Raw genomic sequence first — 56,484 nt, 5'->3', positions numbered from 1 at the left:
TCCGGAGATCTGGATGCCGGTGTCCATGTTGTGGTGCGACTCGACCCGCTCGACGATGTTGTGGTGGCCCTGGATGAGCATCGGCTTCCGCTTGTCGGCGGAGCCGGTGATCTCCAGGTCGTACACGTGCCACCAGTCGCCGCGGAGCACGAGGCCGCCGTCGGGCGAGTCCGAGAGGTCGAGCACCGCTCGAGTACCGGGCTCCGACATGAGCGTGATCGGGGCCTCGGCGGTGCCGTCGCGTCCCCGCTCGGCGACGACCTTGCGAGGCAGCGCGTAGGTGCCGCCCTCGAGCACGATCTGCTGCCCGGCCTGCGCGAAGGCGACGGCGGTGGGCAGGTCCAGCGGGGACTCCGACGTGCCGTCGCCCTCGGGCATGCCGTCGGGTGCGACGCGGATCGACTGGCCGGGCTCGCCGAACGCGTCGACCGTGACGGTGAGGGGCACGTCGACCGGGTCGGTCGACTCGACCTGCTCGTGCTCCCCGAGGTGCGGCTGCTCGGCCGCGGGCAGGAACCGGGCCGTGAGCTCGTTCACGCCGGACTCGAGCGCGACGGGCACGAGCACGCGTTCGCCGGGCGTCAGCGGCACGTCGCCGCCGACGACCTCGCCCGAGGCGTCGAGGATCCGGCCGGTGCCGTACATGTTCGCGACGAGCGGCACGTCGAGGCTCGACTCGGGGGTCGTGCGCGTCACGTCGACCGAGAGGGTAGCCGGGACGTACTCGGTGGGCGGATCCTGCCTCGGATCGTCGTCGGCGGGCAGGACGGTCGTGAACTCCCAGTCGGTGACGGTCACCTGGATCTTGCGGGCGACCGCGAGTCCGACGAACGACGCACCCGCGTTCTGCACGTCGAGCATCTCCGGGTCGTACTGGATGACCTCGAGGTCCTGTCCGTCGCGGTGCCAGATGGCGTGGTACCCGGTGTTGGACTTGCGCAGCGTCAGCTCGTACTCGTCGCCTGCGGCGAACTTCGGGCCGACCGCGTCGGGGCGGTACTCCCAGTCGAACGCCTCGGAGTCACTCATGTCACGTGCGCCGGCCGTGTTGTCGGTGGTCGCGCCCGTGTATCCGTGCACGAAGCGTGCGCCCGGCGTGCCGTCCTGCCACTCGCCGGCGCCGGTGCCGAAGGGGTAGCGGGTGAGCAGCGCGCCGGCGGAGTTGAAGTACCTCGCCGCCGAAACGCCGGGCACGAGGTCGTCGACGGCGAGCACGCCGAACCCGGACTGGGCGTCCTTCGCGGTCGCGTCGTCGACGCGGAACGTCGCGGTCAGCGTGTAGTTCTCGGTCGCGGGGTCCACCTGCGTGTAGAAGTACTGGAAGCCGTCCTCGCTGTTGGCGAGCTTGGTCGAGCTGGCCTTCGCGTCGAAGGTGATGGATCCGTCGTCGTGCTCGAGCACCGAGCCACCCGACCCCGCGTTCGACCCGATGTCGGCGATCTGCCAGCGCTCGACCTCGCCGGCCACCTCGACGGTCGTCTCCACTCCGGTCGCGGACTCGGCACCGCGGTGGGCGACGATGCGCACCTGGTGGCTCGCGCCCGGCGTGAACCCCGGAACGTCGGCCGTGGTGCCGGTCAGGTTCGAGGCGACGGTGGTGAACGGCGCGCCGCCGGAGCTCGCCTCGACGGAGTACGAGTCGGCTTCGGCGGTCGCCGACCACGAGAGCGTCACGGTGGCCCTGCCGCCGACGATGCCGCTCGTCAGGGCGCCGGTCACGGTGGGCCCGGTGAGCGGGAGCGAGAAGCCGTCGACCGCGGCACGGGCGGAGGTGAGGGCGGATGCCTCGCCCGCACGGGTGAGGCGCACCTCGACCTCGTACGATCCCGAGGCCGGCGGCGTCAACGCGAGGGTGCCGGCGATGCCGTCGGTCGCCCCGAGCGTCTGGTCGACGACGGCACCGTCGGCGGCGGAGAGGGTGGCGTAGACCACGTCGCCGCCGTCGTCACCGAGCAGGCCCTCGTAGGAGACGAGCAGGTTCGCGGGGTTCGCGGGGTCCGGTTCGACCGAGGTCACGACCGGCGTCGCGACGTCGGCCCAGGCTGCACGCGTCTGCGGATCGAACGGTCCGAGCTGCGCGAAGTAGACGTTGACGCCGGAGCTCGGCGACGCGAGCCAGTACTCGCCGGGCGAGGTGATCGCGATGCGCTCGGTGGTCACCGCCTGCGAGTCGACGTCGGCGGGCGCCGGCGCTCGGCCGACCTCGCCGGTCGCGTTGTAGAGGGCGACGGCGCGGTCCGCGGTCGCGCTGCCGCTCCGGGCGGCGACGAAGACCTCCGTGGGCACGTCCGCCTCGGCGACGGCGAAGTGCAGCGAGCGCGACGCCTCGGCACCCGACCCGTTCAGCTTGATGCGCTTGGCGAACGTCTCGCCGCGGTCGGAGATGCGGTCGTGGGCGTCGACCGTCACGTTCTTGCCGGGTGCGGCGTAGACCGTGAAGTCGCTGCCGGTCGGGGTGATCGCGACCAGATCGGCGGTGGGGAGGTCCCCCGCGTTCAAGGCGGTGGATGGACCGAGCGCGGTCGCGCCCACGGCGCCCGTCAGGGCGAGGGTCGTGGCGGCAAAGGCCGCCAGCGAGGTTCGGAGGGCGCGCGACAGCTGGGGCATGGGTCTCCTCGTCGAGATCGTGTCGTTCCGCGTCGATTGGCCGAGAAAGCGCTTTCTTGCGGATGCTCGATTCGCACGGTAATCGCTTTCCAAGTTCACGTCAACCGTTGCGGCTGACCTGAGGAGCCTTTCCGCAGGCCCGCCGAGTCCGGGCTACAGCGCACCGGTCGCCGGCGTCTCGCGAACGCGCCCGCCACCCTCGAAGACGAGCAGCCGGTCTGCGAGCTTGTCGACGAAGAACCGGTCGTGCGAGACCACGACGACGGCGCCGGGGAAGTGCGTGAGCGCGCGCTCCATGACCTGGGTCGACGTGATGTCGAGGTGGTTCGTCGGCTCGTCGAGCACGATCACCGCGGCGCCAGAGAGCAGGCACTGCGCGATCGCGACACGGGCACGCTGCCCGCCCGAGAGCGTGCCGACCTTCTGCTTCAGGTCGGCCTCCGAGAACTGCAGCATCGCGAGGAACCGGTTCACGGACTTCTTCGTCGCGGTGAACGCGAGCGAGTCGGGGTAGGCGTTCACGGCATGCCCGACGGTGTCCTCGAGGTCGAGCTCGGCGTAGAGCCGGTTGTACGACACGAACCTGGCCCCCTTCGCCCAGCGCACGCTGCCGGCATCCGCCTCGGTCTCGCCCGTGAGCACGTCGAGCAGCGTCGACTTGCCCGAGCCGTTGGAGCCGAGCACCGCGACGCGGTCGCCGCGATGCAGGTCGAACGAGACGCCCTCGAACAACGGCGAGCCGTTGAAGCCCTTCGCGAGCCCGGTGACGGTGAGCAGGTCGTTGCTGACGCGCAGGCCCTCGTAGATGCCCGTGATGATCTGGTCGATCGGGCGCGGTGCCTGACGTTTCTTGATGTCGGCGAGGCGCCGTGCGACCGCGTTCGACGGATTGCGTGCCGCCTCACGGCGGGCGGCCGAGGCGGTCTGCTCGTAGGCCAGCAGCTCCTCTTCATGCGCGAACTGCTTCTCGAGCATCTTCAGGCGCGACTGCTTCGCGTGCACGTAGGCCGAGTAGTCGCCCTCGTACTCCTGCAGTCGGTAGTTCTCGAGCTCGATGATGCGGTCGACGACGCCGTCGAGGAACTGGCGGTCGTGCGAGACGACGAGCACGGCACCCGCGAAGGAGGCGAGCCAGTTCTCGATCCACTTCACGCCGTCGAGGTCGAGGAAGTTCGTCGGCTCGTCGAGCAGCAGCACGTCGGGCGACTGCACCAGGATCTGTGCGAGCGCGGCCCGGTTGCGCCATCCGCCCGACAGCCGCCCGACCGGCAGGTCACGGCGCTCGGCGTCGAAGCCGAGGCGCGTGAGCACGGTGTCGATGGTGGTCTCGTAGGTCCAGCCGCCGATGTGGTCCATGCGCTCGAAGAGCTCGCCCTGCTCGCTGAGCAGTCGCGTCATCTCGTCGTCGCCCATCGGCTCGGCGAGCGCGAGGCCGATCTCGTCGATGCGCGCCTGCGTCTCGTGCACCTGCGCGAAATGCGCGCTCAGCGTCTGCTCGATGCTCTGCTCGCCATCGAGCTCCGAGAACTGCGAGAAGTACCCGATCGTGGTGCCGAGCGTGACGTCGCGCGTGCCGCTGGACGGCTCACGGCGCCCGAGCACGACCTCGAGGAGGCTCGTCTTGCCGGTGCCGTTCTTGCCGATGAGGCCGACGCGGTCGCCCGCCTTGAGCTTCAGGAACGCCTCCTTCAGCACGGGTCGCCCGTCGAACTCGATGCTCACGTCGTTCAGGCGGATCAGGCTCACTGGGGTCCTCTCGGTGGGCACGTCGAGCGGATGCCGCGTGCCGGGGTCTGGCGCCCCCAAGCGTACGTCTCCCGTCTGAGCGCTCCGGCCGCGTCGGCGCGTGCGCGGGGTCGCCGCGCGGATGCACGGGCTCCGACGCCCGGCATCACATCGGGCTATACATCCGATGTTTAATGCGAAAGGATGACTCAGAATCGGCTATTCACGGCAAACGTACCGTTGATGCGACCGAGACACCAGACCAAAGACGTCCTGGAGGTTCTTCTCAGATGCTCGATCACCAACTCGACCGACGCAGCATGCTGCAACTCGGCAGCGTCGTCGCACTCGCGCCGTTCGTGCCCGGCCTCTTCGCGGGCGGCACCGCATCGGCGGCCGCGTCGCCACTGCACGCGGGCGGCGCCCGTGCCGCCGCCGCCGCGCTCGCCCTGCCCGAGATCTCGCGCAAGGCGCTCTGGTACGGCGTGCCGGCGACGAACTGGGAGACGCAGGCGCTCCCGATCGGCAACGCGCGCATGGGCGCCATGCTGTTCGGCAACCCCGACCAGGAGGTCGTGGCGTTCAGCGAGAACAGCTTCTGGGGCGGGCTCAACGACTGGGACGGCGAGTACGACACGAGCGAGACCGGCTTCGGCTCGTACCGCGACTTCGGCGCGATGAAGATCACCTTCGCGGCAGGGCCCGAGATCTCGTCGCCCGGGGGCCCCTACACGATCTCGGGCGGCGAGGGCGTGCTGAACACGATCGACGGAACCGCCAACACGAAGTGGTGCATCATCGGCCCGCCGTCGCACGTGCTCTGGCAGGCCGACCTTCCTTCGGCCGCCGTCGTCTCGAGCTACAGCATCACGAGCGCGAACGACGTGCCGGCCCGCGATCCGCAGGACTGGGTCTTCCAGGGCTCGAACGACGGCGTCGCCTGGGTCGCGCTCGACACCCGGACCGGCCCGCCCTTCGAGCAGCGCAAGCAGACCAAGACCTTCACGTTCGCGAACACGACGCCGTACACGCGGTACCGCCTCGACATCGTGCCCAAGGCCGGCGTCAGCCACTTCCAGGTCTCGGAGATCGCCCTCGGCGGCGTCGACCTGGTGCAGGGCGACCTCGTGTACGCGACCTCCCCGAGCGGCCACTCCGGCGACGGCGATGCCGACCTCGCGCGCAGCATCGACGGTGATGCGGCGACCGCGTGGCGCGTCGCGGACGCAGGGCCCGGCGCCCGCTGGCAACTCCAGCTCACGGCGAAGCGCGCCCTGACGAACTACGTGATCACGAGCGCCGCCGACACGTCCGCGGCCGACCCGCGGGACTGGGTGCTCGAGGCCTCGAACGACGGCGCGACCTGGCAACAGCTCGACTCCCGCACGGGCACCGCGTTCGCCTCCCGCGGCGAGGCGAAGGAGTTCGCCTTCGCCAACACCACCGCGTACTCGCGGTACCGCCTCACGTTCACCGCACCCGGTGCCTTCCAGGTCGCCGGCATCGCGTTCACCGGAAGCGGCTTCGACACGCGCACACGACGCATCGCCGCCGACTACCGGCGCTCGCTCGACACCGCGGTCGGCCTGCACCACACCCGGTACGCCCTGCGCACCGGCCGCGTGCTCCGCGAGGCGTTCGCGAGCCGCGGCGCCGACCTCGTCGTGCTCCGCTACACGACCGACGACCCGGCCGGGTTCTCGGGGGCCGTCTCCATCGCGTCCGGGCAGGCGAACGTGCCGGTCGCCGCGAACGCCGGCGAGCGCCGCATCGGCTTCGAGGGCGCACTGCTCAACGGTCTCCGGTACGCGGCGGTCGCCCAGCTCGTCGACACCGACGGCGAGGTCGGCGGCAACGCCACGACCTTGACCGTCAGCGGGGCGACGACCCTCACGATCCTGCTCGACGCGCGAACCGACTACAAGATGAGCGCGGCCGACGGATGGCGCGGCGAGGCGCCCCTGCCGAAGATCGATGCGGCGCTCGCCGCGGCATCCGCCCGATCCTTCGACGACCTCCGCGACGAGCACACCGCGCAGGTCGACGAACTCATGTCCGCCGCGGCCGTCAACTGGGGCGACACGGATGCGCCGGTGCTCGAGCTCTCGACGGTCGACCGGCTCGCCCGATACCAGTCCGGCGCCGCCGACCCGACGCTCGAGCAGGCGATGTTCGACTACGGGCGCTACCTGCTGCTGAGCTCGTCGAAGGCCGACGGCCTGCCGGCGAATCTGCAGGGCCTCTGGAACAACCAGAACCAGCCGGCGTGGGGCTCCGACTACCACACGAACATCAACATCCAGATGAACTACTGGGCGGCCGAGACCGGCAACCTGAGCGATTCGCACCTCGGCCTCGCCCGGTTCATCGAGCAGGTCGCCGTGCCGAGCCGGGTCGCGACCCGCAACGCGTTCGGCCAGGACACGCCGGGGTGGACCGCGCGCACCTCGCAGTCGATCTTCGGCGGCAACGGATGGGAGTGGAACACCGTCTCGAGCGCCTGGTACGCGCTGCACCTCTACGAGCACTGGGCGTTCACGCAGGACCGCGCCTACCTCGAGACCCTCGCCTACCCGATGATCAAGGAGATCTGCCAGTTCTGGGAGCACGAGCTGAAGGAGCTGCCGAACGGCACCCTCGTGGCGCCGAACGGGTGGTCGCCCGAGCACGGCCCTCGGGAGGACGGCGTCATGCACGACCAGCAGATGATCTGGGACCTCTTCGAGAACTACCGCGAATGCGCCGCGGCGCTCGACGTCGACCCCGCATACCGGGCGCGCATCACCGACCTGCAGTCGCGACTCGCACCGAACAAGATCGGCAGCTGGGGCCAGCTCCAGGAGTGGCAGGCCGACCGCGACGACCCGAACGACCTGCACCGGCACACCTCGCACCTCTTCGCGGTGTACCCCGGTCGACAGATCACCCCCGAGACGCCCGAGCTCGCGGCGGCGGCGCTCGTGTCGCTCAAGGCCCGCTGCGGCGAGAAGGAGGGGGTGCCGTTCACGGCAGGCACCGTCACGGGTGACAGCCGCCGATCGTGGACCTGGCCATGGCGCACCGCCCTGTTCGCGCGCCTCGGCGACGCGACGCGCGCGCAGGTCATGCTGCGGGGCCTGCTCACCTACAACACGCTCGAGAACCTGTTCTGCAACCACCCGCCCTTCCAGCTCGACGGCAACTTCGGCATCCCGGGCGGCGTCATCGAGATGCTGCTGCAGAGCCACGGCGGCCTCATCAACCTGCTGCCCGCCACGCCCGACGACTGGGCGACCGGGTCCTTCGCCGGTCTTCGCGCCCGCGGCGGGTACGGCGTCAGCGCGACCTGGGCCGACGGGGTGGTGACCTCGTACGACATCGTCGCCGATCGCGCGCCGAACGCGAACCCGGTCATCGTGCGGGTCAACGGCGAGGACCGGCGGGTGCGCCCCGCGAACCCCTCGACCGGTCAGCCCATGCAGGACCTGGGGCCGGCCGTGGCCCTGGCGTTCTCGGTCGACGTGACGACCCGCCTCATCGCCGGCAAGCGGCAACTGGTCGTCAAGGCGACCAACGAGATGGATGTCCCGGTGTCGTACGAGTTCGAGACGCCCTACGGCATCAAGGCCATCGCCTCGGTCAAGGCCGGGAAGAACGCGCTCCACTCGTTCTCCACCCGGCTCGCGGCGATCCCGGCGGGCTCCGTTCGGGTCACGGCCACCGGCACCGTCGGCGGCGCACCCCTCACGACGGTGCGCGACGTGGCGTACGAGGCGGCAGGCGCCTGACCGCGCCCGGGCCGGCTCCGCGGGATCCCGCGGAGCCGGCCCCCACGCGGACGCGACCGACCCGTGACGGTGTCGGTCGCCGGGAGTAACGTGTGCGGCGGATGAGAGGGGCTCCACCGATGACCGACGCCCGCGCGACTGCGCTCGAAGACCTCCGATCGAACCTCACCGGCACGCTCGTGCTGCCGGGCGAGCCCGAGTACGACACGGCGAGATCGCCGTGGAACCTCAGCGTCGACCAACGCCCTGCCGCCGTCGCGACGCCGGCCGACGTCGCCGACGTGCAGGCGATCCTCGCCGCTGCCACCGCGGCCGGGCTCGGCGTCACGACCCAGCCCAACGGGCACGGGGCGACCGACGACCTCGAAGGGGTCGTCCTGATCCGCCCGTCGGCGTTCGACGAGATCACCGTCGACGTCGAGGGCCGCACGCTCCGCGTCGGCGCGGGCGTCAACTGGGGGCCGGCACTCCAGGCGCTCGACGGCACGGGCCTCATCGGGCTCGCCGGGTCGAACCCAGAGGTCAACGTCGTCGGCCTGGCGCTGAACGGCGGGCACTCCATGTTCAGCCGCCGCCACGGGCTCACGGCCAGGTCGATCGTGGCCGTCGACCTCGTCGAGGCCTCCGGCACGGTGCGACGCGTCGACGACACCGACGACGCCGAGCTCATCTGGGCCCTGCGCGGCGGCGGCGGGCACTTCGGCGTCGTCACGGCCATCGAGCTCGAGCTCTTCCCGGCCGACGCGATCTTCGGCGGCAGCCTGGTGTTCCCGTCCGAGGCGGCCGTTCCCGTGATCTCGGCCGCATTCGCGCTGGCCCGCGAGGTGCCCGAACTCGGTCTCGACATCGGCATGATGAAGTTCCCCGACCTGCCCGTGATGCCGCCGCACCTCCGCGGTCGCGTCGTCGCCTCCATCGGGCTCGTGCACCTCGGCGACGAGGCGACGGGTCGTGCATACGCCGACCGCCTGCTGGCCGTCGCCGAGCCCATCGCGAACTCGCTCACGACGTTCACGATCGGGCAGCTCGCCGCGGTGGCCGCCGAACCGACCGACCCCATGCCAACGGCCGACTTCGGTGCGTCGATCGGCAGCGACGACGACGCGTTCGCCGCCGAGCTGGTCGAGGCCTTCCTCGCCGGCGCCGAGCGCGGGCTCATGCGCTGCGGTCTGCGCGCCATGGGGGGCGCGACGGCCGAAGAACTCGGCTCGGAGCTCTCGGCCGTCGGAGCGATCCGCGCACCACTGCTGCTCAGCGCCGGCGTGCTCCTGGTGAGCCCCGACATCGACCCGGTGGCCGCGCTGCAACCACTGCACGATCTCGCGGACCGCCACGGCGTGCTCGGCGGGGTGCCGTCGATGCTCGGCGCCGGCACGCTCGCCGACGTCTACGAGCCGGCCGTGGTCGACCGGCTCGCCGCCGTGAAGCAGCGGGTCGACCCGGGCGGGCTCATCCGCAGCAATCGGGCGATCCGGCCGGCGTGACCGCGCGATCCGGCCGGCGTGACCATGGCCGTGCGGGCGGTCCGCCGTTGATCCGGGCATGAACATGCACCAGCTCGACGCGGCGACCGCTCGTCGTGTCGCCGTGCGTGCGCAGATGCTCGACGCCGAGCGTCCGACCGGGCTGCTGCCGATGGTCGAGCGCCTCACGCTGCTGCAGGTCGACCCCACCGCCGCCATCGCGCCGAACGCCGACCTCGTCGCCTTCAGCCGGCTCGGCGCGGCCTACCGGCCGGCCGACCTCGTGCACGCGCTCGAGCAGGAGCGATCGCTGTTCGAGCTCGACGCCCTGATCCGGCCGATCGCCGACCTGCCGCTCTTCCGTGCGGAGATGGCGGCCTCGCCGACCTGGGAGCGTTCCCGCACCTGGCTCGAGCAGAACGCCGACTTCCGGCGAGACGTCCTGCGTCGGCTGGCAGCCTCATCGGTGCCCCTGCCGTCGCGCGAGATCGAGGACACCAGCGTGGTGCCCTGGCAGTCGACCGGCTGGACCCACAACCGCAACGTCGGCCGCATGCTCGAGTACCTCGTGCTCCAGGGCGAGATCGCGATCGCCGCCAGGCGCGGCCGCGAGCGACTCTTCACGATCGCCGACCGCGTCTACCCGGCCGAGACCGCATCACCCACGCTCGAGCAGGCGGCCCGTGCGCGCGACGAACGCCGCCTCGCCGCGCTCGGCATCGCGCGGGCGAAGTCGACGAAGATGCCGCTCGAGCCCGTCGACGTCGGCGAGGCCGGCGAGTCTGCCGTGGTCGAGGGCGTGCCGGGCGAATGGCGCGTGCACCCCGCCCTGCTCGACGAGGTGCGGTCGGGCTTCAGCGGGCGCACCGCGCTGCTCTCGCCGTTCGATCGGCTGGCCTACGACCGGGTGCGCGCCCTGCAGCTCTTCGGCTTCGAGTACACGCTCGAGATGTACAAGCCCGCCGCGAAGCGCAGGTGGGGCTACTTCGCGCTGCCGATCCTGCACGGCGACCGCCTCGTCGGCAAACTCGACGCCGTCGCCGATCGCAAGCGGGGCGTGCTCGTGATCAACGCGATCCATGAAGATATGGCCTTCGACCGCGCGACGACGGCGGCGGTCGAGGCCGAGATCGGCAGCCTCGCCGGCTGGCTCGGGCTCGAGGTCGAGCAGCCGGGCCGCGAGGGCTGAGGCGGGCGCCGTTCCGCCGTCGCGGCTCAGCCCTCGCCGAGGAACGCGACGGCGCCGTGGCGGAACTCCCGCGACACGGGCGCGTTGAAGTGGTGGCGCCCCGGCAGTTCGAGGAAGGTGCTGCCCGGCGTGGCCGCGGCAAGCAGGCGCGAGCGCTCGAGGATCGCGTCCTCGCTGCCGGTGGCGAAGAGCACCGGCTGCGGCGGCGGGTTCGAGACATCCGGATCCGCATCGCCGAGGCGCATGCCCTCGGCGAGCGCGATGAGGGCGCCGAGGTCGTTGCCGGGCACGCGTTCGGTGAGTGTCACGTAGTTGCGGGTCACCTGGTCTTCGACCGGGGTGCCGTGCTCGAGGTAGGCGCGGGCCTGGTCGATCTGCAGGCGCGCGAGCGGACGCCCGTCGGGGATGCCGCCGAGCACCGCACGGTCGACGCGCTCGGGGTGCGCGACGGCGACCTGCCAGCCCACGCGGGCGCCGAGCGAGTAGCCGACGTAGTGCACGCTCTGCAGCAGGTGGTCGTCGAGCACGGTGACGACGTCCTCGACGAAGAGGTCCATCACGTAAGCGCGGTCGAGGTAGGGCTTGTCGCTGGCGCCGTGGCCGCGCTGGTCGATCGCGAGCACGCGGTATCCGGCTCGCGTGAGGTCTCGCACCCAGCCCGTGTTCACCCAGTTGTCGCGCGCGCTCGACGCGAATCCGTGCACGAGCAGCACCGTCTGCGCCTCGTCGTCGCCCCACGAGTACGTCGCGATACGGCGCCCGTTGGTGCTCATGACGAACTGCGGGGCTGGCATGCCGATCATGCCGGGGATGTCTGGGGCCATACCGACATCATGCCGTGCCGGCATCCCTCGGCCGGCCGTTCTCCGGAGATCTCGCTCGCCTCGCCGCGTCACCGCCGGCGAACGCGGCGCGTCGCCCCGGAACTCCGGAGTTCTGCCGCCGCCGGCCCGCGCGACGTCGGCACGGCCGGCCCCGCGACATCCGCTCAGTCGAGGTGGAAGACCTCTGGGAGCTCCATCCACCACTCGCCCTCGGCCCGCTCGGGGAACGGGCGCTGCAACGGCTCGCACACCGACCACCAGCGCTGCGTCTCGGGGTCGGCGGCGATCGCGGCCATGTCGGCCTCGAGATCGTCGCCGACGTACTCCATGTACGCGAACAGCACCTCGCCGTGCCGGTAGATCGAGTAGTTGCGGATGTTGCTCGCGGTGAGTCGCTCGAGCACGGCCGGCCAGACCTCGGCATGCAGGCGCTCGTACTCCTCGCGGTTCTCGGCCGGCATGCCGATGACCGAGGCGAGGCGTTTCACGAGCGCGCTCCCGCGGGGCGCACGCGCAGGTGCGAGACGCCGCCGTCGACGTCGAGCGCGGTGCCCGTGGTCGAGACCGAGCGCGGGCTCGCGAGGTAGGCGATCGCGGCCGCGACCTCGTCGGGCGCCACCATCCTGCCGGTCGCCTGTCGGGCGTCGAGCGCCGCACGTTCGGCGACGGGATCGGCGAAGCCCTGCAGCATCCGATCGACGAAGGGCGTGTGCACCGTGCCTGGGCAGACGCAGTTGACGCGGATGCCCTCGGCGACGTGGTCGGTGGCCATCGCGTAGGTGAGCGCCAGCACCGCCCCCTTCGAGGCGGAGTAGAGCGCGCGCTGCGGCAGGCCGTTGAGCGCGGCGATGGAGCTGACGTTCACGACGGATGCCGCGTCGGAACGTCGCAGCCACGGCAGCGCCGCGCTGGTCACCCTGGCCATGCCGATGACGTTGACGTCGAGCACGCGCGCCCACTCGGCGTCGTCGTTCTCGGCGACGGTGCCGACGGCGCTGATGCCGGCGTTGTTCACGACGACGTCGATGCCGCCGAGCCGCTCGGCGACCTCGGCGACGGCCGCGTCGATGGAGGCCCGGTCGGTGACATCCGCCGTGAACCCGATGAGCGGGTCGGGCAGGCCGTCGAGGTTGCGGTCGAGCACGGCCACCGTGGCGCCGCGCTCGACGAGCTCCTTCGCGGTGGCCAGGCCGATGCCGGACGCCCCGCCCGTGACGATCGCGACGAGGCCGTCGAACTCGCGGGCGCTCATGCCTGCACCAGGTTCTGGCTCGCCCGGCCGAGGCCGTCGATCTCGAGCTCGACGGTGTCGCCGGCACGGAGGTACGGGTTGCCCTCGATGCCGAGCGCGACGCCGGCGGGGGTGCCCGTGTTGATGAGGTCGCCGGGGCGCAGCACCATGAACTGGCTGAGGTACCAGATGACGTGCGCGACGGAGAAGAGCATGTCGGCGCTCGTGCCGTTCTGGCGGATCTCGCCGTTGACCCAGAGCCGCAGGCCGAGGGCCTGCGGGTCGGCGACGTCGGCGGCCGGCACGAGCACCGGGCCGAGCGGGTTGAACGTCTCGCAGCTCTTGCCCTTGTCCCACTGTCCGCCGCGCTCGAGCTGGAACTCGCGCTCCGACACGTCGTGCGAGACCGCATAGCCAGCGACGTGGGCGAGGGCCTCGTCGGGCGACGCGAGGTAGCGGGCGGTGGTGCCGATGACGACGCCGAGCTCGACCTCCCAGTCGGTCTTCGTCGAGTTGCGCGGGATCAGCACGTCGTCGAACGGCCCCACGACGGTCGAGGGGTCCTTCATGAAGATCACAGGCTCGGCCGGGAGCGCGGCTCCGGTCTCCTCGGCGTGGTCGCGGTAGTTCAGGCCGATGCAGACGACCTTGCCGGGGGCGGCGATGGGTGCGCCGACGCGCAGCCCGGTCGGGTCGATGGCGGGGAGCGTGTCGAGCGCCGCGGCGATGCGGGCGATGCCGTCGGCGGCGAAGAAGGCGCCGTCGAAGTCGGTCGTGAGCGAGCTCGCGTCGAGCGTGCGGGCACCGACCCGCACGACGGGCACCTCACGGCCGACGTCGCCGAGTCGGGCGAGGGTGAAGGGTTCAGTCATCGAAGGGCTCCGATCCAGGGAGGGTGTAGAACCTGCGGGCGGTGCCCGCGAGGATGCCGGCGCGCTCGGCGTCGGTGAGGTCGGCGAGAAGCTCGGAGAGCCCCTGCCAGACGCGGGTGTAGCCGCCCGCGATGAGCGAGACGGGCCAGTCGCCGCCGTACATGAGCCGGTCGGGTCCGAAGACCTCGAGCGCGTGGTCGAAGACGGGGCGGATCGCGTCGACCGTCCAGCCGGCCGGGTCGCCCGTCGTGGCGTAGAGGCCGGAGACCTTGCCGTGCACGCGCGGGTTCTCGGCGACGCGGGCGATGAGCGAGGCCCACGGTTTCCGGGCATCGCTCGTCTCCGCCCCGATCGGCGGCTTGTTCAGGTGGTCGAGCACGAGGTCGAGTTCGGGATGCCGCTCCGAGATCGCGAGCACGGCCTCGAGGTGCTCGGGCAGCACGCCGACCACGTCGAAGGGCACTCCGGCGGCGGCCAGCAGGCCGAGGCTCTCGTCGACGTCGGGCCGGCGCAGCCAGTTCGGGTCGGGCCGGTCGTGGATCAGGTTGCGCACGCCGCTGAAGCCCGGTCGCCGCTGCAGTTCGGCGAGGCGCTCCGCAGCACGGGCGGGCTCGTGCAGCGGCACGTAGCCGACGACGCCGAGCACGACCGGATTGCGGGCGGCCACCTCGAACATGTGGTCGGTGTCGTCGTCGTTGTCGGCGGACTGCACGAGCACGCTGCCCGTGACGCCGGCCGCGGCGAATTCGGACAGCACCTCGCCCATCTCGATGGTGCGGTGCAGCACTCCGGCCTCGGGCGTGAGCCACGAGTACTCGGCCCGCTCGAGATCCCACACGTGCTGATGGGCGTCGATGACCCCGGTCATGCGGCCTCCTCCAAAGATCTGATGAATTCACGAGTGGTGCGCGGGTGGTGACCTAGGCTGTGCCCATGACGAGCGAGAACACCCCCGAGGCCGGCCCGGCGCGATCCCGCGCCCAGGTCGTGATCGACGGCATCCGTCAGATGATCACGAGCGGAGAGCTCGTCGCGGGCTCCCGTCTGCCCGTCGAGCGCGAGCTCGGGGCGAGGCTCGGCGTCTCGCGGGGGCCGCTCCGCGAGGGCGTGCGCGCGCTCGTGATCCTCGGCATCCTCGAGACCCGGCAGGGCGACGGCACCTACGTGACCTCGCTCGAGCCGGGCCGGCTCTTCGAGCCGCTCGGCATGCTCGCCGAACTGCAGAGCCCCGAGAACAACGTGCACCTGCTCGGCGTACGTCGCGTGCTCGAGCCCGAGGCCGCCGCGCATGCGGCGATGCGCATCAGCGACGACGACCTGGCCGAGGCCGCGCGCATCCTCGATCGCGGTGAGGCGCTGCTCACCGACGAGCGCATCGACCTCGAGGCGACGATCGACGTCGACACCGACTTCCACCGGCTCATCGCGAACGCGAGCGGCAATCCGGCGTTCGCCGCCATCATCGACGCGCTCGTGAGCCGCACGGCCCGCGCCCGCCTGTGGCGCGCGATCCACCAGCACGACGCCGTGCACTCGACGCAGCAGGAGCACCGCGCCATCCTCAACGCCCTCGTGGCGCGCGACCCCGACCGGGCCCGCATCCGCATGATGGTGCACGTGCTCGGCGTCGAGGAGTACACCGCCGCCCACCTCGAGGAGTCGGCTCCCGAGATCGTCGACGGCGGGGCGCCCGTCGCGGATGTGCCCGGCGACTGATCGTCGCGGCATCCGCTCGTCACGCATCGCGCAGCAGCCCGCGCTCGGCCAGCGTCGACCAGAGCTCGTCGGGCACCTCGACGGCGTACCGCTCGATGGTCTGCTCGACCTGGTCGGCCGTGCGCATGCCCACCACGACCGAGACGACGCTCGGATGCCGCAGTGCGAACGCGAGGGCGGCCTCGGGCAGCGTGACGCCGAGCGCCTCGCACACGTCGGCGATCGCGTTCGCCCTGGCGAGGATCTCGGCCGGCGCCTGGGCGTAGTCGTAGCGCGCATCGGCCGGCGGGCGCGGGCGCGAGAGCAGTCCCGAGTTGTAGACGCCGGCTGCGACGATGCCGACGCCGCGCTCGGCGGCGGCCGGCAGCAGGTCGTCGAGCGCCCCCTGCTCGAGCAGCGTGTAGCGCCCGGCCAGCATGATCAGGTCGATGTCGTGCCGCAACACGAACTCGGTCGGCATCGCCGACTGGTTCATGCCGGCTCCGACGGCGCGCACGACGCCCTCGTCCCTCAGTTCGATGAGCGCGGGGATCGCCTCGGCGTGGGCCTCCACCCCGTACGCGTCGGGGTCGTGCAGGTAGGCGATGTCGATGCGATCGAGGCCGAGCCGCTCGAGGCTCTCGTCGATCGAGCGACGGATGCCGTCGCGGCTGAGGTCGAACCGCCGCCGAAGGTCGGCGGGCACGTCGAAGCCCTCGTCGTCGCGCGCGCTGCCGTCGTAGGCCTCGTTCGGCACGATGAGTCGGCCGACCTTCGTCGAGAGCACGAACTCGTCGCGCGGGTAGGCGGCCAACGCCGCCCCGAGCCGACGCTCGGAGAGGCCGAGACCGTAGTGCGGGGCGGTGTCGAAGTACCGGATGCCGCGGTCGTACGCGGTCGCGACGGCGGCGGCGGCCTCGTCGTCGGTGGTGGCACGGGCGAGGTTGCCGAGTTGCGCGGCGCCGAAGCCGAGTTCGGTCGGCGACAGACCGGATCGCAGCGTGCGACTCTTCATCGAGTTCCTCCAGGCATGAGAACGGGGTTCCTAAAGGTTAGATGATTTCAAGGAAGGACGCTATTCGTCTGGCATAATCGGAGCGATACGGGCCGATTGGTCTCCTCAATCCGCCCGAACATCGATCTGGAGGATCAATGCTGACCGCCACCTACACCGGCGACCGCACCATCGCCATCGCCGAGGCCGATCCGCAGCAGCCGGCACCAGGGCAGGTGCGCCTTCGCGTCGCCTACGTCGGCCTCTGCGGCACCGACCTGCACATCCTGCACGGCAGCATGGACGCCCGCGTGCAGACCCCGCTCGTGTTCGGACACGAGATGAGCGGCACGATCGACGCCGTCGGCGAGGGCGTCGAGGGCTGGAGCGAAGGGCAGCAGGTCACCGTGATGCCGCTCGCATGGGACGGCACCTGCCCCGCGTGTCTCGCGGGGAACGAGCACATCTGCCAGAACCTCGACTTCATCGGCATCGATTCCCCCGGCGCGCTGCAGGCGACCTGGAACGTGCCGGCCGACGTGCTGGTCGCCCTGCCCGACGGCATCGCACTCGACGCCGCCGCGCTCGTCGAGCCCGTCGCCGTGGCCGTGCACGACGTGCGCCGTGCCGAGATCGCGGGCGGCGAACGCGCCGTCGTGATCGGCGGCGGCCCCATCGGCGTGCTCATCGCCACCGTCGCCCGCGCGTTCGGCGCCGAGGTCGCCGTCATCGAGCTCGACGCCAACCGCCGCGGGCAGATCGCCGGGCTCGGCTTCCCGACGCTCGACCCGCGCGAGGTCGACCAGGTCGCCTGGGTCGAGGAATGGACGGGCGGAGCCGGCGCCGACGTCGTCTTCGAGGTCTCGGGCGCCGCTCAGGCCGTGCTCGGGGCCACCGCCCTCGCCAAGGTGCGCGGCACGCTCGTCGTCGTCGCGATCCACCCCACCCCGCGCGAGATCGACCTGCAGCGCGTGTTCTGGCGCGAGCTGCGCATCCTCGGCGCCCGGGTCTACCAGCGCACCGACTTCGAGCGGGCCGTCGAGCTCGTCGCCGACGGCACGATCCCGGCCGACGTGCTCATCACGAAGATCGTGCCGCTCGCCGAGACCCGCGCAGCGTTCGACGACCTCGAGGCGGGACGGGCCATGAAGGTGCTCGTCGACGTGCAGGCCGGGCAGCCCGAGCAGCAGAGGCGGCCCGAGCAGCAGCACCAGGGGGCATCCGCATGAGCGTCTCGTTCGACCTCACCGGCACGACCGCCGTGGTCACCGGTGCCAAGCGCGGCATCGGCTTCGCGATGGCCGAGGCCCTCGCCGAGGCCGGCGCCGACATCATCGGCGTGAGCGCAACGATCGAGGCCGAGGGCAGCGCGATCGCCGCCGCCGTCGAGGCGCACGGTCGCCGTTTCGAGGCCAGGGCGGTGGACTTCGCCGACCGAGACGCCGTGATCGCGCTCGGCGCCGAGCTGCGCGAACGCGAGATCGACATCCTCGTGAACAACGCGGGCACCATCGAGCGGGCCCCGGCCGCGGAGCATCCGCTCGAGTGGTGGGACCGCGTCGTCGAGGTGAACCTGTCGAGCCAGTTCGTGCTCACGCAGGCGGTGGGCGCCGGCATGCTCGCGCACGGCCGCGGCAAGGTGATCTTCACGGCGAGTCTGCTGAGCTTCCAGGGCGGCATCAACGTGCCGGGCTACGCGGCCGCGAAATCGGGCATCTCCGGCCTCGTGAAGGCCCTCGCCAACGAGTGGACCGCGCGCGGCGTGACCGTCAACGGCATCGCGCCCGGCTACATCGCCACCGACAACACCCGGAACCTTCGCGACGACCCCGAGCGCTCGAAGGCGATCCTCGACCGCATCCCCGCCGGCCGCTGGGGTCGGGCCGACGACATCGCCGGGGCGACGGTGTTCCTCGCCTCGCCCGCCTCCGACTACGTCTCCGGCGTGATCCTGCCCGTCGACGGCGGGTGGCTCGGGCGCTGAGCACCCGCCGCGCTGCGCCTGCCGCCTCCGTCGGGCGCAGCGCGCTCGGGGAGGGGGGTCCGGCGTCCGGCCCACCCCGACGCGGCGCACGGTGGGGCATCCGCGACTGGTCACGTTCTGCTGCTTCCGGGCCTCAGATTCCCGCAGAACGTGACCACTCGCGCGCGCAGCGCGGCGTGGCGCAAGGCCCGGCGTGGCGTGAGCGCGCCGCGCCGGACACGTCGCACGAGCGGCGACTGCGGCGACGAGTGGCGACCGCCGCGGCGGGTCAGTCCAGCTGCAGGCGTCCGTCGACGCGGCGCGGGATGCCGCGATACCCGTCGCGCAGCTCTGCGGGCAGCACGGCCTCCGGCGCGTCCTGGTACGCGAGCGGGCGCAGGAACCGGCGGATCGCGCTCACGCCGACCGAGGTGTGCTGCGAGTTCGTCGCGGGCCACGGGCCGCCGTGGTGCTGCGCCCACGACACGCGTACGCCCGTGGGGTAGCCGTCGAATACGATGCGGCCGACGCGCGGTGCGAGCGCGGCGACGAGGCCTGTGACGGCCTCGACCTCGGCGGGCTCGCTGTGCACGGTCGCGGTCAGCGAGTCGGGCACGGCGTCGAGCGCCGCGAGGATCTCGCCGTCGTCGGCATACCGGGCGACCACGATGAGCGGACCGAACGCCTCCTCGGCGATCTCGGCCGTGAGCGCGGTCGCCTCGACGCCGAGCACGGTGGGCGCGGCCGTGAACCCCGCTCCCCCGTCCGTACCGGCCCCCTCCGTTCCGCGGGCGAGCACGTCGACCGCGCCCGCGGCGACGAGTCGCGCACGGATGTCGTCGAACGAGGTCGCGATGCGCTCGTTGAGCAGTACGGATGCCGCGGCATCCGTCGCCCGCTCGACGAGCCGTGCGACGAGCGCGTCGCCGTCGGCGCCGGCCGGCACGAACGCGACGCCGGGCTTCGTGCAGAACTGCCCGGAGCCGAGCGTGAACGATCCGTACAGGCCGTCGGCGATCTCGGTCGCACGCGCGGCGGCGGCGCCCGGCGTGATCACGAGCGGGTTGAGGCTCGAGAGCTCGCCGTAGAACGGGATCGGCTCGTCGCGGCCGGCGATGATGTCCATGAGCGCCTGCCCGCCGTGCAGCGAGCCGGTGAAGCCGACCGCGCGAACGAGCGGATGCGCGACGAGCGCGGCACCGGCGGCGGTGCCGTAGACGATGCCGAGGAGGCCATCGGGGGCGCCGTATGCGCCGGCCGCTTCCGAGAGCACCGCGAACGAGCGCGCGGAGGTCTCGAGGTGCGAGGAGTGCGCCTTCAGCACCACGGCGTTGCCGCCGGCGAGCGCGGAGGCGGTGTCGCCGCCGGCCACCGAGAACGCGAACGGGAAGTTGCTCGAGCCGAACACCGCCACCGGCCCGATCGGGATGAGCATGCGACGCAGCTCGGGCGCGGGCCCGAGCGCGGTCTGGCCCGCGTGGTCGATCGCGACCTCGAGGTACCCGCCCTCGCGCACGGCCTCGGCGAAGAGGCGGAACTGGAACGCGCTCCGAGAGACCTCTCCGTCGAGGCGGGCGGCGCCGAGGCCGGTCTCGCGGTCGGCGACGGCGACGAGCCCGGCGCGATCGGCCTCGAGGGCGTCGGCGAGTGCGTGCAGGAGTCCGGCACGCCACGCGCGGTCACGGCCGGCGACGTCGGCGAAGGCGGCCTGGGCGGCGCGCACGATCGTGTCGGCCTGCTCGGGCGCGGTCGCGTCGAGCCCGGTGGGCGTGACGGCCCCGGTGCGGGGATCGGTGGTGTTCAGCATTCGGGTCTCCGGGGTCAGCGCAGCAGGCCGCGCGCGGCGAGGGAACGGTAGAGGGCGTCGATGCCGAACGTCCACGGCTCGGCGTCCGCGGTCGAGCGCACGCGGTTCACGAGTGCGCCGAGGCGCGGCTCCGCAATGCGCACGAGGTCGCCGTCGTGGTGGGTGAAGCCGCGGCCGGGCAGGTCGCGGTCGTCGACGGGGGCGAACATCGTGCCGAGGTAGAGCACGAACCCGTCCGGGTACCGGTGGTGCTCGCCGACGACCTGCGAGACGAGATCGGCGGGGTCGCGGCTGATGCGCGCGAGCTCGCTCGTGCCGTCGAGGCGGTAGCCGTCGACGCCGTCGATCGTGAGCGACACGACCGCCTGCCGCAGGTCGTCGAGCGCGTACCCGTCATCGAACAGGCGGATGAACGGGCCGACCGAGGCCGAGGCGTTGTTGTCCTTCGCCTTGCCGAGCAGCAGTGCGCTGCGGCCCTCGACGTCGCGCAGGTTCACGTCGTTGCCGAGGCTCGCGCCGACGATGCGGCCGTCGGAGCTGACGACGAGCACGACCTCGGGCTCCGGGTTGTTCCACTGCGACGCCGGGTGCACGCCGACATCCACGCTCGTGCCGACCGTCGCGAGCACGGGCGCCTTGGTGAACACCTCGGCGTCTGGTCCGATGCCGACCTCGAGGTACTGGCTCCACCATCCGCGCTCGAGCAGCAGCGCCTTGAGCGCCGCCGCCTCGTCGGATCCGGGCTTCAGGTCGTCGAGGCTGCCGCCGATCGTGTCGAGGATCTCGCGGCGGATCACGGCCGCCGCGTCCTGGTCGCCGCGCGCCCGCTCCTCGATGACGCGTTCGAGCATGGACACGGGGAACGTCACGCCGGCGGCCTTCACCACGTGCAGGTCGATCGGCGAGAGCAGCCACGGCCGCGCGACATCCCTCGTCTCGGGCGGGGTGTTCGCGACGACCTCGGCGAGGCTGCCGATGTGCCGCCCTGCGCCGGCCGCGAGCGCCTCGGCCAGCACGGCGGCCGGGTCGGCAGCCTCGGTCAGGGCTCGCATCGTCGGGAACGCGGTCGACACGTCGAGCAGGTCATCGCCGCGCAGGGCGACCACGGCGGGGCCGGCGGCGGCCGCGTCTGCGCCGGGGGCGGCGGGCAGCCAGGCGCGGCCGACCAGGGTCGCGCGGTCGGCGTCGACGGGCAGGAGGTCTCGTGCTTCGGGCCAGGTCATCGGTGGTGCTCCTCGTGGTCGGCGGCTGTGGCGGCTCGCCCGGTCATCGGCGGTGGAAGGTCGCCTGGCGCTTCTCGGCGAACGCGGCGCGGCCCTCGTCGGCGTCGGCGGTGGCGAAGGTGATCGTCTGCAGGTCGCGTTCGTAGCGGATGGACTCATCCTGCGTCATGTTGAACGCCGCGCGCAGGTTCGCCTTGGCGGTCTCGGCGGCGATCGGCGGGCGGCTCGCGATGACGGCGGCGAGCTCCTGTGCCCGGGCGACGAGTCGGGCCGGCTCGACGAGTTCGGTGACGAGGCCCCACCGCAGGGCGGTGTCGGCGTCGATCGGGTCGCCGGTCATGAGCATGACGGCGGCGTTCGACGGACCGACCGAGTGCGCGAGGAACGTGCTCATGCCACCGCCGCCGATCCAGCCGAGCTTGATCTCGGGTGCGGCGAAGCTCGCGGTCGTCGAGGCGAGACGGATGTCGCAGCTCAGCGCCGTCTCGAGGCCGCCGCCGAACGCGTAGCCGTTGACGGCGGCGATCACGGGCTTGCGGGCGGCGCGGATCGCGTCGCAGTAGTCCGCGCGGTTGCGGAACTCCCACGGCGTCGCGTAGGCATCGAGGGTGCGGATGTCGGAGCCCGCGCAGAACGCACGGTCGCCGTCGCCCGTGAGCACGATGGCGCGGACCTCGTCTGCGGCATCCGCCCATTCGATGACGTGCACGAGCGCCTTGGACATCTGCTGCGTGACGGAGTTCAGCTTCTCGGGCCGTGCGAGCGTGATGGTGACGACGGCACCCTCCACCTCGACGCGCAGGTGCTCGTGGTCGTGCGGGTACTGGAGGTCGGTCATGCGTGACTCCGTTCGGTCAGGGACGCGAGGGCGTCGAAGCGGGCGTTGACGGCGTCGATGGCGTCGACCCCGGCAGCGGCCGGCGGGGCGTCGCCGAGCAAGGCGTCGCGCAGGATCGCGGACGCCTCGGACTGGAAGGCGGTGTACCCCGCGACGCGCGGCCGCACCCACGACCCCTCGATGGTCGTGAGCGTGCGGCGGTAGAAGTCGCCGGATGCCGCGTTCACGGCGTCGTCGGTCCAGGCGCTGCGGAGGCTCGGCTGGCCGTCGTGCTCGGGGATGAACCCCGCCTGCGCGGCGGGGTCGAAGAGCCCGGCCAGGTGGTCGAGCAGCGCGCGGTCGGGCGTGCTGCGGGTGGTGATCGCGATGCCGGTGCCGCCGATCGTCGAGCCGGGGCGCCCGCCCGCGGTCGCGGCCGGCGCGTCGTCGAACGCGAGCGCGCCCGGCCCCGAGGCGGAGTTCACGTAGCCGTAGACAAGCGGCACGTACGCGAGGTCACGTCGGCTGCGCATGCGTTCGAGCAGGTCGATCGGGTTGAGCTCGGCGGTGTCGGCGGGCGCACGACGGGCGATGCCGGCGAGCAGCTCGAACGCGGCCGCACCCGCCTCGGCGTCGAGGAGGCCGGTGCCGGGCTCGGTCGCCGGCTCATGGCCGAACGCCGCGCAGACCGACATGAGGGTGAGCAGCGCGTGCGGCCCGGCGAGGCTCAGGGCGACGCGCGCGACACCGGCTTCGGCGAGCGCCGCGACCTCGTGCCAGGTGGCGGGTGCGGCGTCGAGCAGTTCGGGCACCCGCACCGACACCTGCGTCGCGGCGTCGAGGGGCAGCGCCCAGAGCGAGCCGTCCACCGTGTACGACGCGGCGCTCGGGCCGACCGTGTCGGCGCGCAGGCGCGCGACGAGTTCGGCCGGGAACAGCTCGTCGACCGGGCGCAGCGCTCCGGCGGCGAGCGCGTCGCCGAGGTGCGGGTGGTCGAGCACGATCACGTCGTAGCGTTCGGCGAGCTCGCCGATCGGCGCGGACTCGAACCCCTCGAGCGAGTGCACGTGCCACTCGATGAGCGGCCTGCCCGCGGCATCCGTCGTCGCCGCAGCCGCGGCCTCGAGTGCGTGCCGTCCGCGCGGGTGGTCCCACGTGAGGCCGAGGTACCCGGTCATCAGGCGCCGGCGACGGCGGGCGCGGCATCCGTCGCCCGTGCCGCACCCGAGGCGAGGATCGCGTCGATACGGTCGGCGTCGTACCCCGCCTCGGCCAGCACCTCGCGCGTGTGCTCGCCGACGAGCGGTGCGCCGCGGTAGAGCTGCGGCGGCGTCGCCGAGAAGCGGTAGGGGAACCCCGGGGTCTTCACGCGCCCCTCGGTCGGGTGCTCGTACTCGATGAACGTGCCGTTGTGCCGGATCTGCGGGTCGTCGACGAGCTGCGCGTAGTCGTTCACCGGCCCGATCCACATGCCGGCGGCGCCGAGGGCCGCGATCCAGTGCGCCGCGGTGTTCTCGCGCAGCTTCGTCGCCGTGCGGGAGTGGATCTCGTCGCGACGGGTCCAGCCCTCGACCTCGCTCGACCAGCCCTCGAACGCGGGCTCGCCGATGAGGCGGCCGAGCTCGTGCAGGTCGGCGAAGGCGAGCGCGACGTACCCGTCGCTCGTCTCGAAGACGCCGTAGGGCGCGCGGATGTAGACGTGCGCGTGCGGCTGGGCCGAACGCTGCTGGGCCTTGCGGCCCACCGTGAAGACCGAGAGCTCCTGCATCTGCAGCGTCGTGAGCGCGTCGAGCATGTTGACGGTCACGAGTTGGCCCTCGCCCGTGCGCTCGCGGTGCAGGAGCGCGGCGAGCACGCCCTCGAACGCGGTCGACGCGGTGATCGCGTCGGCGAGGTACTGGCCGGCGGGCGACGGCTCGTCGCCGTCGCGGCCCGCGGAGTACATCGCGCCGGACATCGCCTGCAGTAGCAGGTCCTGGCCGGGGCGGTCGCGGTACGGGCCGTCCTCGCCGTAGCCCGAGATCGAGACGTAGACGATCGACGGGTTGATCTCCCGCAGCGACTCGTAGTCGACGCCGAGCCTCGCGGCGACGCCCGGCCGGTAGTTCTGCAGGAACGCGTCGGCGCCGGCGATGAGCTCGCGCAGGGCCGCCTTGCCGTCGTCGGCCTTGAGGTCGAGCGCGATCGACCGCTTGTTGCGGTTCAGCGAGAGGAACGAGACGTTGATCTCGTTGCCGGCGGCACCGCCGGCTGCGGCGTGGCGCTGCCACTCGCCGGTCGTCGGCTCGACCTTGATGACATCGGCCCCGAGATCGCCGAGGCGCTGGGCCGCGAACGGGCCGGCCATGGCGATCGAGCAGTCGATGACGCGGTATCCGGCGAGCACTCCCTGGGTCATGCGGCCTGCTCCTCGTCGTGCACGTTCACGTCGGTCCCTCCCGCAGCAGCGCTGCGCAGCATGGCGTCGATCAGTTCCACCGAGCGGGCCGCCACCTCGACGTCGGAGTTGTTCTCGGTGCTCGCACCCGTGACGAGGTCGATGAACCGGTTCGGCGGCACGATGCACTCGTACGCGCCGGCGCCCGGCTCGACCTCGATGTCGAAGCGCGTTCCGTCGTAGCGATGCACCCAGGCGCGCTCGCGCTCGGTGTCGAGCATGAGCACCCCCTCGGTGCCGAAGATCCGGATGTCGACCTGGTACGGGTCGCCGTCGGGCACGGTCGCGGCACCCGAGAGCGACCCGAGCGCGCCGCCGTCGAAGGTGATGACGGCCGCGTTGAAGAGGTCGACCGCGGCACCGCCGTTCGAGACCTTCGCCATGACGGATGCCGCGCGCAGGTCGCTCAGCCAGAACAGCAGGGCGCTCGAGTGGGTGACCTGACCGTGGGCGTAGCCGCCGCCGCGCGCGGGCGACTGCCACGTGCTCGGCTCTGGGCCGCTCGTCTCGGAGTCCCAGAGCGCGCGGATGTGGTTCGTGTCGCCGGCGAAGAGGCCGCGGGTCGGCGAGGCCATGTTGCACGTCACGTGCTGGATCTCGCCGAGGTGCCCGGCCTCGACGAGGCGCTTGGCCTCGACGATGAACGGCTTGTAGTTCCATCCGTAGGGCGCAAGGAAGTGCACGCCGTGCTCGCGCACCCTGGCCGCGAGGTCCCAGCCCTGCGCCGCGCGCAGCGTCACGGGCTTCTCGACGAGTACGTGCAGCCCCCGCTCGATCGCGGCGACGGCCTGCGGGTGGTGCAGGTCGTGCGGCGTCGAGACGACCATCGCGTCGAGCTCCTGGTCGAGCAGTTCGTCGTAGTCGGTCGTCGCCATGCCGAACCCGAACTGCTCGCGCACGGTCTCGAGCTCGGGGCCGATGCCGCAGACCCCGACGAGGTCGACATCGTCGCGCGCGGCGAAGATCGGGAAGTGGTTGCTCGTCGCCCACCAGCCGGCGCCGACGGCGCCGAGGCGCACCCGGGCGCTCATCGAACCCACCGCCAGGTGCGTCGTCCGTCGGCTTCGATGGCGGATGTCGCGAGTCCGCGTCGTTCGAGCCGCTCGAGGTTGCCCGTCACGGGGAACACGGCGTAGTCGAGCGCATCCGGGCCCCATGGGCCGAGCTCGGCGCCCGCGGCGCGCACGAGCTCGAGGGTGGTCGCCGGCTCCGTGCGCTCGGCGAGCAGCGCGGAGACGACCTCGTCGATGCGCTGCGTGTAGGCCTCGCTCCCGTCGAGGAAGGCGGCGACGCCGTCGCCCTCGTAGACCGGGTAGTGCGCGGTGAGCAGCAGGTCGGCGTCGAGCGCGCGGAACGCCCGCAGGCTCTCGACGTACGGATCGACGTCGCGGTAGGTCGGCGGGAACGCGGCGCGGCCGTCGGCGAAGGGCACGGTCGTGCCGAGCGTGGCGTCGCCGATGAGCAGCGCACGGTTCTCGGCGTCGTGGATGGCGACGTGGCCCGGGCTGTGGCCCGGCACGTGGAGCACGCGCACGCGGCGTCCGCCGAGGTCGAACTCCTCGCCGCCGGAGACGCGCACGTCGACCGGCACGAGGTCGGAGACGCTCCGCAGGTACGCCGTCGTCTCGGGCGGGTCGTCGAACCCGTCGGTGTCGCGGAACTCGCCGTAGCGCTCGTCGATGAGTCGCTGCACGTCTTCGACGAGCGGGGCGTCGAGCTCGTGCGCGACGATCTGCACGCCGGGGATCGCCGCCTTCAGCGCGCCGTTGCCGCCCGTGTGGTCGAAGTCGCAGTGCGTGTCGACCGCCCACCGCAGCTTCTCGCGCGGGATGCCGGCGGCATCGAGGTACGGCAGCAACGTGTCGGTGACGCTCTCACGCACCCCGGTGTCCACGAGCAGGGCGGCGTCGTCGCCCTCGAGCAGGTAGAGCGCGACGAAGCGCTCGCCGAGCGGGGCCTGGATCCGGTGCAGGCCGGGTCGGAGTTCCATCGTGTCCGTTCTCCTTCTCAGCGCTCGACGCCGTCGAGCACGACGCGCAGGCCCGCGCGCATCGGCCGCATGTGCGGCCCGGCGGGGTCGGCCCAGCCGCCGCCGTCGCGCTGCTCGGTGATGAGCGCCTCGTCGATGCGGATGCCGCTGCCGGGCGCATCGCTCAGCACGATGCCGCCGTCGGCGAACTCGTGGTCGACGAGCACGCCGTCGGCGAAGCGCACGTCCTGCACCTCGGTCGTCAGGTGGTTCGGCACGGCCGTCATCACGTGTGCGACCGCCGGGTTGGCGTTGTAGCCGACCGGGCTGATCGGCAGGTCGCGGGCGGCCGCGGCGAGCGCGAGCCGGTGGATGTGCGAGACGCCCCAGATCGCGCCCGCCTGCACCACGTCGGGCGCCCCGGCGTCGAACAGGGGCCGGAACTGGTCGACGCCGGTGAGGTTCTCTCCGGTCGCGACCGCGGCCCTGATGCCGTTGCTGAGCCGGGCGTGCCCGGTGGCATCCCATCGCCGGAGCGGCTCCTCGACCCAGAGCAGGTCGACGTGCTCCTCGAGCGCGGTCACGTAGCGCACGGCCTGCTTGACCTGCCACGACTCGTTGGCGTCGAGCATGAGTCCGGGACGGCTGGTGTTCCCGCGCAGGGCGTCGGCGAGGATGCCGAGGCGACGCAGGTCGGCGTCGAAGTCGATGCCGCCCTTGAGCTTGCCCGCGACGAACCCGCGCTCGGCGAACTCCGCGTAGAAGGCGACGAGCTCCTCGTCGTCGAGCGCGATGTCCAGCCCTGAGGCGTAGCCGGGCACGAAGCGGTCGCGTCCGCCGAGCAGGCGCCAGAGCGGCTCTTCGGCGGCCTTCGCCTTGAGGTCCCAGACGGCGGCATCGAAGGTGGCGACGCCGCCGTAGGTCGCTCCGGCGTGCCCGCTCTTGAACACCTGGGCGAGCATGCGGTCGAAGAGGGCGGCTGCTCCCCGCGGATCTTCCCCCTCGAGCGCGGGGAACAGCCGCTCGAGATCGGCGTGCGAGCCGATCCCGACGCCCTCGAGGCCGATGTCGGTCTCGAGGATGACGATGGGCACCTCGGTGACGGCCTCGGGGATGTGCCCGTTGGCGTCGCCGATCGAGCGCTTCCAGTGGTGCTGGGCGGTCAGCGTGCGGTATCCGGTGATCTTCATGACAGCCTCGCGCTCATTCCTTGGTTCCGCCGGCGGTCATGCCCTCGACGAGGAACCGCTGCGCGAACAGGAAGATCAACAGGATGGGGGCGACCGAGATGAGCGTCGCCAGTGCCAGCGTCGGCAGCTGGATCACGATGCTCGATGCGGTCGTCGGGTTGAAGGCCGGCACGTTGGCCAGCAGGTTCGCGAGGCCGACCTGCACGGGGATCTTCGTTCCGCCGACGACGAGGAACGGCAGGAAGTAGTTGTTCCAGTTCGCCACGAAGCTGAAGAAGCCGACGAGCGCGATGACCGGTGTCGCGAGCGGCATGGCCACCTGCGCGAACACCCGCAGCTCGCCCGCGCCGTCGATGCGTGCGGCATTCAGCAGGTCGCGCGACACGGCCGTCGAGAAGTAGATGTAGGTCAGGTACACGCCGAACGGGAAGAACGAGAACGGCAGGATCACCGCGAGCGGGCTGCCGATGAGCTTCGCCGCGCTCAGCTCGAGGAAGATCGGGAGCACCAGCGCCGTGTTCGGGATGAGCATCACGATGAGCGTGGTCACGAGCAGCAACCGGCGACCGCGGAACTCGATGAGCGCGAGCGCGTACCCCGCCGGGATGCTCACGAGGAGCGTGATCGCGAGCGCGGCGAACGAGTAGAACGCCGAGTTGCCCATCCAGGTGGTGAAGACGCCGCTGCCGAAGGCGAACAGCTCGTTCCAGTTCGCGGCCAGCTGCTCGAAGGAGCCGAACGCGAACGGTCCGTCGAGCAGGAGCTGGTCGTTCGTCTTGGTCGGGGCGAGCAGGAGCCAGATGATCGGCAGCACGAAGAATGCCGCGACCACGAGCAGCACCAGCACGACGACCGCACGGCCGATCCACTGGCCCGGTGAGAGTGCGTGGCGCTCCCGGCGCCGCGGGGCGCCGTTGGTCACGATGGTGCGGGTGGTCATGTCAGTCACGTTCGAACAACTTTCCGCGGAAGATGAAGATCGCCGAGAGCCCCAGTGCGACCACGAGCAGCAGCACCGAGATGGCCGCCGAGCCCGAGAAGTCGCCCTGTCGGAAGGCGTAGAGGTAGGCGAGCTGGTTGAGCGAGTAGTCCTCGGGCACGACGTTCTTGGTCGCCTGCGCGAGGATCTTCGGCTCGACGAAGAGCTGGGTGCCTGCGGCGAGCGACATGACGCCCATGTAGCTGATCCACTTGGTGAGCATCGGCAGCTGGATGTACCACGCCGTCTGCACCGGGCCGGCGCCGTCGATGCGGGCGGCCTCCATGACCTCGACGGGGATGTTGTTGAGCGCCCCGTACATGATGACGATCCAGGAGCCGGCTCCGGCCCAGAAGGCGATGACCGTGAAGACGACCGGCAGGTTGCCGACCGCGACCACGTTGACGAGCGACTCGTAGCCCATGGCGTGCAGCAGTGCCGACACCGGGCTGACCGACGGGTCGAGCACGAACAGCCAGAGCAGCACGCTCGAGGCACCTGCGATGGCGCCCGGGATGTAGAAGAGGAAGCGGGCCGTGTTTCCGAGCCAGCGCACCCGGATGCCGTGCACGACGATCGCGAGCACGACGACCAGCACGATGAGGCTGACCAGCCAGTACAGCACGTAGAGGGCGACGTGCCCGACGGCCGGCAGGAACCGGTAGTCCCCCATCACGCGGGCGAAGTTGTCGAAGCCGACGAAGGCGCCGTTGCGCGTGAACGAGAGGTAGAGCGCGTAGAGCGTGGGAAGCAGGCCGAAGGCCAGCAGCAGCAGGGTGTACCCGCTGACGAAGACGAAGCCGAAGCGCGACTGCCCCGCGTTCACGCGAGACGCGCGCCGGCCCTCCGGCCGACGCCGCCCCGAGGGGACGGCGTCGACCGGAACCGGAGGTGCGGTGACGGTCACGTTACTCGACCGAGTAGCCGTTGACGGTGGCCTCGTTCTCGAGTTCCTCCTGCCAGGCGGGCAGCAGCGACTCGATGGTCTTGCCGTCGGCGATGCCGGGGATCACGATCTTGGCCCAGGCGGACTCGGGGCTCCACGAGGTGACGTTCCAGCCCGACCAGACCTGGCCCGCGGCATCCGACATCACGGTCTTGAAGTCGTCGTTGACGAAGTACCCGGCCTCGGCCTGCTTGTCGAGCCACTTGCCGGCGGCCTCGGTGTACGCCGGGTACCCCGACGACGCGTCGACCTGGAACTCGTCGGCGCTCGTGACGAACTCGAGGAACGTCTTGACCGCGTCGAGGTTCTTCGAGTGGCTCGAGGCGTACCAGACGCCGCCGCCGACGTTGCCGGCCGCGACGTCGCCGCCCTCCCACGTGAGCGGGGCGCTGACGCTGATCTCACCGGCCGGAACCGCGAGGCCGCCCTGGAAGATCGCGCCCGTGTACCAGACCGGACCGGGCACGCCGACGAGCTTGTCGGCGTACTTCGACGCGAAGTCGGCGCTGAAGAAGCTGTCCTGCACGAGCGTGCCGTTGGCGAGCATGCCGTCGATGATCTTCGAGATCTTCTCGGAGTTCGCGTCGCTCGTGTCGGAGTGGAACACGTTCGCCTCGGGCGACTGGAACACCGGCGACTCCGACCCGCCGTAGTAGACGTAGGTCATGAAGCTGTCGCCCATGCTGCCGAGGATGTAGCCGGGGTGCTCTGCGGCGAGCTTGTCGCCGAGCTCGGCGTACTCCTCCCAGGTCGTCGGCGTCTCGTAGCCGAACTCGTCGAGGAGCTTCTGGTTGGAGTAGAAGACGGTCTGCGCGAGGTCGTTGCGCAGGCCGTAGACGGTGCCGTCGATCGTCGTGTAGTCGAGCGATCCCTGGGCGAAGCCGTCGAGGAAGTCCTGCTCGATGAAGCCCTTGTTGAGCGGCGCCGCGAAGCCCTGCTCACCGGTGGTGGTCTGCTTGGACGCCCAGATCGCGTCGTTCTGCTGCGTGGAGAAGACGACGTCGGGCCATCCCTCGCCGGCCTGGTCCATGAGCGAGATCTTGCTCTGGAACGAGCCGCTGCCGCCGGCATTGCCGTCGTAGGTCTCGAGGTTCACCTCGATGTCGGGGTACTTCGCCTGGAAGGCGGTGACCGCCGGCTCGCGCGATGCGTCGACCCAGACGGTGATCGGGCTGTCGGCGACCTGCTCGGCCTGGGTGAAGCCCAACGAGGAGTCACCACCGCCCGATGCATCTGCGGAGCAACCGCTGAGCGCGAGGAGCCCTGCGGTGGCCGCGGCGGCCACCGTGAGGAACCGGGCCGCGCGGCGGCGGGAGGACGAGTGCTGTGACATTTCGCATCCTGTTCTGGTCGGCGTCTCTGACGACAATGCACCCAGGGGCGGGGGCAGAAGTGATTACATCATACGTCTTATCAAGTTCGCAAGGGACATCATAGGTATTACGAATCCTGATCGGTATGCTGTGACCCATGTCCGAACCGATGGCCGCACCGACCGCGGCAGCCGAGTACCCCACGATCGCCGCGCGCGTCCGTGCACCACGCCTCGGCGTGACGGTCGTCGGCGCCCTCGTCGACGCGATCGTCCGCGGCGACCTGCCGTCGGGGTCGTCACTTCCGCCCGAGGCCGTGCTCTGCGAGCAGTTCGGCGTCAGCCGCACCGTCATCCGCGAGTCGGTCAAGCGCCTCGAGGAGAAGGGCCTCGTCACCGTCGCCCAGGGGCGGGGCACCCAGGTGCTGCCGCCCACCTCGTGGAGCATGATCGACGCCACCGTGCTCTCCGCGCTCGTCGCGAACGACGCGACCCTCGGCATCCTCGACGAGCTCAGCGTCGTGCGTGCGGCCCTCGAAGCGGTCATCGCCCGCGACGCCGCCCTGCGCCGCACCGACGAGCAGCTCGAGCGCCTGCGCGAGGCCCTGATCCTCATGCGCGAGACCATCGGCGACGAGCCCCGGTTCAATGAGGCGGATGTCGTGTTCCACGCGGTCGTCGGCGAGATCACCTCGAACCGGCTCGCCGACAGCCTCGTGCGTACCCTGTTCGCGCAGGCCCGCGAGAGCGCGCGCTTCCACCTGCACAGCCAGCTCGACCTCACGCTCCAGGAGCACGAGCTCGTGTTCACCGCGATCGAGGCCGGCGACCCCGAGGCCGCCGAGTCCGCGATGCGCGCCCACATCATCGACGCGTGGGAGCGGCGCCGGCCGCCGAGCCCGCGGCGCTGAGCTCGACCGACATGACGAACGGCCCGGGAGTCTCCTCCAGGGCCGTTCGCCGTTCCTCGGTCGGGCGGCGTCAGCCGCGGGCGCCGGCCTCGGCCATCACCTGCTTCGCGGCATCCGGCCACTGCTCCTGGGGCACGCCGTTCAGCTCGACGTTGTCGGTCCACGTCGTGAAGTACTCGGGGAACCGCACGTAGCGCTCGCGTCCGCCGGTCCACCAGTTGCTCGTGAACGTCAGGTCGAGGGTGTTGAAGATCGCGGGACCGTTCGTGTCGGCGTTCACGTACATGTAGCGGCTCGAGTCGAGGATCACGTTCTCGCGCACCTCGATGTATCGCGAACCCTGGTCGATGAGCATGCCGAAGGTCTCACGACTGTCGGAGATGTAGTTGCGCTCGATGACCGTGCCCGGGCTCGCCGACAGCGTGTAGATGCTGCCGCCGTCGTGCATCTCGTTCTTCGTGTCGTAGATGCGGTTGTACGCCACGTGGTTGTCGCGGAACGTGGTGGGCGTGTCGTACACGGGCTGGTACTCGAAGAGGCCGGCGTCCTTGTAGTACTGGTTGCCGCCCGGGTCGTTGATGCCCCAGCCCCACCCGATGTCGATGCCGTCGTAGGGCAGGTCGGTGAGCGTGTTGTGCGAGATCTCGGCGCGCGTCACGTAGGTCGAGAGCACGCCGGCGCTGTCGCGGTAGCCCTGGCCGATGCGCGTGATCGTGTTGTCCTCGATCGTGATGTCCTGCACGGTCATGCGCGGGTCGCTCGGGTGGTGCGCATCGGGCTGGATGCCGCCGACGACGACGCCCGATCCGGCGAGGTCGCTGAACGTGTTGCCGAGCACGTCGATGTCGGATGCCCCGTAGCCGACGCCCGTCGCGTGGGCGTTGGGGTCCATGCCGATGCCGAGGCCGACCGAGCCGAGCTGCCCGAACTCGTTGCCCTCGAAGGCGACGCCGGATGCCGCGGAGACCTGCACGGCCGCCGGGATCTGCCACCATTCGTTGCGCGAGGCCTCGAACTCGGGGCAGCCGTCCTGGCAGGTGTCGAGGTAGTCGGCGGGCGGCGCATACTGGCCGACCATGTGGGCGCCGCTCTGCTGATCGGCGTAGCCCTGCTCGCTGCTCGGTCGCAGCCAGGTCGTGTCGGCGAAGCGGATGCCGGTGAAGGTGAGCCCGGTGACGGGGCGGTCGTAGGTGCCGCCGATCTCGACGAGCGTCTCGAGCCGCGGCAGGCGCACGTCGACGCCCTGCATGGTCGCGCCCGGCTCGGCCTCGTAGTAGACCTTGCCCTTCGGAGAGTCGAGGTACCACTCTCCCGGGTTCTGGAAGAACTCGTAGGCGTTCGCGAGGAAGATCGCACCCCGGTTGTAGGGCGACTTCAGGGTGTCGTAGCCGAAGTTGTTGTTCTGCCAGGCGGGCTGCACCATGGTGATCTCGTTGCCCGCGATGGACTCGACGGGCGAGATCCGGTCGGTGAACGAGCCCATGCTCACGATCTCGAGGTCCGACTGGTTGCCGAGCGCGCTGAGGTCGCCGAATCGGTCGTCGTTCAGGGTCAGCCCCTGCTCGGTCCAGGTCAGGTGAGCGCGGTCGTTCTTGTCGGCGCCGAGCTGCAGCTGCGTGCGCTTGGCGGGCGTGCCGTCGACGTAGAGCTGCCGTGACTCGGTGCCGGGCTTCACGTTCGCGACCCAGATGTTGCGTTCGGCGTCGTGCAGCTTCCAGCCGCCGACGGCACTGCCGCCCGAGAGCACGGCCTGCTCGCCCGGCGCGCTCGCCCAGGTGACCGTGTGCCCGTTCGCACCGGCGTCCTGCGGCCCGAACTCGAGCGGCTGCTGCAGCTCGTAGCGGCCGCCGTCGAGCAGCACCGTGACGTCCTGCTTCTTGCCCTTGTTCTTCACGACGCTCTTGGCGGCGTCGATCGACTTCACGACGATGTCGCCCTTGGGCGCGCCGTGCTTGCCGTGCGGTGCGACGACCACGGTCAGCGATCGGTCGGCGCCGTGACCGTTGCCGTTGCCGTTGCCGTTCCCGGCGTACGCGGCCGGGGCGACGGCGACCGCGCCGACGATCGCCACTGCGGCGGCCGTGACTGCGGCAAGGCGCGCCTGAGTGAGTATCCTCATTGATTTCTCCTCGATCATGTGTCGAATGACATCATACGAATTGTGAGGCTAAGTGCCCCGTTCGGGGGCCGTCAACCCCCTGTGCAGCATGTGCAACACGAGAGTCGTCTGATGATCGTCGTGGGAGCGCGACCATCCGCGGAATCGCGGGCGACGCGCCGGATCGCGCACCGAACGCGCACCGAACGCGCGAGACGGCCCGGGCGGAGCATCCACCCGGGCCGTCTCGCGCATCCCGCGCGCGGTTCGCGGATCAGTCGACGAGCGCCCCCGCGGTCAGGTTCGACACGACCCCGGTGAGCGAGGCGGCGCGATCGGATGCCGCGAACGCGAGGTATTCCGCGACCTCGTCGAGCTCTGGCAGGCGCCCGAGCAGCGTGGTGCTCGCGAGCGACTCCCACCAGTCGCCGATCGTGATGCCGCTCGAGTCGGCGATGCGTCCGAACATGCCGGCGGTGTACGACGACGAGGCGTCCGACAGCGCGTGCGGCCGGACGCACACCACGCGCACACCGGCCGGACCGAGCTCCCCGGCGAGCGCGCGGGAGAACCCCTCGAGCCCGGCGCTCTGCGCAGCGTTGCCGATGAGGCCGCGACCGCTGAGCCGGGCACCCGGCGTCGAGATCGTGAGGATGACGCCGCTCCCCTGCCCGACCATGACGCGCGACACGGCCTTCGCGGTCACGAAGTTGGTCTGCAGGTACCCGGTGACCGGGTGCAGGTAGGCCTCGAGCGACGTGTCGGCGATCGCGAGCCCCTGCACGTGGTCGAACCCGACGGCGTTCAGCGCGATGTCGATGCGTCCCTCTCGCATGGCGACCGCGTCGACATGGGCGTCGACGGCCTCCTGGTCCATCGCGTCGACCACGTCGATGTCGACGGTGCCGCCGAGCTCGCGAACCACGGATGCCGCGCCCTCGAGCCTCGGCAGGCTGCGCCCCGCCAGGTGCAGCCGCGCGCCCTCGCGGGCGAACACGCGCGCCGCGGCCGCCCCGATCGATCCTCCGCCGCCGTGGATCACGGCGACCTTCCCCTCGAGCAGCATCAGGCCGCCTCCCCTTCCGTGTAGAGCCCCGCGAATCGGGACATGATCTCGGTCCAGCCCTCGGCGTGCAGGCGCACCGCCTCGGCATCCGGAAGTCGTTCGTGGCGCACCTCGACGAGCGTCGCGTCGCCGTCGGGCTCGAAGCTGACCCGAACGACTGAGTCGACGCGATGCGTCGCATGCGAGCGCCAGGTGAACTCGAGCGTGCGCGGGCGGTCGATCACGAGGTAGGTCCCGGCGTGCACGAACTCGCCCGACGGGTCGTGCATCGTGATCGAGAACGACCCGCCGACGCGCGGGTCGGCGACGGCGGTCGACGCCGCGCTCCCGTCGCGTCGCATCCACACGGCGAGCGCCTGCGGGTCGAGCCAGGCGTCGAAGAGCCGGTCGGCGGATGCCGCGATCCGCCGACTCACGGTGACGACGGCGCTCATCGGGCATCACCGCCGTCGACGGGCTCGTCGTCGTCGGCGACATCGCCGATCGCGGCATCCGACAGCACGAACGCCTCGAGTGCGGCGAGCCGCTCCTCCCAGAACGCCCGGTACTGCTCCATCCAGGCGACCGCGTCGCCGAGCGCCTCGGCGCGCAGCGAGAGCACGTGATCGCGCCCGCGCACCTCACGGCGCACGAGTTCGGCGCGCTCGAGCACCTTGATGTGCTTGCTCGTCGAGTTCAGCGAGATCGGGAACGCGCTCGCGAGGTCAGTGACCCTCGCGTCGCCCACGAGGAGGCGGTCGAGGATCGCCCGCCTCGTGGGGTCGGCGACGGCGCCCAGCACGGCGTCCAGTTGATATTCACCCATGTGGGTGAATATATGCTTCCCACGGCGCAGCGTCAACCCCCTTCGATACCTCCGGGAGGCTCGCGCCTCAACCCGATTCGCGGGGGTCGGCGGCCCTCGGTACCGACCGGGACGCGCTTCCATCCCTGGGTTCGGCGCCGCGTGAGGCACTCGGTCCTCGACGACGGGAGCGGAGCGCGAGGGCCCCGACCGCGAGCAGTGCCACCGCCCATGCCGCCGCGGCCCAGCCCTCCACACCGGTGCCGCCCAACGCACCCGAGCCCGGGCCCGACGCGGGATCCTGACCGGTGAACGTCAGGCGACCGACCGCGGTGCCGGTCGTGTCGCCTCCCGCGCCGCTCATCGTCGCCGTGACGGTCACGGTCACGGCGCCGGCGGGAAAGGGCACCGGAACGGCATCACCCTCTGGATCGGTGCAGGCGCCGGTCGCGTCGCACACCTCGGTGCCGAGGCCGAGGACGGTGAAGACACCCGATCGCTGCTCCCATTCGAGCGCCACGAGGTCTCCGGCCCGCTGCAGGGTGAACTGCGCCGATTCCGTCTGAGGCACCCCGGGTGCGAGGTCCGCGAAGTGGAGCTCGAAGGCGAACGGCGGCGGCTCGGCCGCGACGGCGGGCGGCGGCATCCCGAGGCCCGCGCCGCCGAGCGCCAGCAGGCCGAGGAGCAGCATGCGCACCGGCGCCGTTCGGGTCCTGCGTGCCGCGCTCACCGCCGCACCTCTTCACTCCGGCGCGCGTCACCATCGGGCTCCGGCTCCGGCTCCGGTGGCGACTCCGACTCCGGCTCCGGCTCCGGCTCCGGCTCCGGCTCCGGTTCCGATCGACGAACCCCGCCGGGCAGCGCGGCGAAGAGCATCAGCGCACCGACGGTGACCAGCAGGGGGATCGCCACGGACGGGCGTGCGATCCGGTCGACGACGAACCCGACGCCCGACAGCGTCAGCTCCGGATGCCACACGGGCTCGCCCGACGCGACCTGGTACGGCAGCGGGTCCACGGCCTCGTTCGCATCGCCCTGCATCGTGAAGGCATGACCGTCGGCATCCTCCGCCACCTCGAGCACGCGGTGCGTCACGAGCGTGCCCGTCTGGGGATTCGGCAGGCTCACGATCTGCCCGACGCGCACGTCCTCTGCGGCGACCGGTACCGCGACGAGCAGGTCGCCGACCCGGATGCCCGGCTCCATCGACCCGGACACCACGATGAGCGGCTGCATGAGCCCTGCGGTCGTCGCGACCCACACCCCGCCGGCGAGCACGCCGATGGCGACGAGCACCCAACTCAGGATGCCGCCGATCCGCCGGAGGACCCCCATCACCTCGCCTCGTCCAGCGAGACCCGGCTCAGTCCGACGTGCCCGTCACGACGAACGCGATGTGCGCTTCGAGTCCGAATGCGGCCTCGGTCCAGTCAGCGGGGGTGTTGACGGTCATCGTGCCGGCGACGTACCCGCCGGCCGTGATGGTCGTGGCGTCGAGGGCGACGTCGATGTCGGCCGGCGCGAGGAATCCTCCGTCGAAGAGCGTTCCCGTGACGACGATGTCCGCGAGCGCAGGCCCGGTGAGCGTCCCGCCGAGCGAGCCGTCGTTGAAGAGGCAGAAGGGCACCTCGACCGACTCGTCGGGCGAAAGTGCGTCGAGATCGGCCGTCGAGATGTCGATCTCGGCCTCGTCGCCGGGCAGCCCGACATCTCCGTAGGCGAGCGTGTCGTCGCACGCGATCCCCGCCGGATTCGCGGCGCCCTGAAGGTCGAAGCTCGACGCCGTGGCATCCGCCCCGAAGAAGACGTCGTCCGTCCAGGCCGCCGTCGTGATCGCCGCACCGATGCCGATGACGGCGAGGCCGGCGATCGCGATCTTGATGACGCGTGTGCGTCGCCCGGGCCCGGTGTTCGTGTTCGTGTTCGTGTTCGTACTCATTGCTTGTTCCCCCTGTTTCTCATCGATCGCATGGTCATTCGACGGCGTACTGGCTTCCGGTCACTTGGAGCAGGATCGGCACGTGTTCGTTGATGTAGGTGTTGAACACGTTGTACGGCGTGACCGTTACGTTGTAGTCCGCCCCCGTGGCACCGGAGGCTCCCGGGCCGTACCAGATCTTGGTCGGCAACCACGCGTCGTACTGCGCCTGCGTGATCTCACCGTCGGCGAGGGACTGGTCCAACAGGTCCTTCAGGTTGAACGTCGCCGTGTAGCCGATGAAGTACCAGGTGACGCCCGTGACGACGAGCGTCACCCTCGCCTGGCCTCCCGAATCGGCGACGCTGAGGCTCGTGATCTCGTAGGTGTCCGGCCCGGGCGGAAAGTACGCCGGCTCGCCGGTCTGCGCACAGAAGGCGACGGTGTACGTCACCGTTGACGACGCCCATTCGCCCATGTCCGTGTCGGGCCGCATGTAGACGAGGCCGGAGGTCTCGTAGTCGTCGGCCGGGGTCAGGCTGTAGTTCGCGCTGTAGTAGATCTGCGACGTCATCTGCGCGTTGAACGGCGCGTCCCAGTCCCACGGCGACAACGGGAAGTGCAACTCGAGTTCCCAGGCGGAGAGTTCGGTGGTGTCGGTCCTGACGGGCAACGTGATGCAGAAGTCCTGCGCCGCCGGCCAGGGGGTACCCGTGTTGTTGGTCCACGCCCAGGTCTCAGGATCGTTCTCGTCGACCTGGAACACGGTGTTCGCGCCGGACGTGATCGGCACGACCGCCTCCGATTCAGGCGCGGGATCACCAGCGCTCACGGGCAGCACGGTGCGGCCGCGGTCCTCCCACACGGCAGCCGTCGGGGACGCGGTCGCAGCCACCGCCACCAAGGCCACGGCGCCGAGGACTCCCGCCACCGCACGGACCGCGCGGGCGAGTCGATGACGAACTCCGCGCGGCGTGTCCTCGGGGCGGCTCACGGCACCACCACCTCCCGGCAGAAGATCCGGATCCTGATCTGATCTTCGGGATTGGACAGAGGGTCGTCATCGACCCATGCGGCCTTCGTCGTGAATTGGATGAGGCCGTTCAGTGGCTGGGGCGCTCCGACGCCGTCCCGGCAGGAATCGGCCGGGATGATCGAGCCGATGTCGATCGCCTCGGCCAGGACGTCGGCGGCATCCACGAGAACGCCATCCGTGGCGATCTCAGCGTCGAAGATCTCGACGTCGACCGCCCCGGCATTGCAGAGCGAGATGGGTTCCGCGTAGTTCAGGCCCGGCTGCACGCCCACGACCGGCAGCGCGATCAGCTCGTTTCCGACGATGTCGGTGTCGGGATCGCCGGGGAGGCCGAGGTCCTGCCACGGGCCCCACTCGATCACGGCGTCTTCGCGACTGAACGAGGTGGGCACACGCGCCTGCACGTCGAAGCCGTCGGAGACTCCGGCATCGACGCCGAACTCGTCGGCGTCGGTCCATGCGGCTGCCGTGGCCGCCGTGCCTGCGACGGCGAGCAGCACCGCGCCGATCGCGAACGAAGCCGTGAGCCGCCTCGATCCTGCGATGCGTGTACGCCTGCTCGCACCCATCACGCCCCCGCCCCGGGATTTCAGGCCAGTCTGGCACGCGACCTCGCTCCGTGACCAGACTCGGCCTTTCGGTCGCTACAGCGCCGCCCCGATCACCGCCTCACCCAGGGGCGTGCGCAGGTGCAGCACCCGCGCGCCGTCGCGCCGGCTGGCGACGAGGCCGCTCTCGCGAAGCACGCCGAGGTGGTGCGACGCCGTCGAGATCGCGAGGCCCGCGTCCGACGCCACCTGCGACGTCGTGCGCTCCGCGTGCGCGGCCAGCAGGATGCCCGCGCGAGCCGGTCCGAGCAGCGCGCCGAGCGCCGCGGCGGCGGAGCCGGGATCGCGCGCCCAGGTCTCGGTCACGCCCTGCGCGGGGTAGAAGATCGTGGGTTGCGCCGGCGGTTCGGTGAGCACCGAGCAGCCGTGCGAGGTCATCACCGACGGCACGAGCACGAGTCCGCTGCCGCGGCAGTCCAGCGCCTCGCGGTGCAGCCGCAGCTCGACGCGCACCGCGTCGTCGCCCCACTCCACGGTGCGGTGCAGCGAGCCGACCATGCCGCCGAGTCCATCGGTCGTGATGCGGCGGGCGCGCACGGCGATGTCGGCGCGGAGGATGCGCTCCAGCTGCACCCATACCGGCGAGAGTACGGCCTCCCACATCGCCTCGAAGGCGTCGGCGAGCAGCGCCCGGGCGCGCAGCGGATCGTCGAGCAGGTGCTGCACGGCTCGGCGCCTGGCCCCCGTCGACCGGATCACCACCTTGGCGAGGTCGACCCGCATGAGCTCCGGCGGCACCTCCCGCAGGCGGGCGAACTCGTCGGCCGGCTGCATGTCCCAGGTGGGCGTCGTGGTGAAGAAGTCGGGGAAGTACCCCTCCGGGCCGATGACGGTCGTGAGCAGCTCGAACGGCTGCCGCGGCATCCGGCCCCTCACGTTGCGAAGCCACCCCCACTGGAGCGGATGCTCCTCGGGCCGTTGCAGCACGCGCACGGCGTTGCAGAGTTCGTGCCCGGGCGACACGCCGAACCTGATCGCCGACACGTCGCCCGGCGCGAGTCGGAAGTCGACGAAGTTTCGATCCACATCGAAATGCTAACGCCGACGGATGTCCCGGGAGGAGCCTGTTCCCAACACCAGCCGACACCGGCGAACCAGGAGGCATCCCATGATCACGTCATCGACTCCGGCCGAGCTCACGCTCACGCCGACGACCGACTCGTCCGGCGTGCCCGATCTCGTGCACGCGGCCGACCTGCTCATCACCGCGACGAGCCGCACCCGCCGGTTCGTCGGCGCCGAGCACGGATCGGGCGTCTCGTACTTCTTCGTCGACTACGAGACGGGGCAGGGCACCGACCTGCACTGGCACCCGTACCCCGAGACCTGGATCGTGCTCGAGGGCGTGGCGACGCTCAGCATCGGCGACCGGCAGGTCGCGGCGGGCGTCGGCGACACGGCCACCGTGCCGACGGGCGTGTGGCACCGATTCACGAACGCGGGCGAGGCGCGGCTCAAGGTCTTGTGCATCCACGCCTCCCCCGTCATCATCCAGACGTGGGCCGACTGAGCGTCGCGCCGTCGCGAGCCACCGAAACCCCGCACCGTCCAGACACCGAAGGAAGAACATGACGTTCCAGGCATATCTCGACAACATCGAGGCGAAGACCGGCATCACGCCGAGGAAGTTCATCGAACTCGCACACGAGCAGGGCTTCGACGAGACCACCAAGTCCGCGCCGATCGTCGCGTGGCTGAAGGCCGACTACGGCCTCGGCCAGGGGCACGCGATGGCGCTCGTGCACGTCATCACGAAGGGTCCGCAGATCAGCGACAAGCACGTCGGCACCGGCACCGCGCACAGCGACCCGAGCAACATGCTCTGGCTCGACGGCGTCGCGACGAACCCCGACCGGTAGCGCCACGCGCGAGGCACCCGGGCGGGCGGCGCCTTCCGGATGTCGGTCGGCGGTGGAATCGTGGCCCCATGGGGATCGAGGTACGACCGGCATCCGTGTTCGACGACGTCGCCACGATGGTGGGGCCGAAGCGGCCCGATGCGAACGTGTGCTTCTGCCTGAGCTATCGCGTGAGCTCGAAAGAGAACCTGGCGCTCGCCGGCACGGCCCGCGGCGATCGTGTGCGAGAACTCTGCGCCGAAGACCCGCCGCCGGGCGTGCTCGCCTACGACGGCGACGAGGTCGTCGGGTGGGCGGCCGTGCATCCGCGGGCCGACACGAGCTTCGCCCGCAACCGCAGGATCCCCCACGTCGACGACCTCGACGTCTGGTCGGTGTGGTGCATCCGCGTGCGCCCCGGCCACCGCGGCGAGGGCATCTCGCATCGCCTGCTCGAGGGCGCCGTCGAGTTCGCCCGCGAGCGCGGCGCCCCGGCGATCGAGGGCTATCCGGTCGACAACGAGGGCGAGAAGGTCGACCTGACGATGGCCTACGTGGGCACGCGCTCGCTGTTCCAGAAGGCCGGGTTCCGCAAGGCGGCCGACACGACGTCGGTGCTCAACGGCTTTCCGCGCGTGCTGATGCGCCTGGCACTCGAACCTTGAACCCCACGTGCGAGGCGGCGAAGCCGAGGCGCTCGTAGAAGCGGTGCGCGTCGACGCGCGCGGCATCCGAGGTCAGCTGCACCAGGCTCGACCCGAGCTCCGGCGCAGCGACCTCCATCACCCAGCGCATCATCGCCCCGCCGATGCCCGACGAGCGCAGGTCGCTGCGCACCCGCACCGCCTCGACGAGCAGGCGCGTGCTGCCGCGCCGCGCCATGCCCGGAATGCGGGTGAGTTGCATCGTGCCGACGAGCCTCCCTTCGGGGTCGACCACGACGAGCAGGTCGTTGCCCGGGTCGCCGAGGATCTCCTCGAGGGCGCCGGCGTACGCGGGTGCGTCGTCGGCCGAGGCCACGTCGCCGCGCGAGGCGCTGATCGGGTCGTCCGAGAGCAGGGCCATGAGCGAGTCCAGGTCGGCGACGGTCGCGCGCCGCAGCTCCACCGTTCCGAGGCGCGCGTCGAGGGCGGCGGGCAGGTCGAGCGATGTCAGCATGCGTTCCAGTCTGCCGTCGCAACCCCTTGGCAGCGGCATCCGCGAGCGACAGCATTGACCCATGGATGTCACCGACTGGCTGCTCGAGTCCGACCCCTCCGTGCGCTGGCAGGTCTTGCGCGACCTGACCGGCGAGCCCGCTGAGGCCGTGGCGGCCGAGCGCGCCCGCGTCGCCGTCGAGGGCGACGGTGCCCGGCTGCTCGACCTGCAGACCACCGACGGCTACTGGGGCGGCGAGGAGTACGGCCAGAACGGCGACCGCCGCAGCGTGATGTGGACCCTGCAGGCGCTCCGCTTCTTCGGCGTCGACCCGGATGCCGCGGCCGTGCGCACCGCCATCGCGCGCGTTCGCGACGGCGTCGAGTTCCGCGGCTTCGACGAGCGCCTGTCGTTCTTCGACGGCGAGGTCGAGGCGTGCGTGAACGGCGGGGTGCTCGCGGCGTCCGCATACTTCGGCGTGCTCGGCGACGGCGCCGACCGCATGATCGGGCTCCTCCTCGACGGGCAGCTCGACGACGGCGGGTGGAACTGCGAGCCGCCCGAGGAGTCGAGCCGTTCGTCGTTCGACTCGACGCTCTGCGTGCTCGAGGGGCTGCTCGCCTACGAGCTCGCCGTGGGCGAGGCGACCGATGCGGCGGTGATCGAGGCCCGCCACCGCGGCGAGGAGTACCTGCTCGAACGCAACCTCTACCGCCGCAAGTCGACCGGCGGCATCGTGCGCGAGCGCTACGAGAACTTCATCTTCCCTCCGTACTGGGTGTACGACGTGCTGCGCTCGCTCGACCACTTCCGGGCCGCTGGGCTCGCCGCCGGCACGGCGCCCGACCCGCGCCTCGCGCCCGCCGTCGACCTGCTGCTCGAGCATCGTGGCGCCGACGGCCGCTGGAACGCCGGCGACCCGTGGAACGGCGCCGTGTTCTTCGCGATCGACGCCCCGGCCGGGTCTCCGAGCCCGTGGAACACGCTGCGGGCGTTGCGCGTGCTCGAGTGGGCCAGGCCCGGGGGCGGCGACCGGCCGACGACCGCGTAGCGCGTGCGACCGGCGAACGTCGTGCCGACGCGGCGCAGTCGTGCCCGCGCCGTCGGCCTCGCGGCCCTCGGCATTGCGGGCGCCGCCGGTGCGATCACCCTGTGGTGGCGGTGGCTCGCCCGGCGCCGGCACCACTGGAGCACCGCGCTGGCTGAAGCGATCCCGGTGAACTCCGCGTACTGGCGCGAGCAGCGGGCCGGCCCCGGCGAGCTGCTCTACGTCGCGGTCGGCGACTCGGCCGCCCAGGGCATCGGGGCGAGCCGGCCGGGCCACAGCTACGTCGGATTCATCGCGCGGACGATGGCCGCGGCATCCGCTCGGCGCGTGAGGACCGTGAACCTCGGCATCTCGGGGGCGACGCTGCGCATCGCGCTCGACGACGAGCTGCCGGTGCTCGCCAGGCTCCGGCCCGACGTGCTGACCGTGTGCATCGGCGCCAACGACATCGCGGACTTCGACCCGGCGCGGTTCGACCGCGAGGTCCGCGAGCTGCTCGCGGCGCTGCCCGACCACGCGATCGTGGCCGACCTTCCGAGCTTCTACTTCCCGCCGGCGCAGGCGAAGGTGCGGGCCGCGAACCGCCTGCTCCGGGCGGCGGCGGCCGAACGGGGTCTCACGGTCGTCCCGCTCTTCGCCCGCACGAACCGGCAGGGCATGTGGGGCGTCACGACGCAGTTCGCCGGCGACCTGTTCCACCCGAACGACCGCGGATACCGCATCTGGGCCGACGTGTTCCGCCCGGCCGTCGAGGCGCGGCTGGAGCAGCTCGACGGCGCCTCCCGCGAGCCGGCTCGCCTGCCTCCCCTGCCGTGATGTCGCGCGAATCGTCGCGGTGACGCGCTGTCACGACCGTTCGCGCGACATCATGCCGCGGAGAGGGCGTCCGGGACGGTCTGGCTCGATCCGGGCGACACCCGGCCGAAGTGCGAGACAATTGAGGTGCACCGCGCACGCGAACCCACGCGACCGATCAGGTGCAGGAGACCACGTGACCTTCGAATCCATGACGACGTCCGAGCCGCTCGACCTCGCGAGCATCCGCAGCGACTTCCCGTACCTCGCGCAGGAGCTCAACGGCTTCCCGCTCGCGTACCTCGACTCCGGCGCGACCGCCCAACGGCCCGTGCAGGTGCTCGACGCCGAACGCGCGTTCCTCGAGCACGCGAACGCGGCCGTGCACCGCGGTGCCTCCACGCTCGTGGGCACCTCGACGACCGCCTTCGAGGGCGCTCGGGCGACCGTCGCGGCCTTCGTCGGCGCCGGCGAGCGCGAGATCGTCTGGGCCGAGAACGCGACCGACGCGATCAACATCGTCGCGCTCGGCATGGCGGATGCCGCAGCCGGCCTGGGCAGCCCCGAAGCCGACGTGTTCCGGCTCGGCGCGGGCGACGAGATCGTGGTGACCGAGGCCGAGCATCACGCCGACCTCATCCCGTGGCAGCGCCTCGCCGCGAAGACCGGTGCGACGCTGCGGTGGATTCCGGTGCACGACGACGGCACGTGGAACATCGACGACGCGGCATCCGTCATCGGCCCGAAGACGAAGCTCGTCGCGTTCGCCCACGTCTCGAACGTGACCGGCCACATCGCGCCCGTGACCGACGTCGTCGAGCTCGCCCACCGCCACGGCGCACTCGTCCTGCTCGACGCCTGCCAGTCGGTGCCGCACCGTCCGACCGACTTCGCCGCGCTCGGCGTGGACTTCGCCGCCTTCTCGGCGCACAAGATGCTGGGCCCCAATGGCATCGGCGTGCTCTACGGCCGCGAGCACCTGCTCGACGCACTGCCGCCCGCCCGCACCGGTGGATCGACGATCACGACCGTGACCATGGAGTCGGCGCAGTTCCTGCCGTCGCCGCAGCGCTTCGAGGCGGGCACCCAGCCGGTGTCGCAGGCCGTCGCCCTCGCCGAGGCCGTGCGCTACCTCGAGCGGCTCGACATGCGCCGCGTGCACGAGCACGAGGTCGAGCTCGCCGAGCTGCTGGTCGACGAGGTCTCGCGCATCCCCGGCATCCGCCTGGTCGGCAGCGCGGCCGGCGTCGAGCGCGGCGCCCTCGCGAGCGTCGACGTGCCCGGCGTGCACGCGCACGACGTCGGCCAGTTCCTCGACTCACGGGGCATCGCCGTTCGCGTCGGGCATCACTGCGCCCAACCGCTGCACCGCCGCCTCGGCCTGCGCGCCACGACCCGCGCGAGCGCCTACGTGTACACGACCGCCGACGAGGTTCGCCGCTTCACCGCCGCCCTCGCCGAGGTGCGCGCGTTCTTCGGAGTGACCGGAGCCGGCGCATGAGCGACCTCTCCGGGCTCTACCAGGAGCTGATCCTCGACCACTCGAAGCGTCGCGTCGGCGATGGCGCCCTCGCCGACCCGCAGGCCTCGCATCACGAGCTGAACCCCACCTGCGGCGACGAGATCACGCTCGGCATCCGCCTCGACGCATCCGGCACGACGGTCGAGGCCCTCGGCTGGGAGGGCGACGGATGCAGCATCTCGATGGCCTCGGCGTCGGCGCTCACCGAGCTCGTCGTCGGCTCCGACACGGCGCACGTGCGCGAGCTCATCGACGGATTCCGCGCCATGCTGCGCTCGCAGGGTGCCGGCGAGCCCGATGAAGACCTGCTCGGCGACGCGATCGCCTTCCACGGCGTCTCGAAGTACGTCATGCGCGTGAAGTGCGCGATGCTCTCGTGGGTCGCCCTCGAGGCGTGCCTCGTCGAGGCCGAGGCTCGCTCGTAGCGACCGGCGCGGGTGCGGTGGCCTGCAGGCGGCGACGGATGCCTCGGCGCCGACTGCCTCGGCGCCGACGCCCAGCCGGGAGGCTTAGGCTTCTCTCACCGCCGACGCCGAACAGAAAGAGGTCCTGCCTGCCATGAGCGACGCACTCGAAGTCTTCGACCGCCGTGAATCCGAGGTGCGCGGGTACGTGCGCGCCTTCCCGGTCGTGTTCGATCGCGCCGTCGGCTCGACCCTGGTGGGCGAAGACGGCCGCGAGTACCTCGACTTCTTCGCCGGCGCCGGCGTGCTCAACTACGGGCACAACAACCCGCTCTTCACGCGCGCGCTCATCGAGTACCTCGAGCGCGACGGCATCATCCACGGCCTCGACATGGCCACCTCGGCCAAGAAGGCGTTCATCGAGGCGTTCGAGCGCCTCGTGCTCGAACCCCGCGGGCTCGACCACAAGCTGCAGTTCACCGGCCCGACGGGGGCGAACGCCGTCGAGGCCGCCCTCAAGGTCGCCCGCCAGGCGACCGGCCGCACCAACGTCGTCGCGTTCACGAACGCGTTCCACGGCCTGAGCATCGGCGCCCTCGCCGCCACCGGCAACAGCCACTACCGCGGCGCAGCGGGCATCACGCTCGACAACATCACCCGCCTCCCCTACGACGGCTACCTCGGGGCCGATGTCGACACCCTCGACCTGCTCGAGAAGATGCTCGACGACCCGGGCTCCGGCGTCGACCTGCCCGCCGCCGTCATCGTCGAGGCCGTGCAGGGCGAGGGCGGCATCAACGTCGCGAGCGCCGCGTGGCTGCAGCGCCTGCGGGCGATCACGGCCGACCGCGGCATCCTGCTGATCCTCGACGAGATCCAGGCGGGCGTCGGCCGCACCGGCGCGTTCTTCGCGTTCGAGGATTCGGGCATCGTCCCCGACATCGTGACCGTGTCGAAGTCGATCTCGGGCTCGGGCCTGCCGATGTCGCTCGTGCTGCTGCGCCCCGAGGTCGACGTCTGGAAGCCCGGCGCGCACACCGGCACCTTCCGCGGCAACAACCTCGCCTTCGTCTCCGCCCGCGCCGCCCTCGAGAACTACTGGGCCGACACGGCGCTCGTCGACGACGTCGCCACCAAGTCGGCGCTGCTGCGCACCGAGCTCGAGCGCATCGCCGCCGAGAACCCCGAGCTCGGCTTCGTGGTGCGCGGCCGCGGACTCATGTACGGCCTCGCCTGCGACGCCGACCGCGGCCTCGCGGCCCGCATCTCGAAGCAGGCGTTCACGCGCGGCCTCGTGATCGAGACCTCCGGCGCCCACGACGAGGTGCTGAAGTTCCTGCCCGCGCTCACGATCTCCGAAGACGAGCTGCTGGCCGGCCTCGCGATCGTGCGCGAGAGCCTCGCGGCCGCACTCGCCTCGCCGGTCGAGTAGGCGCGCCGGCGCCGTACCGAGACCAGCGCACCACGCCCGACGTGATGAGGCCCCTCCTGACGGAGGGGCCTCATCGTTTCGCAAGTGCGGTGCGCCGCGCTAGTTCAGCGTGAACACCAGCGTCTGCGTGTTGCCGGCGACATCATGCACGACCATCGTGTTCTGCCCCTTCACCGCGCCGAAGACGCCCGGCTTGAGGAAGTTCACGTCGGACCACTGGTTGTCGGTCAGGTCCTTGACCACGCCGTTGATCACGACCCGGTCGACCTTGCCTGCGTCGTACAGCTTGTAGCTCACGAGGTCGTACGACCCGCCCGTCGCCACGGTGAACGAGGCGCCGTCCTTGACCGTGGCCGTCGGCTTCGTCGCGTCGATGGTGAACGCGAACGTCGAGGTCGCCGAGATGTTGCCCACGCGGTCCTGCGAGTTGTACTTGACCGTGTAGTTGCCGTCGGGCAGCTGCACGGTCGCCGTGTGGGTGCCGGTCTTCGCGCCGCCGGCCACCGCGGTCTGCGTGCTCTTCACGAGCGTGCCGTCGCGGTAGACGTTCGCCACGATGCGCTGCAGGCCGGCGTTGTCGGTCGCATCGACCCGCACCGAGAGCGACGAGAACGGCCCGGCCGTCGTCGGCGTGACGAGCTTCGCGGTCGGGCGCTCGGTGTCGCGTGCCACGTCGAGCGTCGCGGTGCAGTCGACGCAGGTGCCGCCGAGGGTCGCGACCTTCGCCGTGGCCGTGAGCGGGCCGCCCGCGGCGGCCGCCGAGATGGTCGCACCGAACGAGACCGTCGCCGCCGGCGCGCCGACCGCGGTCGCCGGCACCGCCCAGGTCAGGGTCGAGCCGTCGAGCGTGACGCCGGTCGGCAGTGAGGCCGGGTCGATCGTCGCCTGGCCGAGCACGCCCGTGAGGTCGACCGTCACGACCGAGGTCGCGAGCGGCACCCGGCCGGTGTTCGTCGCGGACAGCGTGTAGGTGACCACGTCGCCGGCACGAACGGTGCCCGTCGCCGGGGAGCCGGCGAGGGTTGCGGTGAGCTTCTCGGGCCAGGCCGGCTTGCCGGGCTCGAGGATCCAGTCGGTGTAGAACGCGGTGAGGTCGCGGCCCGAGATCTCCTCGGCGAGCGCCTTCAGGTCGGCGCCCGTGCGGCTCTGACCCGCGTAGCGCACCTGCCACTCCTCGATGAGCTCGAAGAACGCGTCGTCGCCGATCGCCACCCGCAGGGCCGCCCAGAACTGCGCGCCGCGCGTGTACGTCTGGTAGCCGTAGAGGTTCCCCGAGTCGATCTGGCCGCCCGGAGCGGTCGCCCAGTTGGCACTCGTCGGGGCGGAGTTGTTCCACGAGTTGAAGTACGTGGTCTCGGTCGGCGTCGCCCCCGTGCCGAAGCCCTCGGTCGTGTTGTAGAACGCGGGGCCCCAGGTCGCCATGCCCTCGCCGATCCAGATGTCGGTCCAGGTCACGGGCGACACGTTGTCGCCGTACCACTGGTGCACGAACTCGTGGATGAGCGTGTTGCCGCCGACCGAGCCGGCCGACGGGAAGAACGACCGGTCCTGCGTTTCGAGGGCGTAGTTGATGCCGCTCGGCACCGTGTCGACGATCACGCCGGTGCTCTTGCCCGGGTACGGCCCGTAGAGCGTCTCGAGGTTGCGGATGATCGTGCCGAACTGCGCCTCGCGGGTGCGGATCGTGTTCTTGTTGGCGGCCGAGAGCGCCGAGTCCATGAACGACCACGACGGGATCGTGCTGCCGTCGCTGAGCTGCACCTGCGACTCGATCACGTCGTATCGACCGATCGAGACCACCGCGAGCTCCGACGCCATCTGCTTCGTCTGCTCCCACACCCAGGTCGTGCGCGCGCCGTCGGCGGACGGGGTCTTCGAGACGAGCTCGCCGTTGCTGACCGCCGCGGCCGTGCCGGGCGCGGTGCCGGCGACGGTGTTCAGGATCGTCGGGATGTCGAGCGTGAACGTGTACGTCGCCTTGTCGGCCGGCGTGTTGTTGTGCGGGTAGCCCGCCATCGAGCCGATCGGCTGGCCGAGCATGGTCGCGCCGTCGGCGGTGCGGTTCCAGCCCTCGGAGGAGCCGTCGAGGTCGGTGTGCGAACTGGGCGCGCCGTGATAGCCGACCGTCACCGTGAAGTCGCCGCTCACCGGCGTCGCCGGGGTGACGATGAGCTTGTACTTGATGGCGGCGGGGTCGACCTCGCGCGTCCACGCGGCGGGAACGCCGTCGACGGTGACCGAGTCGATCTCGAGCCCCTCGAAGTCGAGCGAGAAGCTCTTCAGCGGCTGCGCGGCCTTCGCCGTCATCGTGCTGCTGGCCTGGATCGTGCCGGCGATCGTGGAGCCCGACTGCGCTGCGTCCGGGGTCCACGCGATCGACACGTCGTAGTCGAGCGCGTCGTATCCGCCGTTGCCGACGTTCGGGAACATCGGGTCGTTCGAGGTGCGCGCGCCGTCTACCGGCTCGTCGGCGGATGCGGCGACGGCCGGTGCCGTCGTGAGCAACGCTGCCGCGAGCAGGCCGGGCACCGCGAGCGCGACGAGTCGCCTCCTGCGGGTGCCTGAGAGGGGTCGGGATGTCATCAGCTCTCCTTCATCGCAGAGGCCACGCTTCGGGCCGTCCGGTGCATTCAACCTATCGGCGACGTATTTCGCTCGGATAGCGGTTACGTTGCGCGAATGCTGCTCGAAGGTGTGAAAAGCTGCAAAAGTGCGGTGATCGACGCATCTCAGTGCATCGAGGAGCCGCAGGGCTCGATCGTCATGGTCGAGAGCTCGGGCACCGAGAGATCAGACTCCGAGAGCTCAGGCCTCGGAGCTCAGGCCTCGGAGCTCAGGCCTCGGCGTCGGCGAGGTGCCGGGCCCCGTGACTCAGCACCTTGACGACGATGCCGCGGCGGCGGAGCGCCCCGATCGTGCGGGTCTCCTCGTCGACGGTGCGGCCGAGCGCGTGCTGGTTGGCGACGACGAGCACGTCGCCGGAGCGCAGGGTGCCGAAGAACCGGTCGAGCCGCTGCTCCCAGTTCTCGACGCTCTCGGGCGCCGGGTGCCGGAAGTCGAAGATCGCGACGCCGAACGCGGCGAGGCCGTCGCGCTGCTCGGTGACCGACGGCATGTCGGGGCGTGCGACGACGAGGCCGACCAGGCGCGAGCCCTCTGGCCTGGCCTTCCACCACTCGCCGTCGGGCTGCAGCTCGATGAAGCACTCTGGGCAGCCCTCGACCGCATGCACGTGCTCGTGCGTCGGCGCGGCCGATCGGCTCGCGCTCGCACCCCCGGCACGATCGCCCGTCGTGGCATCCGTCTGGTCAGTCATCGCCCGTTCCTCCTGCGTCACACCCATTGTCGCGGGTTCGGGGCCGCATGTGGAAGTCGGCGCCGATCCGGTCAGGTCGGGTCGTCGGCGAGCCGGCGCAGCAGTCGCGCGAGCGTCGCCTGCTCGTCGCGCGTGAGCGCCTCGAGTTCGACGCCCTCGCGAGCGACCAGGCCGCGCATGGCCTCGTCGACTCGGGTCGCCCCCTCGGCCGTCAGGCGAACGAGCACGCTGCGCCCATCGCGCGGATTCGGGCGGCGCTCGACGAGTCCGCGCACGGCGAGGTTGTCGAGCCGGTTGGTCATCGCGGCGCTGCCGATCATCGTCGCGGCGATGAGGTGCGCCGGGCTCAGCTCGTGCGGCTCGTCCTGCCGGCGCAGGGCCGCGAGCACGTCGAACTCCCACGAGGCCAGCCCCGCCGCCTTGAAGGCCTCCGCGCGCAGCTTCGCGAGCCGGTTCGCCGCCCGACGCAGGCGCGACATGACGTCGAGCGGCGAGAGGTCGGCGTCGGGCAGCCGCCGCGACCAGGCGTCGATCAGCAGGTCGACCTCGTCGTCGCGCTCGCTCGGTCTGGGGTTCACGCTCTCGACAGTAGCGAACGGCGCGGGCGGCCGGCCCGCCGGGCACGATGGCGATGCGAGCGATGAGCGGATGCCGCGGCATCCGCCCTGCCGCCCCGCGACGCGCCATCGCATCGCTCCGAGTGGTCGATTCCGGCTGGATCGGGACGACGCAGTCAGCCGGAATCGACCACTCGGCGAGCACTCGCGCTCGTGGGCTACTTCGCCGCGTAGTCGCCGATGCGCGAGTCCTGCATCCAGAAGATGTCCTCGGTACGCTCGGCCGGCCCGGTGAACTCCGCGTCGGTGATCATGAGGTACTGGTTCGCCGCCTCGTCGTCGTTCCAGGTGGTGTCGACCGCGAGCCACCGGCCGTCGATCGAGACCTTGTTCCATGCGTGGCGACCGCCGGCCGTGACGTCACCGGTGACGACCACCGCGTCGAGCCCGGCCTCGAGGGCCAGCGCCTCGAACGCGTACGCGTACCCGGCGCACACCGCCGAGCCGTCGACCAACGCGCCGGAGGCCTGCCAGGCCGCCGCCTCCGCGTCGGGGACGGAGCCGAGGGCCTCCTTCGCGGCGAGCGCCTCGTAGTCGTACTCCGCGTTCGCCGTGATCCAGTCGTTCAGCGCGGTGACCTTCTCGGCGTCGCCCATGCCGTCGGTGATCACCTCGGCGACCACCTCCTGCGCCTTCGCATACGTCGCATCGCGGTTCGCGGCGAGGTCGTCGGCCGAGGCCGTGTAGGTCACGTAGAGGATGCCGTCGCTCGCCCCGTAGCCGTCGACGCCGACCACGTAGGGGTTCTGCTCCGTGGCCTCTTGGATCGCGTCGTCGAGCGAGGGCATGCCGGGCGCGCCGACGTACGCCGAGACGTCGATCGCCTGTTGGCGGTCGATGAGGTTCGCGGCGAGGTAGCGCGTGAAGTCGTTGCTCGCGACGACGGGCAGATCGGTCGCCGGAGCCGTCGTCGACGGCTCGAACTGGTCGATCATCTCGTCGACCGGGGCGGAGACGAGCTCGACGCCGCCACCGGTGGTCGGCGCCTCGGCCTCAGCGCGCGCGTTGAACGCGGCGATCTCGGCCGCGACGTCGACTCCGCGCTCGAGGTTCAGCCACATGCCGAGGTCGGTGCCCTTGCCCCGGATGCCGACGGCGGAGTAGTCGGGGTACTCGACGACTGCGGCGGGGTCGGCGTACGCGACGCTCTGGCGCGTGGCCCCGTCGAGCGAGGTGAACGCGAACTTCGTCGGCACGGACTGCAGGTTCGCGACGCCGACGATGCGGTCGGGGTACAGCTCGTCGGTGGCGCCCTCGGCCCGTGTGAAGGGCAGGTCGCCGGCCACCGAGAGCCCGTCGTACGAGATGTACGGCGAGTACGACGTGCCGTCGGTCGCGATCACGCCGAGATCGAACTCGGCGCTGCGCAGCAGCTCGGCCATCTGGTACGCCGTGGCGTCGTTCTCGAGCTCGTCGGCACTGCGGTCGAAGAGCTGCAGACCGACGTTCTGCTCGATCGCCCAGGTCGCCTTGCTGCCCTCGTTCATGTCGAACACGGCATCGGTGGTCGACCAGGTCGTCTCGCCGTCGGTCTCGCCGACGACGGAGATCTCCCGCGTGTTGCCGTTGGTCGACGACGCCACGACGAGGTAGCTGCTCGCTCCCTCGACCGCCTGCCAGGCGACACTGAGGTTGCCCGTGCCGCCGTCGGTGGCGAAGGTCACGGTCGGCGCCTCGAGCTCGTGCTGCACGGTGAACGGGGTGACACGCGGGCGATCGAGTTCGGCGCCCTGCTCGTCGAGGTGCTGCACGAGGTAGTAGGTGGCGTTCAGGCCCCAGGCGCCGTAGGCCTCGCCGACGTCTCGGATGCGGGGGCTCTCCGCTTCGCGGCCTTCGAACGCGTCGCTGTCGGCGTAACGGGCCTCGGCGTCCTCTTGAGCGGAAATGGTGACCGTGTCGTTCCACTGATTCACCATGATCGGGGCGTGCTTGCTGAGCGCGGCATCCGTGAACACCTCGAAGGCGAAGTCGGTGTCGAACTCCTCCGCCCCGACTTCGCTCGCCTTCGCCTCGAGGTCGTAGGCGGCGCGGAACTCGAACTCGTGGTCGCGCTCCAGGTCGAGCATCGGCGCCGCGTAGTCGTAGCCGCCGACCGTGGTCAGGTCGTCGCCGCCGAACACCCCGGCCACGTTCAGGCCGATGACCGTTCCGGCGACGAGCAGCACCGCGGTGCCGCCGGCGATGAGCCCGATGACGAGGCCGCGGCGCGAACGCTTCGGTGCGGGCGCCGTGCCGTCGGCCGCCTCGCCGCCGGTCGCGCCAGCGACAGACGCCGCGTTCGGCGCGGCATCCGCACCCGCGGGGTGCACGTGCTCGGTCCACTTCGTGCCGTCCCACCAGCGCTGTCCGGCGCCACCCGAGGGGTCGGGGTACCAGGCTGCGGGAATCTCGGGCGTGGGCGGTGTCGGCTGCTCATCCATCGTCGGGCAAGTTTACGTGCCCTCACCGGCGCAAAAGACCGCCACGCGAGAGGACGAGTCTCGGCGGTGGGCGCGCCCGCCGCTCCGCCGAAAGCCGTCCCCTCGGTGGCCGGAATGCGCGCCCGGCACGGCGCCCCGCACACGCACACGCACACGCACACGCGCACGCACAAGGGCGGGGCGGATGCCGCAGCATCCGCCCCGCCCCTGATCGCCGTGAGGCGAGACGACTGTCCGGGTTACTGCACCGACCAGCCGCCGTCCGAGGCGAGGATCGCGCCGTTGATGTTGACGGCGTCCTCGCTGAGCAGGAACGTGATCGAGGCGGCGAGCGCCTCGGCGGTCGCGACCGACGGGATCGCACCCTGGAACGGCGCGAGCCGGGCGGAGCCGACCTCGGACACGTGCGGGGGGAACGGGATGCCGGTCGCGACGCCGCCGGGGGCGACGGCGTTCACGCGCACGCCCTGCAGGGCGTACATGAAGGCGGCCGACTTGGTGAGGCCGACGACGGCGTGCTTCGAGGCCGTGTAGGCGTTGCCGGACGCGTTGCCGCGCAGGCCGGCCTCGCTCGCGACGTTGACGATCGAGCCCTTGCCAGCCTCGAGCATGAACGGCACGACCGCGCGGGTGAGCTTGAACGTACCGGTGACGTTGACGGCCATGACCTTGTCCCAGATGGCGTCGGGCGTCTCGTGGATCGGCGAGAAGTCGTCGTTGATGCCGGCGACGTTCGCGAGGCCGAAGATCTTCTCGCCGGCGGCGGCGGCGATCGCGTCGATCGACTCCTGCTTGGTGATGTCGCCGGCGACGGGCACGATCTCGGCGCCGGGGATGGATGCCGCGAACTCGTCGAGCTTCTCGGCCGAGATGTCGACGGCGACGACGCGGCCGCCCTCACGTGCGATGCGGCTCGCGGTGGCGCGGCCGATGCCGGATGCCGCGCCGGTGACGATCACGGTCTTGCCGGCGAAGCGGCCGGGGGTGACCTGCTCCTGCCAGGCGGTGGACTCGGCGTCTTCGGGGATGACGCCGCCGTTCACGGCCTTCACGAGCTCATCGACGGCCGCCTGCGGCATCTGGCCCTGGCTCATGACGACGAGCTGCTGCAGGGGCAGGCTCGCGATGGGGGCGAGCTGGTCGATCGAACCGCCGCCCTGGCTCACGAGGCCCTGGAGCGCGGCCTTGCCTGCGGGGTCGGCGAGCCACTCGGCGATGGTGGAGTTGGCGGTGAGAGCCATGGTGGGGTTCCTTTTCTGCTCCGAACTGGACAGGTCCAGCCTAAACGACATTTGTCGGATATCCGACAATTGTCGGCGAAATCACGGGTTCGCGGCCGCCAGGCTGCAAGAATGCGGGAGTGACGGAATCGACCGACGACCGAGTGGATGCGCGCGTCGAGCGCACCCGGCGGGCACTGCAGCAGGCGGCGCTCGACCTCGCGCGCGCAGGCCGCTTCGACGACGCGACGGTCGCCGAGATCACCGACGAGGCCGGCGTCAACCGCTCGAGCTTCTACCAGCACTACGACGACCGGCAGCTGCTGCTCGCCGACGCCATCGAGGCGGCCGAGATCGACGCCGTCGCCGACCTCGGCACGCCGACCGACATCCCCGCGCAGCTGCCGCCGGCGATGATCGCGTTCCTGCAGCACTTCGAGACGGATGCCGCGCTCTACCGGCGCGTGCTGGGCGAGCGCGGCTCCCCCATCGTCGTCGCGCGCATCCGCGCCCGGTTCGAGGCGCAGGCGAGGGCAGGCGTCATCTCGTCGGGCACGACGGCCTTCGAAGGGCTCCCGATCGACATCGTCGCGGCCGGCATCGCGGGGTCGTGCATGGCCGTCATCCAGGCATGGCTCGAGCTCGAGCCACGGCCGAGCGTCGAGATCGCGGCCGACTGGGTCTGGCGCGTGCTCGTCGGCCCCGGCGTGCCGCTCTCGGCGGAAGGGCGCGACGCGCAACCGTAGGGCAGACGACGCATGGAGGTTCGAATGCACGACGTGATCATCAGCGGCGGCGGACCGACGGGCATGATGCTCGCCGCCGAACTGCGCCTGCACGGCGTGGACGTGCTCGTGCTCGAGCGGGATGCCGTGCCGAGCCCGGCCGTGCGCTCGCTCGGCCTGCATGCGAGAAGCATCGAGATCCTCGACCAGCGCGGGCTCCTCGACCGCTTCCTCGAGCACGGCACGCGGTATCCGGCCGGCGTCGGCCGGTTCGCCGGCATCGACACGCCTGCTCCCGCCGACCTCGACACCGAGCATGCCTACGTGCTCGGCATCCCCCAGCCGGTCACCGATCGCCTGCTCGCCGAGCGCGCCGCCGAGCTCGGCGCCGAGATCCGGCGCGGCACCGAGGTGACGGAGTTCGCGCAGGGCGACGAGGGCGTCGAGGTCGAGCTCGCCGACGGCACCCGGCTGCGCTCGCGCTGGCTCGTCGGCTGCGACGGCGGGCGCAGCCTGACCCGGAGGCGGCTCGACATCGGATTCCCGGGCGAGCCGGCCACGACCGAGTGGCTCCTCGGC

At 71.2% G+C, this 56,484-nt stretch carries 52 protein-coding genes (2 of these 52 cut by a window edge); 17 read left to right on the top strand and 35 right to left on the bottom strand.

What is annotated here, in order from left to right:
- A protein-coding gene (locus ASE68_RS03915) for a right-handed parallel beta-helix repeat-containing protein (RefSeq protein ID WP_055855338.1) crosses the window boundary here: on the bottom strand, positions 1-2,607 show its 5' portion. 1,128 nt of this gene lie to the left of the window's left edge; the window shows 2,607 of its 3,735 coding nt (coding positions 1-2,607); its start codon is at positions 2,605-2,607; its stop codon lies off the left edge, out of view.
- Between the two features lie 153 nt (positions 2,608-2,760).
- Positions 2,761-4,353 carry an ABC-F family ATP-binding cassette domain-containing protein gene (locus tag ASE68_RS03910; protein WP_055855336.1) on the bottom strand — a complete coding sequence of 531 codons (1,593 nt, stop codon included), beginning with the start codon at positions 4,351-4,353 and terminating at the stop codon, positions 2,761-2,763.
- 269 nt (positions 4,354-4,622) lie between these two features.
- Here ASE68_RS03910 and ASE68_RS03905 point away from each other — a divergent pair, with 269 nt between their 5' ends.
- From ASE68_RS03905 to ASE68_RS03895, 3 genes are all read left to right on the top strand, one after another.
- Positions 4,623-8,099: a glycoside hydrolase N-terminal domain-containing protein gene (locus ASE68_RS03905; protein WP_082461971.1), complete on the top strand. Its 3,477-nt coding sequence runs from the start codon at positions 4,623-4,625 to the stop codon at positions 8,097-8,099.
- A gap of 119 nt (positions 8,100-8,218) precedes the next feature.
- Positions 8,219-9,583 carry an FAD-binding oxidoreductase gene (locus tag ASE68_RS03900; protein ID WP_055855334.1) on the top strand — a complete coding sequence of 455 codons (1,365 nt, stop codon included), beginning with the start codon at positions 8,219-8,221 and terminating at the stop codon, positions 9,581-9,583.
- Between the two features lie 58 nt (positions 9,584-9,641).
- On the top strand, positions 9,642-10,751 hold the full coding sequence (locus tag ASE68_RS03895) for a DNA glycosylase AlkZ-like family protein (protein WP_055855332.1): 1,110 nt from the start codon (positions 9,642-9,644) through the stop codon (positions 10,749-10,751).
- Between the two features lie 26 nt (positions 10,752-10,777).
- On the opposite strand, the gene ASE68_RS03890 is transcribed toward ASE68_RS03895, so the two are convergent.
- From ASE68_RS03890 to ASE68_RS03870, 5 genes are all read right to left on the bottom strand, one after another.
- The gene (locus ASE68_RS03890) at positions 10,778-11,575 is read right to left on the bottom strand and encodes an alpha/beta fold hydrolase (protein ID WP_055855329.1); all 798 of its coding nucleotides are present in this window, start codon (positions 11,573-11,575) and stop codon (positions 10,778-10,780) included.
- Positions 11,576-11,739: 164 nt separating this feature from the next.
- A complete protein-coding gene (locus ASE68_RS03885) occupies positions 11,740-12,063 on the bottom strand; it encodes an L-rhamnose mutarotase (protein ID WP_055855327.1) in 324 nt (107 codons plus the stop codon).
- Entirely contained in the window at positions 12,060-12,827 is a 768-nt protein-coding gene (locus tag ASE68_RS03880) for an SDR family NAD(P)-dependent oxidoreductase (RefSeq protein WP_055855325.1), read from the bottom strand. Before ASE68_RS03880 ends, ASE68_RS03885 begins: the two co-directional genes overlap by 4 nt.
- Positions 12,824-13,678: a fumarylacetoacetate hydrolase family protein gene (locus ASE68_RS03875; protein WP_055855323.1), complete on the bottom strand. Its 855-nt coding sequence runs from the start codon at positions 13,676-13,678 to the stop codon at positions 12,824-12,826. Before ASE68_RS03875 ends, ASE68_RS03880 begins: the two co-directional genes overlap by 4 nt.
- Entirely contained in the window at positions 13,671-14,546 is an 876-nt protein-coding gene (locus tag ASE68_RS03870; protein WP_055855321.1) for an amidohydrolase, read from the bottom strand. Before ASE68_RS03870 ends, ASE68_RS03875 begins: the two co-directional genes overlap by 8 nt.
- A 65-nt stretch (positions 14,547-14,611) precedes the next feature.
- On the opposite strand from ASE68_RS03870, the gene ASE68_RS03865 reads away from it, so the two are divergent.
- Positions 14,612-15,394 (top strand): FadR/GntR family transcriptional regulator, encoded by a 783-nt coding sequence (locus tag ASE68_RS03865; protein ID WP_055855319.1) that lies wholly within the window; start codon positions 14,612-14,614, stop codon positions 15,392-15,394.
- 19 nt (positions 15,395-15,413) lie between these two features.
- Here ASE68_RS03865 and ASE68_RS03860 read toward each other — a convergent pair whose 3' ends face one another.
- Entirely contained in the window at positions 15,414-16,388 is a 975-nt protein-coding gene (locus ASE68_RS03860; protein ID WP_055855317.1) for an aldo/keto reductase, read from the bottom strand.
- Positions 16,389-16,525: 137 nt separating this feature from the next.
- Here ASE68_RS03860 and ASE68_RS03855 point away from each other — a divergent pair, with 137 nt between their 5' ends.
- Together ASE68_RS03855 and ASE68_RS03850 are read left to right on the top strand one after the other, a co-directional pair.
- Positions 16,526-17,596, top strand: a complete 1,071-nt coding sequence (locus ASE68_RS03855; protein WP_055855315.1) for a zinc-binding dehydrogenase — start codon at positions 16,526-16,528, stop codon at positions 17,594-17,596.
- The gene (locus ASE68_RS03850; RefSeq protein ID WP_055855313.1) at positions 17,593-18,351 is read left to right on the top strand and encodes an SDR family oxidoreductase; all 759 of its coding nucleotides are present in this window, start codon (positions 17,593-17,595) and stop codon (positions 18,349-18,351) included. Before ASE68_RS03855 ends, ASE68_RS03850 begins: the two co-directional genes overlap by 4 nt.
- A 268-nt stretch (positions 18,352-18,619) precedes the next feature.
- Here the strand turns inward: ASE68_RS03850 and ASE68_RS03845 are convergent, their stop codons facing one another.
- Genes ASE68_RS03845 through ASE68_RS03795 form a run of 11 tightly spaced genes read right to left on the bottom strand, consistent with a single transcriptional unit; the run spans position 18,620 to position 31,031 of the window.
- On the bottom strand, positions 18,620-20,137 hold the full coding sequence (locus ASE68_RS03845) for an aldehyde dehydrogenase (NADP(+)) (RefSeq protein WP_055855312.1): 1,518 nt from the start codon (positions 20,135-20,137) through the stop codon (positions 18,620-18,622).
- Between the two features lie 14 nt (positions 20,138-20,151).
- The gene (locus tag ASE68_RS03840; protein ID WP_055855310.1) at positions 20,152-21,360 is read right to left on the bottom strand and encodes a fumarylacetoacetate hydrolase family protein; all 1,209 of its coding nucleotides are present in this window, start codon (positions 21,358-21,360) and stop codon (positions 20,152-20,154) included.
- Positions 21,361-21,403: 43 nt separating this feature from the next.
- The gene (locus ASE68_RS03835; RefSeq protein ID WP_055855308.1) at positions 21,404-22,198 is read right to left on the bottom strand and encodes an enoyl-CoA hydratase/isomerase family protein; all 795 of its coding nucleotides are present in this window, start codon (positions 22,196-22,198) and stop codon (positions 21,404-21,406) included.
- Positions 22,195-23,355: an extracellular solute-binding protein gene (locus ASE68_RS03830; RefSeq protein ID WP_055855306.1), complete on the bottom strand. Its 1,161-nt coding sequence runs from the start codon at positions 23,353-23,355 to the stop codon at positions 22,195-22,197. The genes ASE68_RS03835 and ASE68_RS03830 overlap by 4 nt, the downstream gene beginning before the upstream one ends.
- The gene (locus ASE68_RS03825; protein ID WP_055855304.1) at positions 23,355-24,575 is read right to left on the bottom strand and encodes a CaiB/BaiF CoA-transferase family protein; all 1,221 of its coding nucleotides are present in this window, start codon (positions 24,573-24,575) and stop codon (positions 23,355-23,357) included. Before ASE68_RS03825 ends, ASE68_RS03830 begins: the two co-directional genes overlap by 1 nt.
- Positions 24,572-25,645 (bottom strand): Gfo/Idh/MocA family protein, encoded by a 1,074-nt coding sequence (locus ASE68_RS03820; RefSeq protein WP_055855302.1) that lies wholly within the window; start codon positions 25,643-25,645, stop codon positions 24,572-24,574. Before ASE68_RS03820 ends, ASE68_RS03825 begins: the two co-directional genes overlap by 4 nt.
- Entirely contained in the window at positions 25,642-26,604 is a 963-nt protein-coding gene (locus tag ASE68_RS03815; RefSeq protein ID WP_055855299.1) for an MBL fold metallo-hydrolase, read from the bottom strand. Before ASE68_RS03815 ends, ASE68_RS03820 begins: the two co-directional genes overlap by 4 nt.
- Positions 26,605-26,621: 17 nt before the next feature.
- Positions 26,622-27,773, bottom strand: a complete 1,152-nt coding sequence (locus ASE68_RS03810) for a mandelate racemase/muconate lactonizing enzyme family protein (protein ID WP_055855298.1) — start codon at positions 27,771-27,773, stop codon at positions 26,622-26,624.
- Between the two features lie 13 nt (positions 27,774-27,786).
- Positions 27,787-28,713 (bottom strand): carbohydrate ABC transporter permease, encoded by a 927-nt coding sequence (locus ASE68_RS03805; RefSeq protein WP_082461967.1) that lies wholly within the window; start codon positions 28,711-28,713, stop codon positions 27,787-27,789.
- Between the two features lies 1 nt (position 28,714).
- Entirely contained in the window at positions 28,715-29,659 is a 945-nt protein-coding gene (locus tag ASE68_RS03800) for a carbohydrate ABC transporter permease (RefSeq protein ID WP_082461966.1), read from the bottom strand.
- A 1-nt stretch (position 29,660) separates the two neighbouring features.
- On the bottom strand, positions 29,661-31,031 hold the full coding sequence (locus tag ASE68_RS03795; protein ID WP_055855296.1) for an ABC transporter substrate-binding protein: 1,371 nt from the start codon (positions 31,029-31,031) through the stop codon (positions 29,661-29,663).
- 137 nt (positions 31,032-31,168) lie between these two features.
- On the opposite strand from ASE68_RS03795, the gene ASE68_RS03790 reads away from it, so the two are divergent.
- Positions 31,169-31,921: a FadR/GntR family transcriptional regulator gene (locus tag ASE68_RS03790; protein ID WP_235480753.1), complete on the top strand. Its 753-nt coding sequence runs from the start codon at positions 31,169-31,171 to the stop codon at positions 31,919-31,921.
- A 70-nt stretch (positions 31,922-31,991) separates the two neighbouring features.
- Here ASE68_RS03790 and ASE68_RS03785 read toward each other — a convergent pair whose 3' ends face one another.
- The 10 genes from ASE68_RS03785 to ASE68_RS03740 form a co-directional block, all read right to left on the bottom strand.
- Positions 31,992-34,040, bottom strand: a complete 2,049-nt coding sequence (locus ASE68_RS03785; RefSeq protein ID WP_157421534.1) for a right-handed parallel beta-helix repeat-containing protein — start codon at positions 34,038-34,040, stop codon at positions 31,992-31,994.
- Between the two features lie 253 nt (positions 34,041-34,293).
- Positions 34,294-35,085, bottom strand: a complete 792-nt coding sequence (locus ASE68_RS03780) for an SDR family NAD(P)-dependent oxidoreductase (protein WP_055855292.1) — start codon at positions 35,083-35,085, stop codon at positions 34,294-34,296.
- Positions 35,085-35,519: an SRPBCC domain-containing protein gene (locus tag ASE68_RS03775; RefSeq protein WP_055855291.1), complete on the bottom strand. Its 435-nt coding sequence runs from the start codon at positions 35,517-35,519 to the stop codon at positions 35,085-35,087. The genes ASE68_RS03780 and ASE68_RS03775 overlap by 1 nt, the downstream gene beginning before the upstream one ends.
- Positions 35,516-35,890: a helix-turn-helix transcriptional regulator gene (locus ASE68_RS03770; RefSeq protein ID WP_055855289.1), complete on the bottom strand. Its 375-nt coding sequence runs from the start codon at positions 35,888-35,890 to the stop codon at positions 35,516-35,518. Before ASE68_RS03770 ends, ASE68_RS03775 begins: the two co-directional genes overlap by 4 nt.
- A 67-nt stretch (positions 35,891-35,957) precedes the next feature.
- Positions 35,958-36,599, bottom strand: coding sequence for a hypothetical protein (locus ASE68_RS03765; RefSeq protein WP_157421533.1), 642 nt, complete (start codon positions 36,597-36,599; stop codon positions 35,958-35,960).
- Positions 36,596-37,204 (bottom strand): signal peptidase I, encoded by a 609-nt coding sequence (locus ASE68_RS03760; protein WP_235480752.1) that lies wholly within the window; start codon positions 37,202-37,204, stop codon positions 36,596-36,598. The genes ASE68_RS03765 and ASE68_RS03760 overlap by 4 nt, the downstream gene beginning before the upstream one ends.
- A gap of 28 nt (positions 37,205-37,232) precedes the next feature.
- Positions 37,233-37,808: a hypothetical protein gene (locus tag ASE68_RS03755; RefSeq protein ID WP_055855285.1), complete on the bottom strand. Its 576-nt coding sequence runs from the start codon at positions 37,806-37,808 to the stop codon at positions 37,233-37,235.
- Positions 37,809-37,842: 34 nt separating this feature from the next.
- A complete protein-coding gene (locus ASE68_RS03750; protein WP_157421532.1) occupies positions 37,843-38,580 on the bottom strand; it encodes a hypothetical protein in 738 nt (245 codons plus the stop codon).
- A 197-nt stretch (positions 38,581-38,777) separates the two neighbouring features.
- Positions 38,778-39,185 carry a hypothetical protein gene (locus ASE68_RS03745; RefSeq protein ID WP_157421531.1) on the bottom strand — a complete coding sequence of 136 codons (408 nt, stop codon included), beginning with the start codon at positions 39,183-39,185 and terminating at the stop codon, positions 38,778-38,780.
- Between the two features lie 282 nt (positions 39,186-39,467).
- Entirely contained in the window at positions 39,468-40,457 is a 990-nt protein-coding gene (locus ASE68_RS03740; protein ID WP_055855280.1) for a DUF5937 family protein, read from the bottom strand.
- A gap of 82 nt (positions 40,458-40,539) precedes the next feature.
- On the opposite strand from ASE68_RS03740, the gene ASE68_RS03735 reads away from it, so the two are divergent.
- From ASE68_RS03735 to ASE68_RS03725, 3 genes are all read left to right on the top strand, one after another.
- On the top strand, positions 40,540-40,941 hold the full coding sequence (locus ASE68_RS03735) for a cupin domain-containing protein (RefSeq protein WP_082461964.1): 402 nt from the start codon (positions 40,540-40,542) through the stop codon (positions 40,939-40,941).
- Between the two features lie 58 nt (positions 40,942-40,999).
- Positions 41,000-41,290: a DUF4287 domain-containing protein gene (locus ASE68_RS03730; RefSeq protein WP_055855278.1), complete on the top strand. Its 291-nt coding sequence runs from the start codon at positions 41,000-41,002 to the stop codon at positions 41,288-41,290.
- A 68-nt stretch (positions 41,291-41,358) separates the two neighbouring features.
- Entirely contained in the window at positions 41,359-41,934 is a 576-nt protein-coding gene (locus ASE68_RS03725) for a GNAT family N-acetyltransferase (RefSeq protein WP_055855276.1), read from the top strand.
- Here the strand turns inward: ASE68_RS03725 and ASE68_RS03720 are convergent.
- Entirely contained in the window at positions 41,888-42,427 is a 540-nt protein-coding gene (locus ASE68_RS03720) for a GNAT family N-acetyltransferase (RefSeq protein WP_055855274.1), read from the bottom strand. The two genes, ASE68_RS03725 and ASE68_RS03720, sit on opposite strands and share 47 nt — an antisense overlap.
- A gap of 61 nt (positions 42,428-42,488) precedes the next feature.
- Between ASE68_RS03720 and ASE68_RS03715 the strand changes: the two genes are divergently transcribed.
- The 5 genes from ASE68_RS03715 to ectB all read left to right on the top strand — a co-directional run bounded on the left by ASE68_RS03715 (position 42,489) and on the right by ectB (position 47,607).
- Positions 42,489-43,457, top strand: a complete 969-nt coding sequence (locus tag ASE68_RS03715; protein WP_055855272.1) for a hypothetical protein — start codon at positions 42,489-42,491, stop codon at positions 43,455-43,457.
- 3 nt (positions 43,458-43,460) lie between these two features.
- Complete coding sequence (locus ASE68_RS03710; RefSeq protein ID WP_082461963.1) at positions 43,461-44,270, top strand: SGNH/GDSL hydrolase family protein; 810 nt, start codon at positions 43,461-43,463, stop codon at positions 44,268-44,270.
- Between the two features lie 190 nt (positions 44,271-44,460).
- Positions 44,461-45,750, top strand: a complete 1,290-nt coding sequence (locus ASE68_RS03705) for a SufS family cysteine desulfurase (protein WP_055855271.1) — start codon at positions 44,461-44,463, stop codon at positions 45,748-45,750.
- Positions 45,747-46,196 (top strand): Fe-S cluster assembly sulfur transfer protein SufU, encoded by a 450-nt coding sequence (gene sufU / locus ASE68_RS03700; RefSeq protein ID WP_055855269.1) that lies wholly within the window; start codon positions 45,747-45,749, stop codon positions 46,194-46,196. The genes ASE68_RS03705 and sufU overlap by 4 nt, the downstream gene beginning before the upstream one ends.
- Positions 46,197-46,329: 133 nt before the next feature.
- Complete coding sequence (gene ectB / locus ASE68_RS03695) at positions 46,330-47,607, top strand: diaminobutyrate--2-oxoglutarate transaminase (RefSeq protein WP_055855267.1); 1,278 nt, start codon at positions 46,330-46,332, stop codon at positions 47,605-47,607.
- Between the two features lie 99 nt (positions 47,608-47,706).
- Here ectB and ASE68_RS03690 read toward each other — a convergent pair whose 3' ends face one another.
- The 5 genes from ASE68_RS03690 to ASE68_RS03670 form a co-directional block, all read right to left on the bottom strand.
- Positions 47,707-50,190: a M1 family aminopeptidase gene (locus ASE68_RS03690; protein ID WP_055855266.1), complete on the bottom strand. Its 2,484-nt coding sequence runs from the start codon at positions 50,188-50,190 to the stop codon at positions 47,707-47,709.
- 250 nt (positions 50,191-50,440) lie between these two features.
- Positions 50,441-50,923, bottom strand: coding sequence for a dehydrogenase (locus ASE68_RS03685; RefSeq protein ID WP_235480751.1), 483 nt, complete (start codon positions 50,921-50,923; stop codon positions 50,441-50,443).
- A 71-nt stretch (positions 50,924-50,994) separates the two neighbouring features.
- A complete protein-coding gene (locus ASE68_RS03680; protein ID WP_055860625.1) occupies positions 50,995-51,501 on the bottom strand; it encodes a MarR family winged helix-turn-helix transcriptional regulator in 507 nt (168 codons plus the stop codon).
- 197 nt (positions 51,502-51,698) lie between these two features.
- Positions 51,699-53,960 (bottom strand): DUF2510 domain-containing protein, encoded by a 2,262-nt coding sequence (locus ASE68_RS03675; RefSeq protein WP_055855263.1) that lies wholly within the window; start codon positions 53,958-53,960, stop codon positions 51,699-51,701.
- Positions 53,961-54,199: 239 nt separating this feature from the next.
- On the bottom strand, positions 54,200-55,201 hold the full coding sequence (locus tag ASE68_RS03670) for an SDR family NAD(P)-dependent oxidoreductase (RefSeq protein WP_055855262.1): 1,002 nt from the start codon (positions 55,199-55,201) through the stop codon (positions 54,200-54,202).
- A gap of 119 nt (positions 55,202-55,320) precedes the next feature.
- Between ASE68_RS03670 and ASE68_RS03665 the strand changes: the two genes are divergently transcribed.
- Positions 55,321-55,926, top strand: coding sequence for a TetR/AcrR family transcriptional regulator (locus ASE68_RS03665; protein WP_162238243.1), 606 nt, complete (start codon positions 55,321-55,323; stop codon positions 55,924-55,926).
- A gap of 24 nt (positions 55,927-55,950) precedes the next feature.
- A protein-coding gene (rox, locus tag ASE68_RS03660) for a rifampin monooxygenase (protein WP_055855259.1) crosses the window boundary here: on the top strand, positions 55,951-56,484 show its 5' end (the start). The gene runs 903 nt beyond the window's last position; 534 of the gene's 1,437 nt are visible here — the first part of the coding sequence; its start codon is at positions 55,951-55,953; the stop codon falls past the right edge of the window.

The organism is Agromyces sp. Leaf222, assembly GCF_001421565.1.
Classification (GTDB): Bacteria; Actinomycetota; Actinomycetes; order Actinomycetales; family Microbacteriaceae; genus Agromyces.
The sequence above is the reverse complement of the archived record's forward strand: the minus strand, read 5'-3'. Positions and strand labels throughout refer to the sequence as shown.

Coding starts and splice junctions, on each gene's coding strand:
- ASE68_RS03905 (WP_082461971.1), top strand. CDS start 4,623: ATGCTCGATCACCAACTCGACCGACGCAGCATGCTGCAACTCGGCAGC.
- ASE68_RS03900 (WP_055855334.1), top strand. CDS start 8,219: ATGACCGACGCCCGCGCGACTGCGCTCGAAGACCTCCGATCGAACCTC.
- ASE68_RS03895 (WP_055855332.1), top strand. CDS start 9,642: ATGAACATGCACCAGCTCGACGCGGCGACCGCTCGTCGTGTCGCCGTG.
- ASE68_RS03890 (WP_055855329.1), bottom strand. CDS start 11,575: ATGGCCCCAGACATCCCCGGCATGATCGGCATGCCAGCCCCGCAGTTC.
- ASE68_RS03880 (WP_055855325.1), bottom strand. CDS start 12,827: ATGAGCGCCCGCGAGTTCGACGGCCTCGTCGCGATCGTCACGGGCGGG.
- ASE68_RS03875 (WP_055855323.1), bottom strand. CDS start 13,678: ATGACTGAACCCTTCACCCTCGCCCGACTCGGCGACGTCGGCCGTGAG.
- ASE68_RS03870 (WP_055855321.1), bottom strand. CDS start 14,546: ATGACCGGGGTCATCGACGCCCATCAGCACGTGTGGGATCTCGAGCGG.
- ASE68_RS03865 (WP_055855319.1), top strand. CDS start 14,612: ATGACGAGCGAGAACACCCCCGAGGCCGGCCCGGCGCGATCCCGCGCC.
- ASE68_RS03860 (WP_055855317.1), bottom strand. CDS start 16,388: ATGAAGAGTCGCACGCTGCGATCCGGTCTGTCGCCGACCGAACTCGGC.
- ASE68_RS03855 (WP_055855315.1), top strand. CDS start 16,526: ATGCTGACCGCCACCTACACCGGCGACCGCACCATCGCCATCGCCGAG.
- ASE68_RS03850 (WP_055855313.1), top strand. CDS start 17,593: ATGAGCGTCTCGTTCGACCTCACCGGCACGACCGCCGTGGTCACCGGT.
- ASE68_RS03845 (WP_055855312.1), bottom strand. CDS start 20,137: ATGCTGAACACCACCGATCCCCGCACCGGGGCCGTCACGCCCACCGGG.
- ASE68_RS03840 (WP_055855310.1), bottom strand. CDS start 21,360: ATGACCTGGCCCGAAGCACGAGACCTCCTGCCCGTCGACGCCGACCGC.
- ASE68_RS03835 (WP_055855308.1), bottom strand. CDS start 22,198: ATGACCGACCTCCAGTACCCGCACGACCACGAGCACCTGCGCGTCGAG.
- ASE68_RS03830 (WP_055855306.1), bottom strand. CDS start 23,355: ATGACCGGGTACCTCGGCCTCACGTGGGACCACCCGCGCGGACGGCAC.
- ASE68_RS03825 (WP_055855304.1), bottom strand. CDS start 24,575: ATGACCCAGGGAGTGCTCGCCGGATACCGCGTCATCGACTGCTCGATC.
- ASE68_RS03820 (WP_055855302.1), bottom strand. CDS start 25,645: ATGAGCGCCCGGGTGCGCCTCGGCGCCGTCGGCGCCGGCTGGTGGGCG.
- ASE68_RS03815 (WP_055855299.1), bottom strand. CDS start 26,604: ATGGAACTCCGACCCGGCCTGCACCGGATCCAGGCCCCGCTCGGCGAG.
- ASE68_RS03810 (WP_055855298.1), bottom strand. CDS start 27,773: ATGAAGATCACCGGATACCGCACGCTGACCGCCCAGCACCACTGGAAG.
- ASE68_RS03805 (WP_082461967.1), bottom strand. CDS start 28,713: ATGACCACCCGCACCATCGTGACCAACGGCGCCCCGCGGCGCCGGGAG.
- ASE68_RS03795 (WP_055855296.1), bottom strand. CDS start 31,031: ATGTCACAGCACTCGTCCTCCCGCCGCCGCGCGGCCCGGTTCCTCACG.
- ASE68_RS03790 (WP_235480753.1), top strand. CDS start 31,169: ATGTCCGAACCGATGGCCGCACCGACCGCGGCAGCCGAGTACCCCACG.
- ASE68_RS03785 (WP_157421534.1), bottom strand. CDS start 34,040: ATGAGGATACTCACTCAGGCGCGCCTTGCCGCAGTCACGGCCGCCGCA.
- ASE68_RS03780 (WP_055855292.1), bottom strand. CDS start 35,085: ATGCTGCTCGAGGGGAAGGTCGCCGTGATCCACGGCGGCGGAGGATCG.
- ASE68_RS03775 (WP_055855291.1), bottom strand. CDS start 35,519: ATGAGCGCCGTCGTCACCGTGAGTCGGCGGATCGCGGCATCCGCCGAC.
- ASE68_RS03770 (WP_055855289.1), bottom strand. CDS start 35,890: ATGGGTGAATATCAACTGGACGCCGTGCTGGGCGCCGTCGCCGACCCC.
- ASE68_RS03760 (WP_235480752.1), bottom strand. CDS start 37,204: ATGGGGGTCCTCCGGCGGATCGGCGGCATCCTGAGTTGGGTGCTCGTC.
- ASE68_RS03755 (WP_055855285.1), bottom strand. CDS start 37,808: ATGAGTACGAACACGAACACGAACACGAACACCGGGCCCGGGCGACGC.
- ASE68_RS03735 (WP_082461964.1), top strand. CDS start 40,540: ATGATCACGTCATCGACTCCGGCCGAGCTCACGCTCACGCCGACGACC.
- ASE68_RS03730 (WP_055855278.1), top strand. CDS start 41,000: ATGACGTTCCAGGCATATCTCGACAACATCGAGGCGAAGACCGGCATC.
- ASE68_RS03725 (WP_055855276.1), top strand. CDS start 41,359: ATGGGGATCGAGGTACGACCGGCATCCGTGTTCGACGACGTCGCCACG.
- ASE68_RS03720 (WP_055855274.1), bottom strand. CDS start 42,427: ATGCTGACATCGCTCGACCTGCCCGCCGCCCTCGACGCGCGCCTCGGA.
- ASE68_RS03715 (WP_055855272.1), top strand. CDS start 42,489: ATGGATGTCACCGACTGGCTGCTCGAGTCCGACCCCTCCGTGCGCTGG.
- ASE68_RS03705 (WP_055855271.1), top strand. CDS start 44,461: ATGACGACGTCCGAGCCGCTCGACCTCGCGAGCATCCGCAGCGACTTC.
- sufU (WP_055855269.1), top strand. CDS start 45,747: ATGAGCGACCTCTCCGGGCTCTACCAGGAGCTGATCCTCGACCACTCG.
- ectB (WP_055855267.1), top strand. CDS start 46,330: ATGAGCGACGCACTCGAAGTCTTCGACCGCCGTGAATCCGAGGTGCGC.
- ASE68_RS03690 (WP_055855266.1), bottom strand. CDS start 50,190: ATGACATCCCGACCCCTCTCAGGCACCCGCAGGAGGCGACTCGTCGCG.
- ASE68_RS03685 (WP_235480751.1), bottom strand. CDS start 50,923: ATGACTGACCAGACGGATGCCACGACGGGCGATCGTGCCGGGGGTGCG.
- ASE68_RS03675 (WP_055855263.1), bottom strand. CDS start 53,960: ATGGATGAGCAGCCGACACCGCCCACGCCCGAGATTCCCGCAGCCTGG.
- ASE68_RS03670 (WP_055855262.1), bottom strand. CDS start 55,201: ATGGCTCTCACCGCCAACTCCACCATCGCCGAGTGGCTCGCCGACCCC.